Genomic DNA, 54,783 nt, shown 5'->3' with positions numbered 1-54,783 from the left:
AGGTCGCCGGCAAGCAGGCGCTGCGCACCGGCAAGCTGCTGGGGGCCTGACATGACGATCCAACTGCAGGCCACCAACATCCACAAACGCTTCGGCGACCGCGAGGTGCTGAAAGGCATCTCGCTGAGCGCCGCACGCGGCGACGTCGTCACGCTGATCGGCTCGTCCGGCTCGGGCAAGAGCACCTTCCTGCGCTGCCTGAACCTGCTGGAGCAGCCGCATGAAGGCGAGCTGGCGCTGGGCGGCGAGGCGCTGAAGCTCGTGCGCGACCGCGACGGCAGCCTGAAGGCCGCAGAGGCAGCACAGCTGCAGCGCTGGCGCGCGCGGCTGGCCATGGTGTTCCAGAACTTCAACCTCTGGGCCCACATGACGGTGCTGGAGAACGTCATCGAGGCGCCCATCCACGTGCTGGGCAAGCCGCGGGCCGAGGCTGTCGAGCGCGCCCAGGCGCTGCTGGCGCGCGTGGGCGTGTCGCACCGCGCGAACGTCTACCCGGCGCAGCTGTCCGGTGGCGAGCAGCAGCGCGTCGCCATCGCCCGCGCGCTGGCCGTGGACCCGGAGGTGATGCTGTTCGACGAACCCACCTCGGCGCTGGACCCGGAGCTGGTGGGCGAGGTGCTGAAGGTGATGCGCGACCTCGCCGCCGAGGGGCGCACGATGATCGTCGTCACGCACGAGATGGGCTTTGCACGCGAGGTGTCCAACCACTGCCTGTTCCTGCATCAGGGCAAGGTCGAGGAGGAAGGCAACCCCAAGGAGATGCTGATCCGCCCGCAGTGCGAGCGGCTGCAGCAGTTCCTCAGCGGCGGGCTGAAGTAGGCGGCATGAGCCTGGAGCTGGCGCTGGGCTTCGCGACGGCGCAGCACGCGTGGAGCTGGGCGTTGCTGCTGGCGATGGCGGCCAAGGTCGGCAGCACGCTGGCGCTGCTGGCCCCCAAGTCGGGCCGGCAATGGCGCTGGGTGCAGCGCCACGAGGCGCCGTTGTGGTGGACCACCAAGCTCAGCGCCCTCGCGCTGTGCGCCTGCGCGGCCATGCTGTGCCACCTGGGCGGTGACCGGCCCGGCGAGCGCTTCTTCGCCGGGCTGCTGCTCGTCGCCGTGGGGCTGGTGGCGGCGCGCGTGAAGCGCCGGCTGGCGGACTGACGGGCATGCGCCGAACGCTGGCCCGGTTGCTGTGGCGCGCGCTGGCGGTGCTGAGCATCGCGTTGGGGCTGGTGGGCATCGTGCTGCCGGGACTGCCCACCGTGCCCTTCCTGTTGTTGGCCGCCTGGGCCGGCAGCCACGGCTGGCCGGCGCTGGAGCAGTGGCTGCTGGCCCACCCACGCTTCGGCCCGCCCATCCGGCGCTGGCGCGAGCACGGCGCCGTGCCTCGGCGCGCCAAGTGGCTGGCCAGCCTCATGATGACGGTCAGCGCGGCCGTGCTGCTGCTGTCATCCGCGCCGCTGCCGGTGCAGATCGCCGTGCCAGCCCTGATGGCCTGCGTGGCCGCCTGGCTGTGGCGCCGGCCGGACGCGTGACCCGGCCGGCGCGCTGGCGGCATCAGAGCAGCTCGGCCCAGTTCTTCAGGGTGCTCGTCTCGAAGTTGCCGTCGCCATCGGCGTCCAGTTCGAAGCGCACCTGCGCGGCACTGACCGGCGTGATGCGCAGCGCCGACCCGGCGCGACCGCGCACCAGCACCTGGCCCGCGCTCGGATAGGCGTCGTCGCCCTGCATGACGAGTGGCTGCGGCGTGCTCACCCACACCTGCCTGCCGTCGGCGGTGTTGGTCAGCGTACCGGCGTAGGTCAGCGTGGCCCGGGCGCTGCCGTTGACGGTTTCGTCGCGCAACTGCAACTGCATGTCCCCCAACGTGTAGGACAGGGCCTGACCGCCCAAGCGCCCCGTCAGCGCCATGCGTGGCGCCGACAGGCCCAGCTCGCCGACGCCAGCCGGCGTGCGGCTGAGCTTGAAGGTGAGCTCGCCGTCTCCCTGCAGCGAGTTGCCGCCCTGGCCGATGCCCAAGGCCGTCAGCTTCATCCCCAGCGTGGCATTGAAGCTGTTGCCGCCGTAGACGCCGGTGACGGCCTGCATGCTCAGGTCGACGCGACCTTGCGTCGTGACGCCGTCCGCCCTGCAGGCCTTGGCTTCGATGGTCAGCGTCTCGCCGGACTCCATGTCACCGCTGCCATTGGTGTCGTTGAACACCACGGCGAGGCTGCCGCCTTGCCCGCAGGCCACTTCGATGGGCCCTACGACAGCCGCCGGCTGCGGCTTGTCGGCAGACTGCACCTGGCGCAGCGAGGGCCCGCCGCGCGTGCCGCCGGCGAGGCTGCCGGCGCCGCCGAGGTACAGCGCGCTGACGGCAGCCGCTTGGCCCACGGACTGGTAGTTGCCGACACCCAGGCTCAGCGCCGTCGGGTCGTCGTTGCCGGGGGTGCCAGGCGACCCGGATCCGCCACCGCAGGCGGACAAGGTGAAGACAGCGGCCAGGTGAAGGCCGACGCGAACGCGAGAAATAGACATGGTGTCTCCCTGTGAGTGCCGCGTGCATCGTGCGCACACAGCGGCTCCGTTCAACGGCGCCAGCAAGTCGGCAGATGACGGGCGCAGCAGGCTTCGTCTTGCAAAGTGCAAGCGGCACCTTAAGAAACCTTGCAGCCCGCACGCGGCTGAGCGGAATCGAGCTCCTGCCGTCACCGGGCCGTGGGCCCGGGTCGAGGTCAAGGGCGCCGCATCGAGCAGCGTCGAAGCGCCGCCGAGGCGTTCAGCTCAGTGATGGTTCTGCGACCAGCTCGCCTTGTCGCTACATGCCACCCCGAGCCAGCTCGGCAGGTGGCGCCGCCACCGCGCCCGCCTGCCGGCAAGAGGCCCGCGCAGGACGCTCAAGCGGTGGCTTGCAGCAGCCCGCGGTCCTTCAGCATGGGTTCCACGACCGGGTCGCGCCCGCGGAAGGCGCGGAACGCCGCGCCGGGCTCCACGCTGTTGCCGGCCGCGTAGATGCACTCGCGCAGCCGCGCCGCCACGGCCGGTTCGAACACGTCGCCCGCTTCGACGAAGGCGTCGAAGGCGTCGCAGTCCAGCACCTCCGCCCAAAGATAGACGTAGTAGCCGGCCGCGTAGCCGGCGCTGCTGAACAGGTGCTGGAAGTGCGTCATGCGGTGGTTCATCCCCACCTCGGCCGGCAGACCCCAGCGCGCCAGCGTGTCGCGCTCGAAGCCCACGACGTCGGCCGGCGCCTCGGGCAGTGCGTGAGCCGCCATGTCGACGATGGCGCTGGCCGTGTAGCGCAGCGTCTCGTAGCCCTGGCCGAACTGGCGCGCGGCCTGCAGCTTGGCCAGCAGCGCGTCGGGCAACGGCTCGTCGGTCTGCCAATGGCGGGCGAACTGCTTCAGCACGGCAGGCTCAGCCATCCAGTGCTCGTACAACTGCGATGGCAGCTCGACGAAGTCGCGCAGCACCTGCGTGCCGGCCAGGCGCTCGTGCTCGACGTCGCTCAGCAGCCCGTGCAGGCCGTGGCCGAACTCGTGGAACAGCGTGCGCACATCGTCGAAGCTCAGCAGCGTGGGCTCCCCCGCTCCGCCCTTGGCGAAGTTGTTGTTGTTCAGGATGACGGGCTTGGCGCCGAGCGCCCGGCTCTGGTTGCGCAGCGCGTTCATCCACGCACCGCTGCGCTTGGTGGGCCGCGCGAAGTTGTCCTGCAGGAACAGGCCACGCAGCGTGCCGTCGGCGTTCAGCACCTCGTAGGCGCGCACGTCGGCGTGGTAGCCGGCGATGTCCGGCCGGGGCTTGAACTGCAGGCCGAACAGGCGGCTGGCGCAATCGAACATCGCCGCCACCATGCGGTCCAGCGCGAAGTAGGGCTTGACCTCGGCCTCGTCCAGCTCGAAGCGGGCGCGCCTGGCCTGCTCGGCGTAGAAGCGCCAGTCCCAGGCCTGCAGCGCATGCGTGGCGCCAGCGGCGGCCATCGCGCCCAGCACGGCCTCGCGTTCGCGGGCGTGCGCGGCCAGAGCAGGCTGCCAGACGCGCTGCAGCAAGTCCATCACGGCGTCCTGGCGACGCGCCATGGTGTCTTCCAACGCGAAGTCGGCATAGCAGGCATGGCCGTGCAGCGCAGCCTGCTCGGCGCGTAGCGCCAGGATCTGCGCACAGAGGGCGCGGTTGTCGGTCGCACCCGTGTCATCACCGCGCCCCACCCACGCGCGCCAGGCCTGCTCGCGCAGGTCGCGCCGGGCGCTGAAGCTCAGGAACGGCACGATCAGCGAGCGCGACAGCGTGATGACATGCACGCCGTCGCCCAGCCCGCGGTCCCGCGCCGCCTGGCGCGCCGCAGCGCGCACAAAGCCCGGCAGGCCCGCCAGCTCCGCCTCGGTCGCCAGCCGCAGCTGGTAGCCGCTCTCGGCCGCCAGCACGTTCTGCGCAAAGCGCGTGGTCAGCTCGGCCAGCTGCGCCATCACGGCGGCGTAGCGCTCACGCGCCGCCGGTGCCAGGCGGGCACCGGCGCGCACGAAGTCCAGGTGCACGCGCTCCAGCAGCCGCAAGGATTCGGCAGTCAGCCCCAGCGTGTGGCGCTGCTCGAACAGCGCGTCCACGCGCTGGAACAGGCCCTGGTGCATGTAGACGGCGCTGTCGTGCGCGGCCAGCGGCCCGGCCATCACGCGCTGCTGCGCCTGCAGTTCGGGCGACGTGGCCGACGCCCCCAGCGTGTAGAACAGATGTTGAAGCCGCGTCAGCTGGCGGCCGCTGGCATCGAACGCGGCCAGCGTGTTGGCGAAGCTGGGCGGCTCGGGCTGGGCGGCGATGGCGTCGATCTCGGCGCGGTGCTCGGCCAACGCCGCCTCGAAGGCGGGCTGGAAATGCGCCGCGGCGATATCGGCAAACGTTGGCAGACCGTGCGGGCCCGTCCAGGCCTGCATCAGCGGGTTGGCGGTGTTCATGCGAAAACCTCGTGGGCGAACCATGAAAAAGGGCCGCTCCCGGTGGGGCGGCCCTGTCCTGCGGTGCTGTTCAGCGGATGGCGCGGATCACTTGCCCGCGGCGGCCGCCTTCTCCTTGCGGACGGCCTTCTCGTCGTTCTCGTCGTAGGCCTTGTTCTGGCATTCGGCCTTCCACTTGTCGAGGGCATCGAAGTGCTTCTCGGTGCGCTCTTCCAGTGCTTTGAACTGCCCGTCCAGGCCGTCGACCTTCTCGGCAAAGGCCTTGCGGCGTGCGCTCTGCTCGCCGTCGGCCGCCTTCACGCTCTCGAACATCGCGTTGAAGCTGTTCGCGCGGGCCTGGTAGGCCTCGTTGCGGGCCTTCAGCTCCTTGGCGTCCAGCTTGGGGGCCTCGGCCGTCAGCGCGGCGTGGGCGTCCAGGATGGCCTGCTTCTCCGCCTTCATGTCGGCGATCTGCTTGCCCAGCGCGGCCTCGCCCGCCTCGACGGTGACCTTCTCGGCCTTGAGCTTCTCGGCGTTGGACTTGTAGGACGCCTGCTCCACCTTGATGGCCTCGGCTTCCTTGGAGTTGGCCTCCTGCTGGTCGATGCACAGGCGCAGTTCATCGCGTGTCATCAGCTTGGGCTTGGGTTTCTCGACCACCGGGTTGGCGACCTTGTTGTTCTTCGGGTCGACCTTGGCCTTGGGGTTGTTGACGATCTGCGCCTGGGCAGAGACGGCGAAGACCAGGGCCAGCGGGAGAAGAATGCGTTTCATGAAGAGGGCGCAACTCGGTTGCGAAGGTTCCAAACGGGAAGCCGGAATGATGCCATGAGGCTTCGCCGCGATAATGCCCGGCTGCCCTTTCGTTACCACCTTGTACACGGCGCCTGCCGCCGCCGCCCCGCATGGCGCTCAAAGCCACCATCTACAAAGCCCAGCTGCAGATCGCCGACATGGACCGCCATGTCTACGGCGACCATCAACTCACGCTTGCCTGCCACCCCAGCGAGACCGAGGAGCGGCTGATGATCCGCGTGCTGGCCTTCGCGCTGAACGTGCCGGCAGACGAGCTGCGCGGCCGGCTGGAGTTCACCAAGGGCCTGTCTGACGTCGACGAGCCCGACCTCTGGCAGCTGGACCTGACCGGCGACGTGGTGCACTGGATCGACCTGGGGCAGCCCGACGACCGCCGCCTGATGAAGGCCCACGGCCGCAGCGAGCGCGTCAGCGTCTACAGCTTCGCCAGCAGCACCGAGGTCTGGTGGCGCAACCTGGAGAACAAGCTGACGCGCACACCCAAGCTGGCCGTCTGGCAGGTGCCGGCCGAGCAGTCGCAGGCGCTGGCGCGCCTGGCCGCGCGCAGCATGCAGCTGCAGATCAGCATCCAGGACGGCAGCATCTACGTGTCCACGACCGAAGCGTCGGTCGAGATCCATCCCGTCGCGCTGAAGACGCCCACCGCATGACGCCGCGCCACGAGCCCGAGCACCAGCGGTTCACGCTGCCCACCACGCCCACCAGCGTGCTGGACTACGAGCTGGCGCCCGCCGCGCAGCCCAACCGCGTCGTCTTCACGCACACCGGCGTTCCCTCGGCCTACCGCGGGCAGGGCCTGGCGGCCCAGCTGGTGGAGGCCGGCCTGAGCTGGGCCCAGGAACAGGGCCTGAAGGTCGTTCCGGCGTGCAGCTACGTCGCCGTCTACATCGAGCGCCACCCGCAGTGGCGCAGTCTCTTGGTTTCTTTGTGAGCGTTCTATGAGCACGATCCTGCAATCCGTTCCCGTCGGCCAGAAGGTCGGCATCGCCTTCTCCGGCGGCCTCGATACCTCCGCGGCCCTGCACTGGATGAAGCTCAAGGGCGCCCTGCCCTACGCCTACACGGCCAACCTGGGCCAACCCGACGAGCCCGACTACGACGAGATCCCGCGCAAGGCCATGCTGTACGGCGCCGAGAAGGCCGTGCTGGTGGACTGCCGCGCGCAGCTGGTTCACGAGGGCATCGCCGCGCTGCAGGCCGGGGCCTTCCACATCAGCACCGCGGGCGTCACCTACTTCAACACCACGCCCATCGGCCGCGCCGTGACGGGCACGATGCTGGTGGCCGCGATGAAAGCCGACGGCGTCAACATCTGGGGCGACGGCAGCACGTTCAAGGGCAACGACATCGAGCGTTTCTACCGCTACGGCCTGCTGACCAACCCGGCGCTGAAGATCTACAAGCCCTGGCTGGACCAGACCTTCATCGACGAGCTGGGTGGCCGCGCCGAGATGTCGGCCTTCATGACCGAGAAGGGCTTCGCCTACAAGATGAGCGCCGAGAAGGCGTACTCGACCGACTCCAACATGCTGGGCGCCACGCACGAGGCCAAGGACCTGGAGCACCTGAACAGCGGCATCCGCATCGTCAACCCCATCATGGGCGTGGCGTTCTGGCGCGAGGACGTGGCGATCAAGGCCGAGGAGGTGTCGGTGCGCTTCGAGGAAGGCGTGCCCGTCGCGCTGAACGGCGTCGAGTACCGCGACCCGGTGGCGCTGCTGGCCGAAGCGAACAAGATCGGCGGCCGCCACGGCCTGGGCATGAGCGACCAGATCGAAAACCGCATCATCGAGGCCAAGAGCCGCGGCATCTACGAGGCCCCGGGCCTGGCGCTGCTGCACATCGCCTACGAGCGCCTCGTCACCGGCATCCACAACGAAGACACCATCGAGCAGTACCGCGACAACGGCCGCAAGCTGGGCCGCCTGCTGTACCAGGGCCGCTGGTTCGACCCGCAGGCCATCATGCTGCGCGAAGCCGCCCAGCGCTGGATCGCCCGCGCCGTGACCGGCGAAGTGGCCCTCGAACTGCGCCGCGGCAACGACTACTCGCTGCTGGACACCAAGAGCCCCAACCTGACCTACGCCCCCGAGCGCCTGTCGATGGAAAAGGTCGAGGACGCGCCCTTCAGCCCCGCCGACCGCATCGGCCAGCTGACCATGCGCAACCTCGACATCACCGACACGCGCGGCAAGCTGGGCATCTACACCGGCACCGGCCTGCTGGCGGGTGGCGGGCTGCCGAAGCTGGAAGGCTGATCGTTCAGAACTCGTCCGCCACGCGGATGAAGCTGGCAAACCGCGGTTTGCCCGAGGGTGTCAGGTCACGGTAGCGATATGTGACCGTCGCGCCGATGGCCGGCGGGTCGCGGCGCTGGGCGTCGGTGAAGCCGGTGCCCAGCTTGAACCGCACGCCATCCGGCGTCTGCAGCTCCAGCGCCCCGAGCTGACCGGCGAAGCGGCCCTTCCCCGCTTCATGGCCAATCACCACGGCCTCGGCGTCTGCCAGCGGTTTGAGCTTGAGCAGCAGGTCGCTGCGACCGGACGCCACGGGCGCATCGGCCCGGTGCAGCATCAGCCCTTCGCCGCCGGCATCGACGACCTGCTTCAGCTTGGCCCGCAGTTCGGCGTTCGACTGGAAGCGCTGCTGCTCGACCGGTCGAACGATGTCGCTGGCCAGCGCCCTGAGCTGGCCAGCCCGCTGCTCAAACGTCCCCTCGCCGGCCGGCAGCTCGAACACGTGAAAACGGACGAGGCGCCACTCCGCATCGACCGGCTCGGCACGCCTCACGGCGCCCGACAGCTCGTCGAAGCGGCGCCGCCCCATCCACAGCTCGCCGTCCAACGGCGTCTTCGGCAGCGCCGCCAGGAACCAGGCCGGCGCTGCCACGACGCGACCGCTTCGATAGCGCAGCGTCGTGCCGTCCCACAGCGCCCGCACGCCATCCAGCTTTTCGCTGACGAGATACGGTTTGGGATCGATACCCGCCGGTGCGTTCTTCGCCAGCAGCGGCTGCAGCGCCAGCACCGGTGTGCCCAGACTTCCCAGCCAGGCCAGCAATATGCGCCGGCTTAGTGTGCTGCGCTTCATCGTCACCCTCCCCGTGGACCGTGGCAGGATGATGAGGCCGGCCTGCCGCCTGCAGGCGGCAAGATTCACAGCTAACCGCCTGGACCCTGATCCACTTCTTTGCATAACGCTCTGATCGATAGAGCGACCACGACCCAGATGCAGACTGCTGCACCTGCAGCAACACCCCCCCAGAAGCCCGCCACGAGCAGGTTCATGCAAAGGAACCCACATTCGCCGTGGTGCGCGATCGGCGCATACGCCTCGATGCCCTGGATCGCCAGAGGCCAGGCAGCAAGGGCGCCCAGCAGCCCGCCGAGGCCATGGCGCACTGCAAACAGCGCGGCGAGTACGGCTCTTTTATCCACGACTCCCCTCCATGACCGGAGCGCCCCCAGGGGACGCTACGGCAAAGTCAAACCACCACCGGCTCCGGCTCCAGGCGGATGCCGAAACGCCCGTAGACGCTCTCCTGGATGGCCCGCGCCAGCGTGACGACCTCGGCGCCGCGCGCGTCCGCCTTGTTCACCAGCACCAGCGCCTGCTTCTCGTAGACGGCCGCGCCGCCCACGGTCTTACCCTTCCAACCACAGGCGTCGATCATCCAGCCGGCCGCCAGCTTCACGCTGCCGTCGGGCATGGGGTAGTGCACGATGCCGGGGTCGCGGCCGATGATGTCCTTGCACTGCTCGGCGGTGACGACCGGGTTCTTGAAGAAGCTGCCGGCGTTGCCGATGACGGCCGGGTCGGGCAGCTTGGCGCGGCGCACCGCGACGATCCAGTCGTAGATCTGCCGCGACGTCGGCGCGGTGATGCCCGTCTCGGCCATCTTGCGCTCGATCTCCAGGTAGCCCAGCACCGGCTGCCACGGCCTGGGCAGACGGAAGCGCACATGCGTGATGACGCTCTTGCCCGCCAGGCCGCCGAAGTCGCTGTGCTTGAACACGCTGTCGCGGTAGCCGAAGCGGCAGACGTCTGCCGGCAGCAGCGCCGGCCGGCCGGTGATGAGGTCCATCACCTCCACCGCCTCCAGCCGGTCCTTCACCTCGATGCCGTAGGCGCCGACGTTCTGCACCGGCGCGGCCCCGCAGGTGCCCGGAATCAGCGCCATGTTCTCCAGGCCAGGGTAGCCGTGCTCCAGCGTCCACGTGACGAGGTCGTGCCAGACGACGCCGGCACCGGCCTCGACGATCCACGCGTCGTCGCGCTCCTCCAGCAGGCGGATGCCGGGAATCTCCACCTTCAACACGACGGCGTCCACGTCCTTGGTCAGCACCAGGTTGCTGCCGCCGCCCAGCACGAACTTGGACGCCCGGCCCAGCTCCGGATGGTCCACGACGCGGCGCACGTCCGCCGCCTCGCGGATGCGCACGAGGCGCTTCGCGACGGCCGGCAGGCCGAAGGTGTTGTAGGGCTTCAGGTTGACGTCGGTCTCGACCAGGAGCGGCGAAATGGGAATCGGCACACTGGCGGGCACTGCGTTCGAGGGGGTCTGTGAGGGCGTGGGCATGGGAAAATTTTCGCAGACCCTTTCCCCCGACTCTCCCCCCGACTGCAAATGCCCAGCTTCGACACCGTTCTCGAACCCGACCACGTCAAGATCCGCAACGGCGTGGACAACGCCGTCAAGGAAATCGGCACCCGTTTCGACTTCAAGGGCACGGGCGCCAAGGTCGAGCTCAAGGACAAGGAAATCCACTCGACGGGCGACAGCGAGTTCCAGCTCGAGCAGATCGAGGCGGTGCTCTACGCCAAGCTGACCAAGCAGGACGTCGTCATCAGCTTCCTGGACAAGCAGGAAAAGATCGAGAAGCTCGGCGGCGACAAGGTGCGCCAGGTCTACAAGATCAAGGAAGGCATCGAGGCCACACTGGCCAAGAAGATCGTCGCCTCGCTGAAGGAGAGCAAGCTGAAGGTCCAGGCCAGCATCCAGGGCGATGCGGTACGCGTGACCGGCAAGAACCGCGACGACCTGCAGGTGGCCATCGCCCACCTGAAGAAGAGCTTCAGCGACACGCCGCTGACCTACAACAACTTCCGCGACTGACATGAGACGCACAGGCCTGGCCCTGACCCTGCTGGGCCTGTCGCTAGCGGCGCTGGCACAGACCGCGCCCCGCATACAGCTCAACGGCATGCTGGGCGCCCGCGCGGCGCTGCTGCTCATCGACGGCGAGCCGCGCACCGTGGCCGTCGGCGCGACGACGCTGGGGGTCACGCTGGTGGCACTGGAGGATGGCCGGGCCGTCATCGACGTCGGCGGTCGGCGCCAGACGTTGGCGCTGGGCGCCGCGCCCGGCCGCGTTGGCTCCGGCGCCCCGGCCGGCGCTCGCCAGATCGTGCTGCCCGTCGGCCCCGGGGGCCACTTCACGATGGCCGGCGCCATCAACGGCCGCTACACCAGCTTCCTGCTGGACACAGGATCTACCAGCGTCGCGCTGAGCCAGACCGAGGCGGACAAGCTGGGCGTGCGCTACCAGCACGGCCGGCAGGTCGTCACGCACACGGCCAACGGCGCCGTGCCGGCGTACATGATCGAGCTGGCCAGTGTGCGGGTCGGCGAGGTTGAGGTGCGCAACGTCGAGGCCATCGTCATCCCGGGTCAGATGCCCCACGTGCTGCTGGGGAACAGCTTCCTGAACCGCTTCCAGATGCGACGCGAGAACGATGTCATGACGCTGGACCTTCGCTACTGACGCGGTGCGGTCTGCGCTGCCGGCGTTCTGCAAGAATCCGGCGCCTCATTCCGCCGGCCGCATCGATGACCCGTCACACCGCCTCGCTTCCCGGCCTGCTGGCCGCGCTGCTGATCGCCACCACAACGGCACACGCGCAGGACGCCGCCAAGGCCTCACGCTTCTACGAGGACGCGCTGCAGCGCTACGAGAAGCGCGACATCCCCGGCACCATCATCCAGCTGAGGAACGCGCTGCAGGCCGACAAGACGCAACTGCCCGTCCACGTGCTGCTGGGCAAGGCGCTTCTCGCCGACAGCCAGCCCTCGGCGGCAGAATTCGAGCTTCGTGAAGCCATCCGGCTCGGCGTCGATCGCGCCGAGGTCGCCGTTGCGCTGGCGATCGCGATGAACAACCAGGGCAAGCAGGCCCAGATGCTGGACGACCCGCGCCTGCAAACCGCCGGTCTGCCCCCAGGGATTCAGCAACAGCTGCTGCTGGAGCGGGCGCTGGCCCAGTCGGATCTCGGCGACCTCAAGGCAGCGCTGGACACGATCCTGCAGGCGCGCGCCATCAACCCGAACGACCCCGGCAGCTGGATTGCCGAGGTGCCGCTGCGCGTGCGCGGGCGGCAGTTCACCGAAGCCTTGGCGGCGGGCGACCAGGCGCTCAAGCTCAGCCCCGAAAGCGCCGAGGCGCACTACCAGAAGGGCGCGACCTACCACGCGATGAACCAGGTCACGCAGGCCTTCGCCGCTTATGACCGCGCCATCAAGGCCCAACCCAGCCATGCTGAAGCCCACCTGGCGCGGGCGGGGCTGCTGGTGGACCTCAAGCGCGACGCCGAGGCGCTGGTGGAGGTCGACGAACTGCAGCGCCTCAAGCCCAACGATCCGCGCGGCACCTATCTGCGGGCGCTGCTGGCCGAGCGCGCGGGCAACCCGACGGCGGCCAGGGCCGCGCTGAAGAAGATCACCGCCCTGCTGGATCCGGTGCCCATCGAGTACATCCGCTACCGCCCGCAGCTGCTGATGCTCAATGGTCTGGCGCACTTCAACCTCGGTGAGCTTGAGAAGTCCAAACCCTTCCTGGAACTGGCCAGCCGCCAGCAGCCAGGCAGCCCGCTGGTTAAGCTGCTCGCGCAGGTGGCCGTGGCCGAGCCCAACCTCAACCGTGCGGTCGAGCTGCTCGAGGGCTATGTGAAGGTCCATGCGGGAGACGGCCAGGCGCTGCTGATGCTGGCATCGGTGCACATGAGCCAGGGCAAGCATGCACGCGCCACGACGCTGATGCAGGACGCGCTGAAGACCAAGGATTCGGCGGAGTACCGCACGGCGCTGGGCATCTCGCTGCTGCAAAGCGGCAAGGCGGCCCTCGGCGCCGAGGAACTGAGCAAGGCCTACCAGGCCGACCCCAAGCAGACCTACGCCGGCCTGGCGCTCGTCACGGTGCTGCTGCGGGACAACCAGGCACCCAAGGCACTCGCCGTCGCCGAGTCGCTGGCGCGCAGCAATCCGAACAACCCGACGGTGCTGATGGTCCAGGCCTACGCCAAGACGCAGGTCGAGGACTACCCTGGCGCCCGCGCGGGCTACGAGAAGGCGCTGAAGATCGCGCCGAATCTGACGGAGGCCAAGCTGGGCCTGGCGCGGCTGGACGCCCGCACAGGCAATTTCGATGCCGCCAACCGCCGCTTGCGCGAGCTGATCAAGGCCAGCGAGCGCGACGTGAACGTGCTGTTCGAGCTGGCGCTGCTGCACGAACTCTGGGGCAAGCCTGACGAGGCGCTCAAGTGGCTCGAAAGCGCGGTGGCCGCCAGCGGCCCGCGCGAAACGCGCACAGACTTTGCGCTGGTCGCCTGGCATCTGCGCAACGGCCAGCCGAGCCGGGCGCTGGACGCCGCCAAGATCCTGCTGGCGAAGCTGCCCGAGGACGTCGAAGCCCTGCAGGCCTATGCCGCCGCTCAGGCTGCCAATGGCGACACAGCGGGTGCCAAGTCGACGCTGACCAACGCCGGCCGCCGCGCGGCGTTCGATGCGCCGCGCCTGGTCGAGGTGGCTCGCCAGCAGATCTCCATCAAGGACTTGTCGGGCGCAGCGTACAGCCTGGACAAGGCCTTGAACGGCACGCCCGACTTCATTCCCGCGCTGGCGATGATGTCCAGCGTCGACCTCGCCCGGGGCGATCCGGCGTCGGCAGAAAGGCGCGCCAGGCTGGTCGTGCAGGCGACGCCGAAGTCCGCGATGGGCTACAACCTGCTGGCCGACGTCGCGCAATCACGCAACCAGCCCGCCCAGGCGCTGGAAGCGCTACGCAAGGCACACGACATCGAAAAGTCGCAGGCCAGCCTGACCCGACTGATCAACCTCACCTTTGTGCAGAGCGGCGCGAAGGCCGCGCTGGAGATCGGCGACGCCTGGCTCAGGCGCAACCCCAACGACCTGACGGTGCGCAACACGATGGCCGAGGTGCATCTGCGCGGTCGCGACTTCGGCGCTGCCCGCAAGCAATACGAAGCCATCCTCAAGCAACGGCCCAACCATGCTCAGTCGCTCAACGGCCTGGCCAACCTGCTCATGGAAATCAAGGACCCCGATGCTCTCGCGATGGCGGAGCGGGCCTACAAGGCCGACACGCGCAACCCCTTGTTGATGGACACGGCCGGCTGGGCCAACTACCAGGCGGGCAACCTGGACCGCGCGCTGCAACTGCTGCGCGAGGCCCGCTTGCGCGCTCCGGATGTCGCCGACATCAGATACCACCTGGGTGCCACCCTCGCTAAAGCGGGCCGCAAATCCGAGGCGCGCGAGGAACTGCAGGCCGCGCTCAAGGCAAGCGTGAAGTTTTCGTCCGTCGACGACGCGCGCAAGCTGCTGGCCACCCTTAACTGAGGGGGCGGATATCCGGCCATTCCTGTCGGCCGTTCTTACAATCCGCAACGCATCAAGCTCATGGCAGCTGTAAATCGTTGAGAGACAACGAATTTTCATGCTGGCATCAGGTTTGCTAAATAAGGTCTGGATTCGCAGGTTGCAGAATTCATAAAAAGGAAAATCAATGAAGACGCATCGCACAAATTGGCTCGCACTGGCTGCTCTGATGGCGGGCATGGGTCTGAGCGGCAGCGCTCATGCGGTCTGGACCTTTGACAACGCAACGGTGTCGAGCGTCGGCAACTACAACAACTGCAGCCTGAGCACGACGGCCAGTTGCGACGACAAGAATTCCTCCAACGTCTACGTCGCCGGCAGCGAAACCGGCGGCAAGATCAACAACACCACGGTGTCGCTGAGTGGCTACTACGCCACCAACGACGCCGGCGGCGTGGTGAACGGCAAGTGGACGGCCACCCCTGCGAACACGAATGGCAACGGCGCAAACGGCCTCGCCTACTTCGCGGGCAACGGCCAGGGCATGTACACCGGCACCGATGCCAACTCGCCCTACCACGCGCTGGACAACAACATCAACACCGAAGCCGTGCTGCTGTCGTTCACCAGCTCGACGGTGCTGTCCAGCATCGGCCTCGGCTACGTGTCGAACAACGGGACGTCGACCGAAATCGGCTGCAAGAACGCCTCCAACGTCATCGTCGACACGACGACCGGCAGCTGCGGCTCGGGAACGGGCGCCTCCGGCAAGTCGCTGACGGGCACCACGTCGGCCGGCACGACGGTCGACATTTCGCTGTTCCGCTGGACGACCACCAGCGCCCCGACGCAGGATGCTTCGGGCAACTGGCTCAACGGCAGCTGGGAACTGGTGGGCAACTATGGCGACATGGTGGGCGACACCACCAACCCGTACAACCTGGTCAACTCGGCCGGCAAGACCTCCAGCTGGTGGCTGATCAGCGCCTACAACTCGGGCTTTGCGCAAACTGCCAACAGCAGCACCAGCATTGCCACCGAGAGCCGCGGCACGCTGAGCCTCAGCAACGACTACTTCAAGCTGTACTCCGTTGCTGGCACGGTGTGCTCGGCAACGGTCAGCAACAAGGGTGTTTGCGGCGGCTCGAACTCGAGCGTTCCCGAACCCGCTTCGCTGGCCCTGACGGGCGTGGCCCTGGCGGGCGTCATCGGCCTGCGCCGCCGCAAGACCAAGCTCGCAGCCTGACACGCGTCTCGCTCCCCTCGAAAGGCACTCTCCGGAGTGCCTTTTTGTTTGGCGGACGCCAGCCGCTGCACTGTCCCTGGCCGGACAGCGTCGACGCGAACGACCGTGCTAAAAGCTCGGCATTCCGATCACGACAACGCAGCACGCGGAGACACATGGACCTCAACTTCACCGATGCGGAGCTGGCCTTCCGCGCCGAGGTGCGCGACTGGGTGCGCGCCAACCTGCCGGCCGACATCGCCCACAAGGTGCGCCATGCGCTGCGCCTGAACAAGGACGACCTGCAGCGCTGGGCCAAGATCCTGGGCGCCAAGGGCTGGCACGGCTGGGCCTGGCCCAAGCAGTTCGGCGGCCCCGGCTGGAACGCCGTGCAGCGCCATCTGTTCGAGGAGGAATGCGCCCTCGCCTGCGCGCCGCGCATCGTGCCGTTCGGGCCGGTGATGGTGGCCCCGGTCATCATGGCGTTCGGTACGCCGGAGCAGCAGCAGCGCTTCCTGCCCGGCATCATGAGCGGCGAGGTCTGGTGGAGCCAGGGCTACAGCGAGCCGGGCTCGGGCTCCGACCTGGCGTCGCTGAAATGCCGCGCCGAACGGCAGGGCGACAAGTACATCGTCAACGGCCAGAAGACCTGGACGACGCTGGGCCAGTACGGCGACTGGATCTTCTGCCTGGTGCGCACGTCCACCGAGGGCAAGCCGCAGACGGGCATCAGCTTCCTGCTGATCGACATGAAGACGCCCGGCGTCAGCGTCAAGCCCATCATCATGCTGGACGGCGAGCACGAGGTGAACGAGGTCTGGTTCGACAACGTCGAAGTGCCGGCCGAGAACCTGATCGGCGAGGAGAACAAGGGCTGGACGTACGCCAAGCACCTGCTGTCGCACGAGCGCACCAACATCGCCGACGTGAACCGCGCCAAGCGGGAACTGGAGCGCCTGAAGCGCATCGCCAAGGCCGAGGGGCTGATGGACGACACCCGCTTCCGCGACCAGATCGCGCTGTGCGAGGTGGATGTCGTGGCACTCGAGATGATGGTGCTGCGCGTGCTGTCGGGCGAGCGCACCGGCAAGCAGCCGCTGGACGTGGCCGGCCTGCTGAAGATCCGCGGCAGCGAGCTGCAGCAGCGCTACACCGAGCTGATGATGCTGGCCGGCGGCCCGCTGGCGCTGCCCCACGTCCACGAGGCGATGGAGGCGGGCTGGCAGGGCGACCAGTGGCTGGGCGGCGCCTGGATCGGCGGCGCGTCCCACGCCATCCCGCTGACCGGCAGCTACCTGAACGTCCGCAAGACGACGATCTACGGCGGCTCCAATGAAGTGCAGCGCAACATCGTCGCGCAGACCGTGCTCGGCTGACCGCAGGGGAGACAGACACATGGATTTCGATTTCTCTGAAGACCAGCAAGCCCTGCGCGACGCCGTCCGCCGCTTCGTCGACAAGGACTACAGCTTCGAGCGCCGCGTGCAGATCGCGCGGGCCGGCGGCTTCGACCGCGCCGTCTGGGACGGCCTGGCCGGCCTGGGCCTGACGGCGCTGGCCGTGCCCGAGGCCCACGGCGGCCTGGGCTTCGGCGCGGTGGAGGCGATGGTGGTCATGGAAGAGCTGGGCCGCGGCCTGGTCATGGAACCCATCGCGCAGGGCGCGCTGATCGCCCCGGCCATGCTGGCCCACGCGCCCGACGAGCTGCAGACCGCGTGGCTGCCGCGCATAGCCGGCGGCGGGGCGCTGGTGGTGTTGGCGCACCAGGAGGCCAAGGCGCGCTACCGGCTGAACCAGGTTGCCACGCGCGTGGTCGACGGCAAGCTCACCGGCGTGAAGAGCCTGGTGCCGGCCGGCGATGTGGCCGACGCCTTCATCGTGCCCGCCCGCGTGGCCGGCAACGACGACGCGCCACATGGCGTGGCGCTCTACCTCGTCGAGCGTTCGGCGCCCGGCGTGCACACGCGGGCCTACTCGCTGTATGACGGCTCGCGTGCCGCCGAGGTCCATTTCGACAACACGCCCGCCCAGCTCATCGTGGGTGCCGACCAGGGCCTGATGCTGCTGGAACTGGCCGCGGACATCGGCATCGCGGCCCAGGCGGCGGAGGCCGTGGGCGTCATGGAGAAATACCTGGCGCTGACCGTCGAGTACCTCAACACGCGCAAGCAGTTCGGCGTCGCCATCGCCAGCTTCCAGGCGCTGCGCCACCGCACGGCGGACGTGAAGATGCAGCTGGAGCTGGCCCGCTCGATGAGCTACTACGCCACGCTGCGCCTGGGCGACCTGCCCGCCGTGCGCCGCCGCGCGCTGTCGCAGGCCAAGGTGCAGCTGGGCCAGGCGATGCGCTTCGTCGGCCAGCAGTGCACGCAGCTGCACGGCGGCATCGGCGTCACCGACGAGTACGCCGGCAGCCACTACTTCAAGCGTCTGACCGTCATGGAGATGCAGTGGGGCGACACGCTGCACCACCTGGGCGAAGTGAGCGCGCGGATGCAGGACACTGCAGGGGTGTTTGCCTGAGCAGCGCCGTCATCGGCGCTGCCCTCTCTGCCCTCGTGGAGGTCACCCGATGAAGTACACCCTCTTGCTGCTGGCCGCGCTGGCCAGCCTGCACCCCACCGCCAGCCACGCCCAGACCATGAAGCCCGGGCTGTGGGAGTTCAAACAGACGCCCCAGCTCGACGCGGCTCGCAAGGCGCAGATGGAACAGGCGCAGAAGGCCATGGACAACATGCCGCCCGAGCGCCGCGCCATGATCGAGCAGATGATGGGCAAGCAGGGCGTCAGTGTGAACATGGCCGGCGGCGTCATCACCGTGAAGACCTGCGTGACCAAGGAGCAGGCCGAGCGCAACGTTGCACCCGTCAGCAGCCAAGGCAACTGCACGCAGGAAGCCAGGCGCAGCGGCAACGTCATCCAGACGCATTTCGTCTGCACCGACCCGGCCGCCGAGGGCGACGCCGTCGTCACACTGCGCGGCAGCGAGGGCTTCACGAACGAGGTCACCATCCGCCGGGTCCGCCAGGGCAAGGCCGAGACCACCAAGGTCAGCGGCGAAGGCCGCTGGCTGGGCGCCGACTGCGGCGATGTGCAGCCGATGAAGTCGACGCCCAAGTGAAGCAGAAGCTCTCCCACATCCTGTTCAGCCAGGGATTCGGAACACGGCGCCTGTGCGCCGGGCTGGTGTGGAACGGTGAGGTCATGGTCAACGGCGAGGTGGTGGAAGAACCCGACACCGAGTTCGAGACCGAGGGCCTGCGCTTCACGATCAACGGCCAGGAATGGCCCGTCTACGACAAGGCGCTGGTGCTGCTGAACAAGCCGGCCGGCTACGAGTGCTCGCAGAAGCCCAAGCACCACCCCAGCGTCATGAGCCTGCTGCCCGCCCCGCTGCGCGAGCGCGGCGTGCAGCCCATCGGCCGGCTGGACGAGGACACCACCGGCCTGCTGCTGCTGACCGACGACGGAGCGCTGATCCACAAGCTCACGTCACCCAAGCATCACGTGCCCAAGGTCTACGAGGCGCGCTGCAAGCATCCGCTGACCTCGGCGATGGTGGAGCAGCTGCTGGCCGGCGTCGAGCTGAAGGAGCCGGAAGACAAGTTGCGCCCGCCGGGCAAGTTCCAGCGCGCGCCGGAGATGACCCAAGCCGATGGCGCCGAGATCGTCGACGAGACGCTGCTGCGCCTGACGCTGCTGGAGGGCAAGTACCACCAGGTCAAGCGCATGGTGGCGGCCGTCGGCAACCGCGTGGAGGCGCTGCACCGGCCGCAGTTCGGCGCGCTGAGCCTGCCCGCCGACCTCAAGCCCGGCGAGTGGCGCTGGGTCCACAGCCCGGCCGAGGTCTGGGGACAATAGCGCCGATGCGAGTCTTCAGAGGTTTCCACCATCCCGGCGTGGCGCCCGCCTGCGCGCTGACCATCGGCAACTTCGACGGCGTGCACCGCGGCCACCAGGCCATGCTGGCGCTGCTGCAGTCCGAGGCGCGGCACCGCGGCCTGCCGACCTGCGTGATGACGTTCGAGCCGCATCCGCGCGACTTCTTCGCCGCCAGGCTGGGCAAGCCCGAGCTGGCGCCCGCCCGCATCGCGACGCTGCGCGACAAGCTGGCCGAGCTGGAGCGCTGCGGCATCGACCAGGTCGTCATCCTGCCCTTCGACGAGGCGCTGGCGGGGCTGCCGCCGCAGGACTTCATCCGCCAGGTGCTGATGGACGGGCTGGGCGCCAAGTACGTGCTGGTCGGCGACGACTTCCGCTTCGGCGCCAAGCGGCTGGGCGACTACGCGACGCTGGACGCCGCGGGCCGGGCCCAGGGCTTCGACGTCGCCCGCATGATGAGCTACGAGGTGCACGGCCTGCGCGTCAGCAGCTCGGCCGTGCGCGAGGCGCTGGCCCGCGGCGACATGGCCGGCGCCGCGGCGCTGCTGGGGCGCCCCTACGCCGTCTCGGGTCATGTCACGCATGGCCGCAAGCTGGGCCGGCAGCTGGGCGAATCCACGCCCGGCGCGGCCGATGGCTTTCGCACGCTGAACCTGCGCTTCCCGCACGACAAGCCGGCCGCGCACGGCATCTTTGCGGTGCTGGTGCACGGCCTGACGCCCGAGCCGCTGCCGGGCGTGGCCAGCCTGGGCAACCGCCCCACGGTCGAGGACGCCGGCCGCGTGCTGCTGGAGGTCCACTGCCTGGACTGGCCCCTGGGTGCCGAGGGGGGCTACGGTAAACTCGCCCGCGTGGAACTGCTGCACAAACTTCGCGACGAAGCCAAGTACGACGGGCTGGATGCGCTCACGGCCGCTATTCGCCACGACACCGACGCAGCGCGCGCCTTCCTGGCCACCCACGCCGCCTCGTACACCAAGGTCAGCCGCCAGACCACGCGCGACCGAATTTGAAGCGGCGCACAGCCGCTCTTCGCCGTCGCCCTCCCCGCCTTTGAACCGCCAGGCTCAGCCGCCTGGCCGCACGCCATGACCACCCCGGACGCACCCGACTACCGCTCCACGCTCAACCTGCCCGACACGCCCTTCCCGATGCGCGGCGACCTGCCCAAGCGCGAGCCGGGCTGGGTCAAGGCCTGGGACGAGCAAGGCCTGTACAAGCGCCTGCGTGACGCCAGCTGCGGCCGGCCGAAGTTCGTGCTGCATGACGGCCCGCCGTATGCCAACGGCCAGATCCACATCGGTCACGCCGCCAACAAGATCCTGAAGGACATGATCGTCAAGGCGCGTCAGCTGGCGGGCTTCGATGCGGCCTACATCCCCGGCTGGGACTGCCACGGCCTGCCGATCGAGAACCAGATCGAGAAGACCTTCGGCCGCGGCCTGCCGCGCGACGAGGTGCAGGCCAAGAGCCGCGCCTACGCCACCGAGCAGATCGACGGCCAGCGCGCCGACTTCAAGCGCCTGGGCGTGCTGGGCGAGTGGAGCAACCCGTACAAGACGATGAACTTCGCCAACGAAGCCGGCGAGATCCGCGTGCTGAAGCGGCTGTTCGAGCGCGGCTTCGTCTACCGCGGCCTGAAGCCCGTCTACTGGTGCTTCGACTGCGGCTCGTCGCTGGCCGAGTTCGAGATCGAGTACGCCGACAAGCAGTCGCCTGCGGTCGACGTGGCCTTCCTGAGCGCCGAGCCCGAGAAGCTGGCTGCCGCCTTCGGCGTGGCGCCGCTGGCCAAGGAAGCCTTCACCGTCATCTGGACGACGACCCCCTGGACCATCCCGGCCAACCAGGCGCTGAACCTGAACCCCGAGCTGCCCTACGCGCTGGTGGACACGCCCAGGGGCTTCTTCGTCGTCGCCGAGGCGCTGGTCGAGAAGTGCCTGGCGCGCTGGCAGCTGGAAGGCAGCGTCGTCGCCACGGTCCCCGGTCGCAAGCTCGAACTGCTGAAGTTCAAGCACCCGCTGGCCCACGTGCACCCGGGTTACGACCGCGAAAGCCCCATCTACCTGGCGGACTACGCCACCGCCGACGACGGCACGGGTGTGGTGCACTCGGCACCCGCCTATGGCCTGGACGACTTCCAGAGCTGCGTGGCCCACGGCCTGGCGTTTGACGACATCCTGAACCCCGTGCAGGGCAACGGCGCCTACGCCGCCGACCTGCCGCTGTTCGGCGGCCAGCACATCTGGAAGGCCAACGCCGTCGTGGCGCAGACGCTGCTGGACAACGGCCGCCTGATGGCGCAGTCCAAGATCACGCACAGCTACCCGCACTGCTGGCGCCACAAGACGCCGGTCATCTACCGCGCCGCGGCGCAGTGGTTCGTGCGCATGGACGACGGGGATGGTCTATTCACCACGGACAAGGCGCCCGACAGCCTGCGCAAGACGGCGCTGGCCGCCATCGAAGCGACCAGCTTCTACCCCGAGAACGGCCGCGCCCGCCTGCACGACATGATCGCCGGGCGGCCCGACTGGTGCATCTCGCGGCAGCGCAGCTGGGGCGTGCCGCTGCCCATCTTCCTGCACAAGGACACCGGCGAGGCGCACCCGAACACGCTGGCGTTCATCGAGCGCGCCGCGCAGCTGGTGGAGGCCCACGGCATCGAGGCCTGGTCCAAGCTGGACGCGGCCGAGTGGCTGGGCGCCGAGGCGGCCCAGTACACCAAGGGCAACGACATCCTGGACGTCTGGTTCGACTCCGGGTCCACCTTCGAGCATGTGCTCAAGGGCAGCCACAAGGGCGCTGCGCACGACAGTGGCCCCGAGGCCGACCTCTACCTCGAAGGCCACGACCAGCACCGCGGCTGGTTCCATTCGTCGCTGCTGATCGCCTGCGCGCTGTACGGCCGCGCGCCGTACAAGGGCCTGCTGACGCACGGCTTCGTCGTCGACGGCCAGGGCCGCAAGATGAGCAAGTCGCAGGGCAATGTCGTCGCGCCGCAGGCCGTGTCGGACAAGTTCGGCGCCGAGATCCTGCGCCTGTGGACGGCCGCGACCGACTACTCCGGCGACCTGGGCCTGGACGAGAAGATCCTCGCCCGCGTCGTCGACAGCTACCGCCGCATCCGCAACACGCTGCGCTTCCTGCTCGCCAACGTCAGCGACTTCGACCCGGCGACGGACACGGTCGCGCCGGGTGATCTGCTGGAGGTGGACCGCTACGCGCTGGCCCGCGCGGCCGAGCTGCAGGCGGACATCCTGGCCCACTTCGAGCGCTACGAGTTCCACCCCGTCGTCGCCAAGCTGCAGGTCTACTGCTCCGAGGACCTGGGCGCGTTCTACCTCGACGTGCTGAAGGACCGCCTCTACACGACGGCCCCCAAGAGCCTGGCGCGCCGCTCGGCGCAGACCGCGCTGTGGCAGATCACGCATGCGATGCTGCGCTGGATGGCCCCGTTCCTCAGCTTCACGGCCGAGGAGGCGTGGCAGGTCTTTGCGAAGGGCGAGACCATCTTCACCGAGACCTTCTGGGACTTCGGCAAGACCGACGCCACCCTGCTTGCCAAGTGGGGCCGCATCCACGAGATCCGCGACGAGGTCAACAAGGCCATCGAAGCCGTGCGCACGACGGGCGCCGTCGGCGCCTCGCTGCAGGCCGAGCTGGTGCTGAAGGTCAACGAGCAGGACGAGGCGCTGCTCGCCAGCCTGGGCGAGGACCTGCGCTTCGTCTTCATCACGTCGGCCGTCAAGCTCATGTCGGCGGCGGAACTGGGCGTCATGGTCACGCCCAGCAGCCACGCCAAGTGCGAGCGCTGCTGGCACTACCGCGCCGACGTGGGCAGCATCGCCGCACACCCGACGCTGTGCGGCCGCTGCGACAGCAACCTGCACGGCGCAGGCGAAACCCGCACGGTGGCCTGACATGGCGGGCAAATCCTCGACGGGCCTGGCCCAGTGGCTGCTGATCGCGGCACTCATCATCCTGGCCGACCAGTTCACCAAGATCCTCGTCATCGGCAGCTTCCAGCTGGGCGACGTGCGCCCGGTGACCGGCTTCTTCAACCTGGTGCGCGCCCACAACTACGGCGCCGCGTTCAGCTTCCTGCACGGCGCCTCGGGCTGGCAGCGCTGGTTCTTCCTGGGCCTGGGGCTGGCGGCCGCCGTCTTCATCACCTGGATGCTGCGCCGCCACGGCCACCAGAAGCTGTTCGCCTGGGCGCTGACGCTGATCCTCGGCGGTGCGCTCGGCAACGTCATCGACCGCGCCATCCACGGCTACGTCGTCGACTTCATCCAGGTTCACGCCGGCGGCTGGTACTTCCCGGCCTTCAACATCGCCGACAGCGCCATCACGGTGGGCGCGGTGCTGCTGATCCTGGACGAATTGCGCCGCGTGCGGCGCACCTGACGGGGCCCGCGCCGCGTGCATTAATTCACGCGGCGCAGTTGTGACGGAAGGTGACAATCGCGCGCCTTCCGCCGCCGCCTCCATGCTTCTCGATTTCGCCAGCCTCAGCCATTACGACTGGCTCGACGTGCCCCTGTGGGTGTTCGACCCCCATCAGCGGCGCAACCTGTGGGCCAACGCCGCCGCGCTGCGCTTCTGGCATGCCGACAGCGCCGAGGAATTCCTGTCGCGCGACTTCTCCGAGCATGGCGACGCCGTGCAGGAGCGCCTAGCCGTCACGGCCGCCGACCACGCGCAGGGCAGGATCGTGCGGGAGATGTGGACGCTCTACCCCAAGGGCGAGCCCACCACGGTGATGCTGGTGTCGCGCGGCATGCGCACGCCGGACCGGCGCCAGGTCATGCTGTTCGCAGCCGACTCGCTGGGCGGCGGCGCCGATTCGGGCCTGCTGCGCGGCGTGGAGGCGCTGCAGCACACCTCCGTGCGCATCGCCGTGTTCGGGCTGGACGGCGGCGAGCTGCTGATGCGCAACCCCGCTGCGGCGCTGACCTTCGGCGACACGCCGCCGCCGTCCGGCGGCAGCGAGTTCACGCGGCTGTTCGCGCACGCGCACGACGCCGCCAGCATCCAGTCGCGCGTGCAGCGCGGCGAGACCTGCCGCCAGGACGCCGAGTTGCAGACGCTGGCCGGCCCGCGCTGGCATGCGCTGGACGCGCGCCCGATGCGCGACCCGGTCACCGGCGACACCGTCATGCTGCTGAACGCGCGCGACATCGCCGACCTCAAGGCCAGCCAGGCCGCGCTCGTCGCCGCCCGCGAGGCCGCCGAGGCCGCCAGCCTCGCCAAGAGCAGCTTCCTGGCCAACATGAGCCACGAGATCCGCACGCCCATGAACGGCGTGCTGGGGCTGACCGAGCTGGTACTGCAGGGCGACGACCTCACCGAGCGCCAGCGCCGTTTCATCACGATGGCGCACGACTCCGCCAAGGGCTTGATGACCATCATCAACGACCTGCTGGACGTGGCCAAGATCGAGGCCGGCCGCACCGTCATCGACGAGCAGCCGTTCGGCCTGCACGACTGCCTGACCGAGTCGCTGCAGCCGCTGCTGCTGCAGGCGCATGCCAAGGGCATCCAGCTGCACGCGCTGGTGCAGCCCAACGTGCCGCAGCGGTTGGTGGGCGACGCGGTGCGGCTGCGCCAGGTGCTGATCAACCTGATCGGCAACGCGCTGAAGTTCACCGAGCGCGGCGAGGTGCGCATCGAGATCGCCCGCGCCGACGTGCGGCCCGATGACGCCGCCGACCGCCTGCGACTGCGCATCGCCGTGACGGACACCGGCATCGGCATGACGCGCGACCAGATCGGCCAGATCTTCGACCCCTTCACGCAGGCCGACGGCAGCATCACGCGCCGCTACGGCGGCACGGGCCTGGGGCTGACCATCGTGCAGCGGCTGGTGGAGCTGATGGGCGGCAGCGTCAGCGTGGAAAGCGAGCCCGGCGTGGGCTCCTGCTTCAGCTTCGAGGTGGCGCTGGGCCGGGTGATGCAGCTGGTGCCGCGCACCGAGGCCCGGGCGGCCTGAGGCCGGGCTTCAAGACCCGTCGAACGACACCCTCAGCCGTCCGTTGACGACCCGCACGTCGCGCACGGTCCGTTTGGCAAGCGCGCCCTTGGCCGTGCCCGTGTCCAGCGTGTAGATCGGGTGCGACTGCAACGCCCCCTGCGCCGCCGCCGGGCCGCGCAGCTTCACCAGCTCCGCATACGCCTCGGGCAGGCCCGCCAGCGCCAGCGAGTCGATGCGCAGGTCGTCCAGGAACAGCTGCCCCTGCTGCGGCTCGTAGCGCGGCCGCCCGGACAGGCCGATATGCCCGGTGCGCGCCTTCAACCCGAGCACGACGCTGACGTCGGCCGTGAGGCCGATGCGGTCGTCGCCGTCCTTCAGCACCACCACGGGGTTGGACAGGTCCACGCAGGCCACGACCAGCTTGCAGTGGTGCGTCGGGAAGCGCGGCGCGATGCGCGCCTGCAGCTCGGCCTGCGTGATGTCCAGATGCCCGGTGACGAGGCTGCCGATGACGTCACAACCAGCGAGCACAAGTGCGGCGAGCGTGACGCTGGCCCACCTCTTCGCTTTGCCAGCCATCTCAGGGCAGCAGCACCGCACTGCCCAGCAACTGGCGGGCTTCAAGGTCGCGATGCGCCTGCGCCGCGTCGCCCAGCGCGTAGCGCCTGTCGATGCGGATCTTGACCTGGCCGCTGCGCACGACGTCGAACAGCTCGTCGCCCATGGCCTGCGTGCTCTCGCGCGTGGCGATGTGCGTGAACAGCGTCGGCCGCGTCACGTAGACCGAGCCCTTGGCCGCCAGCGTGCCGATGTTGATCGGCGGCACCGGGCCGGACGCGCCGCCGAAGCTGGCCAGCAGCCCGAACGGCGCCAGGCTGTCCAGCGAGCCGGCCCAGGTGTCGGCGCCCACCGAGTCGTAGACCACCTTCACGCCGCGGCCGCCCGTGATGTCGCGCACCTGGGCGGCAAAGTCGGGCTGGTGCCGGTAGTTGATCGCGTGCGTCGCGCCATGCGCCAGCGCCAGCGCGCATTTCTCGTCGCTGCCGGCGGTGCCGATGAGCTGCAGGCCCAGCGCGCGGGCCCACTGGCAGGCGATCAGCCCGACGCCGCCCGCCGCAGCGTGGAACAGCACGAAGTCTCCCGCCTGCAGGCCGCCCTGCGGCAGTGTCTTGCGCAGCAGGTACTGCACCGTCAAGCCCTTCAGCATCATGGCCGCGGCCGTGTCGAACGGGATGTCGTCGGGCAGCTTCAGCACGGCCTTGGCCGGCATCACACGAGCGGTCGCGTAGGCGCCGGGCGGCTGGCTGGCGTAGGCCGCGCGGTCGCCGGGCTTCAGGTGCGTGACGCCCTCGCCCACCGCCTCCACGACGCCCGCGCCCTCCATGCCCAGCCGTGCCGGCAGCGGCAGCGGGTAGGTGCCGTTGCGGTGGTACACGTCAATGTAGTTCAGCCCGCAGGCCTCGTGGCGGATGCGGATCTCGCCCGGCCCGGGCGCGCCGACGTCCACTTCCACGAGCTTGAGCTGCTCCGGCCCTCCGGGCTGCTCGATGACCACGGCTTTTTCACGCATGCGACGTCTCCAGTTGGCGAGGTCGGCTATCGTGCCAGCCCTTTGCACGCCGCGCCTGCGCCGATGAAGCTGACCCCACGCCTTGCCCTGCTGCTGACGCTTCCGCCGCTGCTGTGGGCCGGCAACGCGGTGGTGGGCCGGCTGGTGCGCGACGCCATCCCGCCGATGACGCTGAACGCGCTGCGCTGGGGCCTGGCCTTCCTGTTGCTGGCGCCGCTGGCCTGGCCGCTGCTGCGCCGCCCCGGCGAGGCGCTGAAGCGCTGGCGCGGCCTCGCGTGGCTGGGCCTGCTGGGCATGGGTTGCTACAACGCGCTGCAGTACCTCGCGCTGCACACCTCGTCGCCGCTGAACGTGACGCTGATCACCGCCAGCATGCCGGTCTGGATGCTGGGCGTGGGCGCCCTCTTCTACGGCGTGCGCCCCAAGCCGCGCCAGTTGGCCGGCGCCGTGCTGTCGCTGCTGGGCGTGGCGCTGGTCATCGCGCGCGGCGACCCGGCCGCGCTGCTGGCCGTGCACTTCGTGCCGGGCGACCTGCTGATGCTGGTGGCCATCTTCACGTGGGCCATCTACTCGTGGATGCTGGCGCGGCCCGCGCCGGGGCTGCGGCCCGGCGAGCGGCCCGACTGGAACTGGGCCGAGTCGCTGATGGCGCAGCTGATGTTCGGCGTCGTGTTCTCGGCCGTGTCGGCCGGTGTCGAGCAGGCCGTGGCGCCCGCTGCCATCCACTGGAGCCCCACGCTGCTGGCCGTGCTGGCCTACGTGGCCATCGGGCCGTCGCTGATCGCCTACCGCTGCTGGGGCCTGGGCGTGGCCGAGGCGGGCCCCGCGCTGGCGGGCTTCTTCGTCAACCTGACGCCGCTGTTCGCGGCCGTCATCTCCGCCGCCGTGCTGGGCCAGATGCCGGCCTGGTACCACGGCGCGGCGTTCGTGCTGATCGCGGCCGGCATCGTCGTGTCGTCCCGCGCATGAGGATCGTCCACGCCGACGACCGCCTGGTCGTCATCGACAAGCCGGCCGGCCTGCTCAGCGTGCCGGGCCGCACCGAGCCCGACTGCGCCAGCGCCCGCGTGCAGGCGCTGTACCCCGACGCGCTCATCGTGCACCGGCTGGACCAGGCCACGTCGGGCCTGCTGCTGTTCGCCCGCGGCGCGCAGGCGCAGCGCGAGCTGAGCGCGGACTTCGCCGAGCGGCGCGTCGACAAGGTTTACATCGCCGTCGTCGCCGGCCGGCTGGAAGGCGCCGGCCTCATCGACCTGCCGCTGGCCGCCGACTGGCCCAACCGCCCGCGCCAGCAGGTGGACGCCGCGCACGGCAAGCCGTCGCAGACGCGCTGGCAGGCGCTCAGCCACGAGGCCGGCACGACCCGCGTGCGGCTGGAGCCGCTGACCGGCCGCAGCCACCAGCTGCGCGTGCACCTGGCCACGCTGGGCCACGCCATCCTCGGCGACGCGCTGTACGCCGCGCCCGACATCGCCGGCGCCAGCCCACGGCTGCTGCTGCATGCCAGCGAACTGCAGATCGGCAACCATCGCTTCGTCTGCCCACCGGAGTTCTGAATGCATCTCTACGTCATCACCGGCAGCTCGCGCGGCCTGGGCGCCGACCTCGTGCGCCAGCTGGCCCAGCCGGGCCACACCGTCATCGGCATCGCCCGCAAGGCCGACCCGGCCCTGCCCGCCGAGCAATGGACGCAGGACCTCGCCGACCCCCTGCCCGCCGCCGAGCGGCTGCAGGCCTGGCTGCGCGGCCACGGCGGCTGGGCCAGCGCCACGCTGATCAACAACGCCGCGCTGCTGAGCGCGCCGGGCCCGCTGGCCGCGACGGACCTGGGCCAGCTCTCCGCCGCGCTGCGCGTCGGCCTGGAGGCACCGGCGCTGCTGAGCCGCGTGTTCCTGGCCGAGACGACGGCCGTGCCGACGCGGCGCATCCTCAACATCTCGTCCGGCCTCGGCCGGCGCGCGATGGCCGGCAGCGCCGGCTACTGCGCCGTCAAGGCCGGGCTGGATCACCTCAGCCGGGCGCTGGCGCTGGAGGAGCCCGGCGTGGGCGTCGTGTCGCTGGCGCCGGGCGTCATCGACACCGACATGCAGGTGCAGCTGCGCGGCGCCGACCCAACCCGCTTCCCCGAGCAAGCGCGCTTCCAGGGCCTGAAGGATGGCGGCCAGCTGCAGACGGCGGATGAGACGGCCGCCGCGATTGTTCGGTTTCTCATGCGGCCAGACTTCGGAAAAACCGTTGTTGCAGACATCCGGGACGCTTGAAAATCCTGACCTACGTCCGCACCTGCGGACGGTTCGATTCCTCACCCGGAGACTGATGTGAACCGCATCCTTGCTGTGACCCTGGCCACCTTGATGGCCGTAGCCCTGCCCGTGCAGGACGCCGAGGCCAAGCGCCTGAGCGGCGGCGGCATGAAGCGCAGCGTGCCCGCGCAGACGGCCCCCAACACGCCGCCGGCCCAGCAGCCCGCCGCGCCGCAGCAGGCCGCCCCCGCCAAACAGGCTGCGGCCACGCCGGCCGCGCCCGCCGCGGCGCCCAAGCGCTCGTGGATGGGCCCCATCGCCGGCCTCGCCGCCGGCCTGGGCCTGGCCGCGCTGGCCAGCCACTTCGGCTTCGGCGCCGAGCTGGCCAACTTCATGACGATGCTGCTGCTGGGCGTGCTGGCGGCGGTGGTGATCGCCTTCCTGGTACGCCGCTTCGCCAAGCCCAAGGCGCAGCTGGCGGGTGCCGGCGCGCATGGCGCCAACTTCCGCCTGCAGCCCGAGCCGCAGGCGCCCGCCGCCTGGCAGCCGCAGGGCGGTGCCGCGCCTGTCGCCGCAGCCGCGTCGGCCCTGCCGGCCGACTTCGACGCCGCCGGCTTCGAGAAGATCGCCAAGCAGGTGTTCATCCGCCTGCAGGCGGCCAACGACGCCGGTGACCAGGCCGACCTGCGCCGCTTCACGACGCCGCAGATGTACGCCGCCATCCAGCACGAGCTGCTGGAACGCGGTGGCAAGGCGCAGCGCACCGAGGTGCTGCAGCTGGACGCCAGCGTCGTCGACGTCGCCACCGAGAACGGCGAGCAGATCGTGTCGGTGCGCTTCTGGGGCCTGGTGCGCGAAGACAGCGAGCAGGCCGCGACGGACTTCGACGAGGTCTGGCACCTCGTCAAGTCGGGCGAAGGCTGGCTGATCGCCGGCATCCAGCAGACGGCATGACCAACGACACGTCGGGCAAGGGCCTGTTCACACTGCGGAAGTAGGCCGCGAAGGCCCGCCGCCAGAGGCCAATCAAGGCGCAGCGTGCCGCCCGCATGGATATGCGGGCAAGCGGTGCAACGCAGAGTGGCCTCTGGCGGCGGGCCTTCCCGACGGGTTGTGCCCAGAATGCCCGCGTGCGGCGTTACAAATGCTCGCCGGGTGCCCAACCCGGCTTCGCTTTGCGCCTTGCTCGCGAGCATTCTGGGCACAACGCGGCCTGCTCCCGCAGTGTGAGCAGGCCCTGGCGCTAACCCGGCCTCCCCGAAAATGGGCGCGTTGAGCGCCCATTTCCTTTTCAAGCCTTCCATGACTCCTGTTCGTCTCTCCCTGTGCGCGCTGGCCACCGCCCTGCTCGCCGCCTGCGCGTCCACCCCGACGCCCGCGCCCACCGCCGTCGTCGCACCCAACGCCAATCTCGTCGCGCAAGGCATCCCGCCCGTGCCGCAGAGCCTGGCCGACGCGATCGGCCGCTACAACGACTTTCGTGGCCATGCGTTCGTCGACTGGCATCCGCAGCAGCGCGAGATGCTGGTGGCCCACCGCAAGGCGGGCGCCAACACGGCGCAGTTGTTCCGCCTGACGGCCCCGATGGCCGAGCCGCAGCAGCTGACCGACAGCGCCGAGCCAGTCACGCAGGCCAGCTACGAGCCGCGCACGGGCGGTTATGTCGTGTTCGAGCGCGCCAGCGGCGGCAACGAGGTGGCGCAGCTGTACCGGCTGGGCCTGGCCCAGCCCGGCGCGCAGCCGCAGCTGCTGACCAACCCCGACGAGCGCCACGCGATGAACACCTGGCTGCGCCAGAGCGGCCAGCTGATCTACTCGTCCGTGCCCATCGACCGCACGGCTCAGGGCGGCACGCGCGCCAAGGTCGCCACCACGCTGTGGCTGATGGACCCCGAGAAGCCCGAGGGCCGGCGCAAGCTGGCCGAGCTGGACGGCGGCGGCTGGTCGGCCAGCCGCCCGTCGCCGGATGAGCGCACGGTGCTGCTGTCGCGCTACCTGTCGGCGAACGAGTCGCAGGTCTGGTCGCTTGACGTCGCCACCGGTGCGGTCAAGCAGCTCATGCCGGCCGCCGGCAGCCAGGAGGCCAAGGCCACCTACGCGCCGGTCGGCTGGTCGGCGGATGCGGCGGCGCTGTGGATTGCCAGCGACCGCGCCGGCGAGTTCCGCGAGCTGATGAAGCTAGACACCGCCAGTGGCCGCATAGCCCGCGTCAGCCGTCACATCCCGTGGGATGTCAGCGGCGTCACGTTCACCGACGACCGCCGCAAGCTGGCGGCGCAGTTCAACGTGGACGGCCGCGACGAACTGCACTTCTTCGACGCCGCCACCGGCCAGGAGACCGCCGCGCCCGCCGCGCTGCCGGCCGGCAACGTCGGCACCGCGTCCTACCACCGCGGCCGCGGCGACCTGGCCTTCTCGGTCAGCAACGCGCAGGGGCCGGGCCAGATCTATTCGCTGGACGTCGATGGCCGCGTGCAGCAGTGGACCCGCGCCTACGCGCCGGCCGGCATCGACACCACGCAGTTCACCGAGCAGAAGATCATCCGCTGGAAGAGCTTCGACGGCACGACGATCTCGGGCCTGCTGACGCCGCCGCCGAAGAAGTTCACCGGCAAGCGCCCGGTGCTGATCGCCATCCACGGCGGCCCCGAGTCGCAGGCGCAGATGGGCTTCCTGGGCCGCAACGCCTACTTCACGCAGGAGCTGGGCATCGCACTGATCCAGCCCAACGTGCGCGGCTCCAGCGGCTACGGCAAGAGCTTCCTGGCGATGGACAACGGCTTCAAGCGCGAGGACTCCGTGAAGGACATCGGCGCGCTGCTGGACTGGATTGCCACGCAGCCGGACCTGGACGCCTCACGCGTGCTGGTGACCGGCGGCAGCTACGGCGGCTACATGTCGCTGGCCGTGTCGACGCACTACGCCGACCGCATCGCCGGCGCCATCGACGTGGTGGGCATCTCGCACTTCGTGACGTTCCTGAACAACACCGAGAGCTACCGCCGCGACCTGCGCCGCGTCGAGTACGGCGACGAGCGCGACCCGGCGATGCGGGCCCACCTGGAGAAGATCTCGCCGCTGACCAACGTGGCCAGGATCAAGAAGCCGCTGTTCGTCATCCAGGGCAAGAACGACCCGCGCGTGCCCTACACCGAGGCCGAGCAGATCGTCGCCAAGGTGCGCGAGGGTGGCACGCCGGTCTGGTACCTGCGCGCGGAGAACGAAGGCCACGGCTTCCAGAAGAAGGAGAACCAGGACTTCCAGTTCTACGCGACGGTGCTGTTCATGCAGCAGACGGTGCTGAAGCAGTAGGCCGGCCATAGCCGGGCGGTGGCGGCCAGCTCGACGCTGTCGGCGCAGCCCCGCCCCGCCAATGCCTGGCGGTGATCCAGCCGCCGTGGCCCACGGCCAGCGCGCACGGCGGCTGCCAGGCCGCGGCGCGGGCCAGCAGCGCGGTCAGCGACTCGCCGCCGTCGAAATCGAAGCCGCAGAAGTCGGCCATCCAGCGGTCGAACTCGTGCACGGGGATGGCGCTCCACGGCTGGCCGTCCCAGCGGCCGAAGTCCATCTCGGCCAGTGCGGGGTCGACGCGCCAGGCAAAGCCCCAGCGCTTCAACCAGCGCCCCACGTCGGCTGCGCGCGCCAGCGGCGACGTGACGACCTCGCGCGGCAGCGCATGCCGGCGCGCGTGGGCGCGGATGCGGTGGGCCAGGCGCTTGGCCTTGCGCGGGTCCACGGGCAGGTCCGTGCGCCCGCCGATGCAGCGCCCCTCGGCGCCTCGCGGCCTGGGGTGGCGCCAGATCGTGAACATCAGAACGAGGCCGTGAATGCCAGCAGCACAGCAATCTCGGCCAGCTGCTCGGTGGCGCCCAGGCCGTCGCCCGTGTAGCCGCCCAGGCGGCGCTGCAGCCATTGGCGCATCAGCCAGGCCACACCGGCCGCCGCGGCCAGGGCCAGCAGCAGCCGCGGCGGCCACACGCCGGCCGACGCCAGCCCGGCCAGCAGCAGCCCGCACCAGGCCAGCGCGATGACGAAGTTGCGCGGCGCGACCGCCAGCGCCAGCGGCTTGGCCTTGGCGTGCTCCGCATCGCCGCCGTAGGGCAGGCTGACCATGACGCCCACCGCCGCCGCACGCGCCAGCGCATGGCTGGCCAGCAGCGCGGCCACGGCGCCCAGCGGCGGCCGTGTCGCCAGCACCGCCAGCAGCGCGGCGCGCAGCAGCAGGCTCAGGCCCAGCGCCAGCGCGCCGTAGCTGCCGATGCGCGAGTCCTTCATGATGGTGAGCGCCTTGTCGCGCGGCACCACGCCGCCCAGCGCATCGAAGGTGTCGGCCAGGCCGTCCTCGTGAAAGCCGCCGGTCAACGCCACGGTGGCCGCCAGTGCCAGTACCGCCGCCACCCACGCGGGCCACAGCTGCGACGCACCCGCCAGCACGGCCGCACCGACCGCGCCGACCAGCACGCCAACCAGCGGAAAGTGGCGCACGCAGTCGTTCAGCCAGCCCGGCTCGAAGCGGCTCAGCCGCACCGGCAGCCGCGTCAGGAACTGCAGCGCGACGAGGAAGAGCCGCATGACCTCAGTCGCGGTTGCTGACGCCGGCGCTCTCGAAGCTGGCCATGTCGGCCAGCAGCGCGCACGCGGCCGGAAGCAGCGGCCAGGCCAGCGCAGCACCACTGCCCTCGCCCAGACGCAGGTCCAGGTCCAGCAGCGCGTGCGCACCCAGCTGCTGCAGCCAGCGCGCGTGCGGCCCCTCGGCCGAGCGATGCGCAAACACGCAGGCCGCCAGCACGCCGGGGCGCAGCGCCTCGGCCAGCGCGACGGCGGCGGTCGTGATGAAGCCGTCCACCAGCACGACGCGGCGCTGCGCCGCGGCGGCGATGACGCTGCCGGCCATCGTGACGATCTCGAAGCCGCCCAGCGCGGCGGCGATCTGCAGCGGCGCCTGCGCAGCCGTGTTGGCCGCGAGCGCCTCCTGCAGCACCGCCAGCTTGCGCGCGAGGCCGGCGTCGTCCACGCCGGTACCGCGGCCCACACAGTCGGCCAGCGGCAGGCCGGTCAGCCGCTGCATCAGCAGGCTGGCCGAGGACGTGTTGCCAATGCCCATCTCGCCCAGCAGCAGCGCGTTGCCCGGCAGGCGCTCGACGAGGGCCATGCCGTGGCGCAGCGCGCGTTCGGCCTGCGCGATGGACATCGCCGGGCCGACGCTCGCATCGGCCGTGCCGGCGGCGATGCGCAGGTCCACGGCGCCCTCGGCCAGCGGTGCGTCGACACCGCAATCCGCGATCGTCAGCGCTAGCCCCTGCTGACGCGCCAGCACCGAAACGGCCGCGCCGCCCGCCAGCATGTTGGCCACCATCTGCGGCGTCACCTCGCGCGGGTAGGCCGACACACCGCGCCGCGACAAGCCGTGGTCAGCCGCGTAGACGACCAACTGCGGCTCGCGCAATGCGGGCCGCTCGACGCCCTGGATCAGCGCCAGCTGCAGCGCCAGCGCCTCGACGCGGCCCAGCGCGCCCAGCGGCTTGGTCTTGTGATCGAGGGCGTGCTGCACACGCGCCGCAAGGCCGGGCTCGGCGAGTGCCGGCAGGTCAGGAAAGTTCATTTACAGCACCAAAACATGATTGGCGGGCCGAGCGCCGGGCCGCTCCCAAGCCGGCCCGCTCGGGCGATGAGCTTGCGGCTCGATGCCGCAAGCATCGCCGTCCCCCAGGGGGACCGACCGGGCTCGCCCGCGTCCAGCGGGGCGAGACTGGGCGAGGGGCACCATTCTCTAGCCGACGAGATTGGCCAGGGTAAGCAATGCCAGGAGCAGCATCCACAACACCACCGAGCGCCACACCAGGCCCACGACGCTCTGCAGATGGCCCAGCTGCGGCAGCGCGCCGGCCGTGGAGCCGGCCGCGCCGGTGGCATCGGCCTCCGAGCCGGCGTCAAAGGTGCGGCTGCGGTCCGGCGTGATGCCCGGCGCCGCCGCGCCGCCCAGTTGCAGGCCGACGGCACCCGCGGCGGACGCGAGGATGATGCCCTCGTTGGGATGCAGCCACAGCGCGGCGTCGCGGCGCCACGCGTTCACGGCTTCCTCGAAGTTGCCGACGATGGCGAAGCCCGCCGCCGTCAGCCGCGCCGGCACGTGGTCGATGACCATGAAGGCCTGGCGCGACAGGGCCAGCAGGCGCGCGTTGGTGGGCGCGTCCAGCGCGCGGCTCTTGAAGGCCCAGTAGCGGCTGGCGAACTCGGCCATGCGGTAGATGATGGCGCCGGCCGGGCCCAGGCCCAGCGTCGAGAACACGACGAACCAGAAGAACACGCCGAACACATGCCGGTGCGCGGCCAGCAGCGAGTGCTCGATGACATGGCGGATCAGCTCGGTGCGCGGCAGCTCGCTGGCATCCAGGTGGCGCCAGTCGGCCAGCAGTTGGCGGGCGGTCAGGTCGTCGCCACGCTCCAGCGCGTCGCGGATGTCGGTGAAGTAGTGGCTGAACTGCCGGAAGCCCAGCGTCAGATAGAGCACCAGCACGTTCAGCGCCAGCGCCAGCAGCAGGCTGAAGTGGCGCAGGCCCCAGTAGGCCAGCGTCAACAGCAGGCCCGGCACGAGCACGGTGATGGTCCAGACGATGACGGCATGGTGCTCGTCACCGGCGTCGAAATTGCGGCCCGTCCAGCGCACCCAGCCGATGACGGAATGGTGCACGCGGTTGCCATGCCTCAGGGGCTTGAGTTGCTCACACAACAGGGCCAACAGCACCGCGAAGAAATTCATGGGGCGGGATGATAGTGGCGCGCTCAGCCCTCGCTGAGGAGTCGGTAGAGGTTGCGCAACATTGCAGCCGTCGCGCCCCAGATGAAGTACTCGCGCTCGCGGCCCTGCCAGGGCATGGACAGGAAGCGCCGCTCCGTGCCGCCGAACTCGAAGCGGTGATGGCGATGGTGTGCCGGGTTCATCAGGAAGGCCAGCGGTACCTCGAAGGCCTCGGCCACCTCGAAGTCGTCCAGCGCCAGCGTGAAGCCGGGCTCGACGAGGCCCACGACCGGCGTGACCTGGAAGGCTGTCACCGTCGAGTAGACCGGCAACTGGCCGATGACCCGGATGCGCTCGCGCGACAGGCCGATCTCCTCCTCGGTCTCGCGCAGCGCGGTGGCGACGGGGCCGTCGTCCTCGGGCTCGACGCGGCCGCCGGGGAAGCTGATCTGGCCGGCATGGTCGCGGAGATGGTCCGTGCGGCGCGTCAGCAGCAGCGTGAGGCCTTCGGCGCGCTGCACGAGGGGCACCAGCACGGCGGCGCCGGCGGGCTGCCGATCGGCAAACAGACCTCCGTCACCCGCGAACTCGGGCGTCCAGGCCGATGCCTGCGCAAGACGGACCCGGATCGCCTCGCCAGTCAATGCGTCGCCAGGCACCGGTGGCAGATGGCTGTCGACGCTCGTGACTGGCACGAGCTGCGGCTGAGTGATGGCGGGTCGGGTCGTCGTCATGAGCGCAAAAGACAAAAGCCGCCAAGAGCGTAGCTCCAGGCGGCCTTGGCGGTGAGGAACCGGCTGATTAAGCCAGCTTCTCCTTGATACGCGCCGACTTGCCCGAACGCTGGCGGAGGTAGTACAGCTTGGCGCGGCGGACGTCGCCGCGGCGCTTGACTTCGATCGACGCGATCAGCGGGCTGTACAGCTGGAACGTACGCTCCACGCCTTCGCCGCTGGAGATCTTGCGAACGATGAAGCTGCTGTTCAGGCCGCGGTTGCGCTTGGCAATCACGACGCCTTCGTAAGCCTGCACGCGCTTGCGGGTGCCTTCAACGACGTTGACGCTGACGATCACGGTGTCGCCGGGGGCGAACGTCGGGATGGTCTTGTTCAGGCGAGCAATTTCTTCTTGCTCGAGGGTCTGGATCAGGTTCATCTGTGCTCCTGGGATCTTGGCGGACCGCTATTTATCGGGATGTTTGCAGCGCCGCCGTTTTTGCATTCAGCAGCGCCACTCGACCCGCCAGAGGATCGGACAGCCCACTAGTGTAGCGGGGGATTGAGGGTTTTGCCTAGAGTTTGGCCAGAAAGGCTTCGTCGGCCTTGCTGAGCCGGCCTGCCGCTCGGGCAGCGGCGATCAGCTCAGGGCGTCGCGCGGCGGTCAGCGCCAGCGAACGTTCGCGGCGCCAGCGCTTGATGTCGGCATGGTGGCCGGACATCAGCACCGCGGGCACCTCGCGGCCGTCGGGCAGCACCTCCGGGCGGCTGTAGTGAGGGCAATCCAGCAGGCCGTCCGAGAAACTGTCCTGCTGGTGCGACTGCGCATCACCCAGCACGCCCTCCTGCAGCCGCGCCACGGCATCCAGCAGCGCCAGCGCCGGCAGCTCGCCGCCGGACAGCACGAAATCGCCCAGGCTCAGCTCCAGCGTCACATGTCGGTCCAGCACACGCTGGTCGATGCCCTCGTAGCGGCCGCACAGCAGGACGGCGCCTGGGCCGGTGGCCAGCTCCTGCACGAGCGGCTGGTCGATGCGCCTGCCGGTGGGCGTGAAGTGGATGATGGCCGGCGCCGCGTCACCACGGTCGGCCTTGGCGGCGGCCAGCGCCCGCTCCAGCGGCTCCACCAGCATGACCATGCCGGGGCCGCCGCCGTAGGGGCGGTCATCGACGCGGCGATAGTTGTCGTCGGCGAAATCGCGCAGCGGCCACAACCGCACGTCGACCTGCCGGCTCTCGAACGCGCGCCGCGTGACGCCGTGCGTCAGGTGCGGCGCGAACAGCTCGGGGAAGATCGTCAGGATGTCGAAGCGCATGGCAGGAAGGTGTGAAGGGGTCCGACGTGCTCGAGCAGATCGCTCAGAGGTCGTCCATCCAGGCGCCAAGCGCAGCCGTAGCCTTCGCTACGGCGAGCATTGGCAACGACGATGGGCGGCCTCTGGGCGGGATGAGCGGGCATGCCGGACTCATTCGCACCTTCCCTTAGAAATCCAGACCCCAGTCGACGGTGATGCGCTTCGCGTCGAGGCTCACATCGTCGATGAACGCGCCGACGAACGGGATCAGGCGCTCCTGGTCCGGCTTGGCCGGCTCTTCCACGCCCGGCGGCAGGATGCGCAGCACCGCGTGCGGGCCGGTATCGATGAGCCCGATGACGCGGCCCAACGGCTGCGACTCGCGGTTGACGACGTCCAGGCCGATCAGGTCGATCCAGTAGTACTCGCCGTCGGGCGTGCGGGGGAAATCGCTGCGGGAAACGAAGATTTCATGACCGCGCAGCGCCTCGGCGGCATTGCGGTCGTCCACGCCATCGGCCATCGCCACGATGCCCTCGCCCTGCTCTCGCACGGAACGCACGGCCAGTTGCAGTTGCCCGGGCTTGGGGCCGGTGGATTTCAGGTACCAGCGCTTGGCGCTGAACAGCGCATCGGCGTCGGCCGAGTAGGCCTGCACCTTGAGGCCACCCTTGATGCCCCAGGCATCCAGGATGCGGCCGACCGGCACGAGATCTTCGGGCCAGGAAGCACCAGAAGCAAAAGACGGCGCCGAGGCGCCGTCTTGCTGAGGCTTGTTGCCTGCCACGCCTGCTTAGGCGGCAGCGACGGCCGCCTTCTTGGCGTCGTCCACGAGGCGAGCCACGGTAGGCGACAGCTGGGCGCCGACGCCGATCCAGTAGCTGACGCGATCCTGCGCCACGCGCAGCTTCTCAGCGGCGCCCGAGGCGATGGGGTTGTAGAAGCCGACGCGCTCGATGAAGCGGCCGTCACGGCGCTGCTGGCTGTTGGCGACGACGATGTTGTAGAAGGGGCGCTTCTTGGAACCGCCGCGGGCGAGACGAATGACAACCATGATGTTTCCTAAAAATTGGGCGACTGACGCACGAGGAGACACTCAGGGCGAGCAAGTCGAATAGCAGGAACCCCCTGCGAGGGGCTGGCTTCTGTAGATACGTCGCGTGCCTTGCCGATGACAAAGCCGCGACCAGCGCCAAAACCGCGCATTATAAACTCGTTCGGATTCACTTCCGACACATATGTCACACCCCTCGCCAGCCGCTCCGCTCATCCTGCGTCCCAGCACCGACGCCGACCTCCCCGCCATCCAGGCCATCTACGCCCAGGCGGTGCTGGAAGGCACCGGCACCTTCGAGACCGAGGTGCCCACCGTCGACGAGATGGCCCGCCGCCGTGCCGAGGTGCTGAGCCGGCATCTGCCCTGGCTGGTGGCCGAGCGCGACGGCAAGATTCTCGGCTACGCCTACGCCAACTACTTCCGCCCTCGCCTGGCCTACCGGTTCTGCGTGGAGGACTCCATCTACCTCGCCCCTGCCGCCCAGGGCCAGGGCGTGGGCCGGCTGCTGCTGGCCGAGCTGATGGCCCGCTGCGAGGCGGCCGGCGCGCGCCAGATGCTGGCCGTCATCGGCGACGCGAACAACGCGGGCTCCATCGGAGTGCACACCGCGCTGGGATTCCAGCACACCGGCGTGCTGAAAAGCGCGGGCTGGAAGTTCGGCCGCTGGCTGGACGTGGTGCTGATGCAGCGCCCGCTGGGCCTGGGCGACGGCACGCCGCCCACCGAATGAGCCGCGCCGTCAAGCACAAGGCGGTCGCCACCTGGCTGGCGCTGCTGGTGGGCGTTTTCGGCGTGCACCGCTTCTATCTGCACGGTCCGAAGGACCGCTGGGCCTGGCTGTTCCCGCTGCCGACGCTGCTGGGCCTCGTGGGCCTGCAGCGCATGGACACGCTGGGCCAGGACGACCGCCTGGCCTGGCTGCTGATCCCGCTGCTGGGCGCCAGCCTCGTTGCGGCGCTGCTGGGGGGCATCGTCTACGGACTGATGCCCGACGAGCGCTGGAACCAACGCTTCAACGGCGGCCAGCCCGCGTCGACGGGAGGCTGGGCCGCCGTCATCGGCGTCGTGCTGTGCCTGTTCATCGGTGGCACGGCGCTGATGGCGACCATCGCCTTCAGCGCCCAGCGCTACTTCGAGTCGCAGGCCGGTCAGTAGATTGTGAAGCTGACCCAGTAGCAGACCGCCGCCACCAGCGCCGCGGCCGGGATCGTGAAAACCCAGGCCCAGACGATGTTGCCGGCCACGCCCCAACGCACGGCCGAGGCACGCTGCACCGAGCCGACACCAACGATGGCGCCGGTGATGGTGTGCGTCGTCGACACGGGCACGCCCATGGCGGTGGCCAGGAACAGCGTGATCGCGCCGCCCGTCTCGGCGCAGAAGCCACCCACGGGCTTGAGCTTGGTGATGCGCTGGCCCATCGTTTGCACGATGCGCCAGCCGCCGAACATGGTGCCCATGCCGATGGCCACGTAGCAGGCGACGATGACCCAGGTCGGCGGCGCCTTGTCGCCCGTGGCCACCATGCCGGCGGCGATCAGCAGCATCCAGATCAGGCCGATGGTCTTTTGCGCATCGTTGCCGCCGTGACCCAGGCTGTACAGCCCGGCCGACACCAGTTGCAGCCGGCGGAACCAGCGGTCCACGCGCAGCGGCGACGTGCGCCGGCAGATCCAGGCCACCAGCACCATCATCAGCGAGCCCAGCACGAAGCCCAGCAGCGGCGAGATGACGATGAAGGCCACGGTCTTCCAGATGCCGGCGCCCACCAGCGCGTCCGGCCCGGACTTGGCCACGACGGCGCCGACGATGCCCCCGATCAGCGCGTGCGACGAGCTGGACGGGATGCCCCACCACCAGGTGATGGTGTTCCACGCGATGGCGCCGATCAGCGCGCCAAACACGACATGGTGATCCACGATGCCCGGTTCGACGATGCCCTTGCCGATGGTGGCCGCCACCTTGAGCTGGAAGAAGGCAATCGCCAGCACGTTGAAGAAAGCGGCGAACAGCACCGCCTGCTGCGGCTTCAACACGCCGGTGGAGACGACGGTGGCGATGGAGTTGGCCGCGTCGTGGAAGCCGTTCATGAAGTCGAACAGCAGCGCCAGCACGACAAGCAGGGCCACCACCCAGAAGGCGATCTCAGCGGATGCCATGTCAGCGGTGCCCGGCCGCCCGAAGGCGCTGACGCGCGCCCTTGGGGTGCAGCGAACGAAGTGAGCTTAGGGGTTGTTTCATGACCCTGATCAGGAGTTCTCGAGGACGATGCCCTCGATGAGGTTGGCGACGTCCTCGCAACGGTCGGAGATGGACTCCAGCTGCTCGTAGATGGCCTTGAGCTTGATGAGCTCGCGCACATCGGCCTCCTCGCGGAACAGCCGCGACATGGCCGAGCGCATGACGCGGTCGGCGTCGGACTCCAGGCGGTCGATCTCCTCGCAGGTCTTGATGGCCGCCTCCGTCGTGGCGGGCTGGCTCAGGTGCGGCAGCAGCGTGACCGCGTGCTGCACGCGCTCGCAGCAGCGCACGGACAGCGTGGCCAGCTGCAGCACCTGCTCGGGCACGGCGCGCACGTCGTACAGCGACAGCGTCTCGGACGAGTCCTGCAGCAGATCGACGATGTCGTCCATCGCGTTGATCAGGCTGTGGATCTGCTCGCGGTCGATGGGGGTGATGAAGGTGCGGTGCAGCAACCGGTTCACTTCCGCCGTGACGCGGTCGGCGGCATGTTCGGCCTTGTCGACCTCGTCGGCGTATTGCTGGCGCAGCGTGGGGTCCGCGTAGTTTTCGATCATCTTCTGGAAGGCGCGCGCGCCCTCCAGGATGAAGCCACCGTGTTCATTGAACAGCTCAAAAAAATTGCCCTCACGGGGCAGCAGCTTGCCAAACAACATGGCGATCCTTGGAATTCTTCGAAGCCCGACAGTTTAACGGGCTCCGTCACAAATTCGTCATCGCGCCGTCACACAACGTCGCGGGCGGACACCTGCGCACCGCACTACAGCAGGCCGACGACATGCAGACACATCGCACCAAGCACGACGCCGAACACCAGTGCCGGCACGGCGTAGGCGTGGAACAGCCGCCAGGCCCGCGCATCGCCGGACATGCGCAGCGCGATCAGGTTGGCCAACGACCCGACCATGAAGCCGAAGCCCCCCACGTTGACCCCGTACGCCAGCACCCGCCAGTCAGCCGTGTACTCCGACAGCGCGATCGCCGCCGGCACATTGCTGATGAGCTGGCTGGCGCCGATGCTTGCGAGATAGAGGTTCAGCGGCTGCCGCAGGTCCAGCCCCGACATGGCGGACGTCACGGCCGGCAACTGCGCGAGCAGACGCAGGTCGACAAACATCAGCGCGAACACCAGCAGCAGGCCCCAGTCCAGCTCCAGCACCACGCGCCGGCGCACGACGAAGAACAGGATCAGCAGCACCGCCACCATGCCAGGGGCACGGCCCAGCTCGGCCGACATCAGAAACGGCACATAGAGCATGGCCGACAGACCCAGCAGGTGAGCATCCAGCGGCGACACAGGCGCCGGGGCCAGGTGGATCTCCCGGCGGCTGAACGTCACCCACGTCAGCGCCGCCAGCGCGACCATCAGCCCCGCCACCAGCGGCGCCTGGTGCAGCACAAAGTCGCCGAACGACACCTTGGACAGCTGCCACAGGAACAGGTTCTGCGGATTCCCGATCGGCGTCAGCGTGGAGCCGGCATTGACCGCGAGCGCCTCGAACACGATGAGCCGGGTCGCGGGCAGCGCCGTCAGCCGGCACACGCCCAGCGTCAGCGGCACCACGACAAACAGCGCCACATCGTTCGTCAGCACCATCGACAGCACAGCGGTCGCGAGCACGAGGCTGAGCGCGATCGCACGCTCGCTCGGCATCGCCTGCACCAGCCTCAGGCCCAGTCGCTGCAGCACGCCGCTGAGCTCCAGCCCCTTGGTCAACAGCAGCAGGCCGGTCAGCACGGCGAGCGTACCGCCGTCGATCAGCGACGGATAGGACGACAAGCGGGCCGGCGACACCGCGGCCAACACCACCAGGCCGGCCAGCAGGATCAGGAAGAAGCGGTCGCCGGCCAGTCCCCGCAGCACCCGCAGCAAGGCCTCGCTCAACACGGCGCCGGGCCGTTCACAGCGACAGCGGACCCAGCCGCTCGATGCGCTGGCTGGCCCACTCGTCGCCGCGCGCGAGATGCGCCAGCTCCGGCGCGATCTCCAGCAGCGGCCGCAGCACGAAGGCGCGCTCGCCCAGCCGCGGGTGGGGCAGCGTCAGCCGTGGCGTGTCCATGAGGACATCGCCATGCAGCAACAGGTCCAGATCCAGCGTGCGCGGCGCGTTGCGGTAGGGGCGCTCGCGGCCATGGGCCTGCTCGATGGCCTGCAGCGCATCCAGCAGCGCCAGCGGCGCCAGCTCGGTGTCCAGCGCGGCGACGGCGTTCAGGAAATCCGGCCCGGTGGCCTCCACCGGCGCGCTGCGCCAGGCACTGGACAGTGCCGCCACACGGGTGCCGGGCAGCGCTGCGAGGTGCAAGGCGGCCTGCGTCAGCGTGGCGCGCAGGTCGTCGCCCAGGTTGGCCCCCAGGCCGACGTAGGCGCGATGCACGCGCGGACTCACTCGGCGGCGGGCGCCGGCGCTGCAGCGCCCTCCCCGCCTCCGGCGGGTTTGCGGCGGCGACGGCGGCGCTTCTTGGCCGGCGCGTCGGCGGCGATGTCGGCATCGTCACCGGCCGCGGCGTCAGCCGGCGCTTCGGCCGAGGCGGCCGGGCGCGGCGCCCGCACGGCGCGGGGTGCCTTCTGCTGCGCGGCACGGGCGTCGGCCAGCAAGGCCTCGCGCTCGTCGTCGCTGCCCAACGCGAAGTCTTCCCACCAATCGGCCAGCGCCGGATCGATCTCGCCGGCATCGGCACGCAGGCGCAGGAAGTCGAAGCCGGCACGGTAACGCGGCTGCTCGATGAGGCTGAACACGCCCGAGCCGGTGCGGCGCTCGAAGCGGGTCTGCATCATCCAGATCTCGCGCATGTCGGCGGCGAGCTTGCCACGGCCGGAGATGTCGCCGATGCGGGCATCGAAGACGGCGTCGATGGCCTGCGCCAGCGCCGGCACGGGCGGCTCGCCGCTGCTGCGGATCTTGTTCCAGCGGTCCAGCACCTCGTGCCACAGCATGCAGGCCAGCATGAAGCTGGGGCTGACGCCGCGGCCTTCCTTGACGCGGCGGTCGGTGTCCTCGAACGCCTGCGTGACGAACTTGCCGCGGATGCCGTCGGGCATGTCGCCGGTGTCGGTCAGCATGGCGTCCAGCACGGCGAACACGCCGCGGCCGAGGCCCAGCTTCTTCAGCTGCGCGATGCTGGCCAGCGAGTGGCCGGTCTGCAGCAGCTTGATCATCTCGTCGAACAGCCGCGACGCCGGCACGTTGGCCAGCAGCGCCGACGAGGCCTTCACTGGCGCGAGCGTCTTGGGCTCCAGCGCGAAGCCCAGCTTGGCCGCGAAGCGCACGGCGCGGATGATGCGGACGGGGTCCTCGCGGTAGCGCGTCTCGGGGTCGCCAATCATGCGCAGCAGCTTGGCCTTGGCGTCGGCCAGGCCGCCGTGGTAGTCGACGACGAGGCGGCGCACCGGGTCGTAGTACATCGCGTTGACGGTGAAGTCACGGCGCGCGGCATCCTCGACCTGCGGGCCCCAGACGTTGTCACGCAGCACGCGGCCACTGGCGTCCACGGCGTGGGACTTGCCTTCGAGCTCGCTCTTGGACGTCTTCTCGTTGCCTGACACGGCACCCGCGGCGTCGGACTCGGTGGGCAGCGCGCGGAACGTCGACACCTCGATGACCTCGTGCTCGCGGCCGCGGCCGTAGACGACGTGGACGATGCGGAAGCGCCGGCCGATGATGAAGGCACGGCGAAACAGCCCCTTGACCTGTTCGGGCGTCGCGTTGGTGGCGACGTCGAAGTCCTTGGGGCGCACGCCCAGCAGCAGGTCACGCACGGCGCCGCCGACGATGTAGGCCTCGAAGCCGGCATCCGTCAGCGTCTTGACGACCTTGACGGCGCGCTCGTCGAGCAGCTCGGGGTCGATGCCATGGACATCGGCGGCGATCTCCACCCGCTTGCCCAGCGGGCTGGCCTTCTTGGTGGGCGCGGCAGGCTTGCCGAGCAGCTTGTCGATGAACTTCTTGATCATGCGAAGAGTTGCAGCTGGGGCCAGCCGCGCGCGTTGGCGATGTTGGCGAGCGAGGGGCTGGGATTGGTCGCCACCGGGTGGCTGACGCGTTCGAGTAGCGGGAGGTCGTTGGTCGAGTCGCTGTAGAACGTCACGCGCTCAAAACCCTGCCATTGTGCCCCCAGGCCTTGCAGCCAGGATGCCACGCGCTCGATCTTGCCCTCGCGGAAGCTGGGCACGCCGCGGATGGCGCCGGTGTAGCGGCCGGCGTCGTCGCGCTGCAGCTGCACGGCGATCAGGTGCTCGATGCCGAAGGCCTCGGCGAACGGCGCGGTGACGAACTCGTTGGTGGCGGTGACCAGCGCGATCAGGTCGCCGGCGGCGCGGTGGCGCTCCACCAGCGCGATGGCCTCGGGCCGCAGCGCCGGCTTGCCGATCTCGGCCATGAAGCGCTCGCGCATCGCCAGCGCCTCGTCCAGCGGCCGGTGGCGCCAGGCCGACGTGGCGAACTCGACGTAGGCCGGCAAGTCCAGCGTGCCGGCGTTGTACTGCGCGAAGAACTCGTCGTTGCGCCGCCCCCAGGCCTCGCCATCCACCCAACCCACCTCCACCATGAAGGCGCCGAACGAGTGGTCGGAATCCACCGGGATCAGCGTCCCGTCCAGGTCAAACAGCGTGAGATTCATAAAATGGGGTCAGAGTCTGTTTTCTTGTCGCCGGCCTTGCCGTCGGTCTCGTCGGCCAGCATGGCCTTCAGCAGCGGCAGCGTCAGGGCCCGCTTGGCAGAGAGCGCGAACTCGTCCAGCCGCTCCAGCAGCGCCATCAGGCCCTTGAGGTTGCGCTCGAAGCGGGTCAGCAGGTAGCTCAGCACGTCATCACCCAGCAGCAGGCCGCGGCGGTCGGCCTCGCGGCGCAGCACGGCGCGCATCTCGGCCTCGCGCAGCGGCGACAGCTGGAAGCCGGGCCCCCAGCCAAGTCGGGTGCGCAGGTCCTCACGCACGGCCAGGTCGACGGCCGGCGCGTCGGCCGTGGCGACAACGGTGTAGCCCTGCCCGGCCGACTGCACGAACAGCGCGAACGCGGCGTGCTGCTGGCCGGCGTCAAAGCGCTGGCAGTCGTCCAGCAGCAACAGGCTCTCGTGGGCCGGAAGCTCCCAAGGCAAGGGTGTGTCGGCGTCGTACCAGGCGACACGCTGGCCGGCCGCCTGCCAGCGCTCGGCCAGCGCCTGCAGCAGGTGCGTCTTGCCGGCGCCGGTGGGCCCCCACAGCAGCACGGGCGGATCGCCCGGCATCAGGCCCATCAGGTAGGCCAGCGCCTCGGCATTGGCGCCGGTCAGGAAATTGTCGAAGCTGTGCGCGGGCGGCGCGAACAGCGTGAGCGGGATCTGCCTCATCAAACGAAGGTGCGGACTGGCTGGGATTCAGCGGCAGGGGTAGGCAAGCGGGCGCGGATTGTCACTGAAGCGGCGGGGAGCGCTGGGCGAGCAGCTCGGCCAGGCGGGCCTGCAGCGCCGGCGCGTCGGCCGCGTCGGCGCACTGGGCGAGGTAGAAGGCCAGGTCGTCCGCCGCGGCGGCGTGGGCGCCCAGCGCGTCGAGCACCAGGCCGCGGTCGCGCCGCTCGGCCGCATCGCCCGGCAGCAGCACGACCAGGCGCTGCTGCACCGCCAGCAGCCGCGGCCAATCGCGCGCCGCGCGGTGCACCTCCTTCAGGTTGCGCAGCATGCGGGCCAGGATCTGCCGCGGCGTCGCCGCGCGCAGGAAGAACTCCAGCGGCAGCTCCATGTCGTCGGGCAGGCCGCTGCCCTGGCGGTAGACGGCCAGCCGCTCGTCCAGCCGGGTCGGCGACAAGGCCTCGCCGGTGAACGGATCCAGCACCACCTCGCCCACGCCGACGCGGCACTTGACGAGGAAATGCCCTGGGAACGCCACGCCCGCCATGCGCAGCCCGGCCTGCTCGCCCAGCTCCAGCAGCAGCACGGCCAGCGTGATGGGGATGCCGCGGCGCGTCTGCAGCACGCGGTGGACGAAGCTGTTGTCGGCTGCGTAGTAGTTGTTCAGGTTGCCGGCGAAGCCCAGCTCGCCGTGGAAGAAGCGCGTCAGCTGGCGCAGCCGCTCGGGCGGCGGCGTCTCGGGCGCCAGACGCTCGCGCAGGCGGCGCGCCAGGCCGTCCACGTCGGCCAGCACGGCCTGCACGTCCAGCTGCGGATGCTCGTCCTGCGCCAGGCAGACCGCCGCCTCCAGCAGGTTCAGGCCGGCGTCCTGCGCCACCAGCGAGGCGAAGTACTCCAGCGGCGTCGGCGCGGCGTAGCGCATCAGCCAGGCCGCCCCAGCGCGCGCGGCCGCAGGCCCACCACCAGCAGCACGGCGAAATACACCAGCGCGCTGCCGGCCAGGCTGGCGGCCATGACCAGCCCACGCTGCAACTCGTGCGCACCCAGACCGATCCAGTCCACCCGCGTGGCCAGTTGCCACTGCAACAGCCCCATGGCCGCGCAGCCCAGCACGACGCGCGCTGCGAACGCGAACCAGCCCGGCTCGGGCCGGTAGCTGCCCAGCTTCTTCAGCCCCCACAGCAGCCAGCTGGCGTTGACCAGTGCGCCCAGGCCGATGGACAGCGCCAGCCCGGCCACGCCGATCCACGGCACGAACACCAGGTTGAAACACTGCGTCAGCACCAGCACGGCGATGGCGATCTTGGCCGGCGTGCCGGTGTCCTGGCGCGCGTAGAAGCCCGGCGCCAGCACCTTGACGGCAATCAGACCCATCAGGCCCACGCCCCAGCCCATCACCGACTGTGCCGTGTGCATCACGTCCGACGCGAGGAACTTGCCGCGGTGATACAGCACCGCCGTCAGCGGCTCGGCAAACACCAGCAGCGCCACGGCGCAAGGCAGTGCCAGCAGCATCACCATGCGCAGCCCCCAGTCCAGCAGCCGGCTGTAGCGCTCGTTCTCGCCGGACGCCTGCGCGGCGGACAGCTGCGGCGTCAGCACCGCGGCCAGCGCCACGCCCAACAGGCCGATGGGGAACTCCATCAGCCGGTCGGCGTAGTTCAACCAGGACGTTGCCCCGGGGCCAAGATGGCTGGAGATCTGCGTGTTGATCATCAGCGACAGCTGCGACACGCCCACGCCCAGCAGCGCCGGCCCCATCTGTCTGAGCACCCGCCCCACGCCCGGATGGGCCCACGACTCGCGCAGCCCGCGCAGGCTCAACCGCATGCGTGGCATGGCCCCGATGGCGCGCAGCGCGGGCCACTGCACCAGCAGCTGCAGCACGCCGCCCAGCATGACGCCGAAGGCCATCGCGTAGATGCCCGGGTAGCCGGCGCGCTGCAACGGCCCGGCCAGCGCCCAGCCTACGGCGATGACGCTCAGGTTCAGCAGCACCGGCGTTGCGGCGGGCACGACGAAGCGACGCCAGGTGTTCAGGATGCCGGCCGACAGCGCCACCAGCGACATGCAGCCGATGTAGGGGAACATGAAGCGGGTCATGGCCACCGACGCGTCGAAGGCCTCGTCCGGCAGGCCTGAGCCCAGCAGCCAGACCAGCACGGGCGCCGCCGCGACGCCGAACACGGATGTCGCCACCAGCGCCCACAGCAGCACGGTGGCCACCGCGTCGATCAGGCGGTGCGTGGCGGCCTCGCCCTCGGTGGCCTTGGTGGCCGCCAGCAGCGGCACGAAGGCCTGCGAGAACGCGCCTTCGGCAAACAGCCGCCGCAGCAGGTTGGGGATGCGGAACGCGACGAGGAACGCGTCCGTCATCGCCGTGGCGCCGAACAGGCCAGCCACCATGGTTTCCCGGACCAGCCCGGTGATGCGCGACGCCAGGGTCAGCAGAGAGATGGTCGACGCGGCGCGCAGCAGATTCATGGCGGCGGATTATCTGTGTCGCCATCGGCGCCGCTTTTGAAACTCCGCGCTGACACTTGGCTTAAACAATGATTTCAGGCTATACTCGCTGTCTTTGCACCAACTGGGTATAGATACAGCATGGCAACCAGCTCCAAAGCCAAGAAGAAGACGGTTCGCCTGGCATCGGGCCGCAAGCGCGCCCGCCAGGACGTCAAGCTCAACGCCGCGAACACCGCGCTGCGCTCCAAATTCCGCACGGTCATCAAGAACGTGCAAAAGGCCGTGACGGCCGGCGACAAGTCCAAGGCCGCCGACCTGTTCAAGACCGCCCAGGCCGTCATCGACTCCGTCGCCGACAAGGGCATCTTCCACAAGAACAAGGCTGCTCGCCACAAGAGCCGCCTGTCCGCCAAGATCAAGGCGCTCGCCGCCTGATAACCAATCCAGCTCTGGTGCAAGCAAAAGGCCCGCTCTAGCGGGCCTTTTGCATTTCCGGTTCACGGACCAGGATTTCAGCACGGGCCAAGCGCAGGGCCGCCCCAAGCCGGCCCGCGGGCGATGTTGGCCGGGTCGCCGTCCGCTCGGGGGACCGACCAGGCACGCCGGCGTTCAGCGCGGCGAGACTGGGCGAGGGGTCAACCGTCTAGTGCCACTCCCCCGGGCTCACCCCCTGGATGCTGCGATCCCGCATCCACTCCGCCACGGCGCGAGCCACCCATTGCGGGTCGTCCAGCGGCAGGTCGTGCCCGGCTTTGGTGTGCAGGCGCAGCGGCGCCCCCCAGGCCCGGCTGATGGCCTGTGAGCAGCGCCAGTCCACCAGCTCGTCAGCCTTGCTGCACAGCAACAGCATGGGCGCGGCGGGCCGGGTGCGGCTGGCGCGATAGCGCACGCTGGCCAGCAACTGCCGCGCCGTGTTGCGCACGCCCAGCGGATGCTGGCGCTGCAGTTCCAGCCAGCGTTCAATGACGGCCTGGGTCGGCGTCAACCGCGTCGTCAGGCTGAGCACGCGCTCCTCGCGCAGGCGGGCGCTGAAGCGGCTCAGCGAGAGCAGCGCCAGACCCAGATAGTTCAGCGGCCGCGGCTTGCGGAACAACTCGCTGAACGGCCGCAGACTGGCGTTGATGAGCACACCGGCCTCAATCTCCGCCGGGTAGCGGTTGGCCCAGTCGCTCAGCACCGCCCCGCCCAGCGACATGCCGACGACGCACACCGGCCCGGCGACCCCGCGGCGGCGCAGCTCGGCACGGCAGGCCTCGACGATGGCCGAGACCTGGGTGGGGCTGGACAGGCGCCGCAGCGTCCCGGTGCCCGGCAGGTCCAGCGAAATGACCTGCGCTCCCGGCTGCAGCGAGCGCAGCTCGCTCAGCAAGTGCTGCGGAAACACGCCCCAGTGGCCGCTCTCGCGCGACATCCCGCGCAGCAGCACCCACACGCCGACCGGTACCGGCGCGACCGACCCGCGTAGCGTGGGGGACGCGGCGGGCGTGGCGACATCGGCGGCGCTGAGGTTCATCGGCATGTGTCTAAACGTATCCCGGCGAGGATAACGGCCGACCGACCCGTCGCGGCCTGGGAATGTCGCTAACCCGCCCCGGGACAGGGGGTCAGGCGCCCGGCTTGCCGTCGGGCAGCAGGCAAGCGTCGGCGACCTGCAGGTTGTTGTCACGTGCGAAGTTCATGACGAAGTCCCAGGCCATGGGTTCGAGGCGCCGCAGCTCCTCGTTCACGATGACGCACTTCACGCCGTTGATGACGGTAGGCACGCAATAGGGCGAGTACCCGATGTGGGCACCGATGCCCATGCGGGCGCCGCCGGGGCGGAAGCTGGACATCGCGCCGGCCAGCCGTTCGGCCCAGTCGCTCGGGCGGAAGGTGCGTCCATCCAATGTCACACCCTGGATGAATACTTCGCGCGGCGGTTGGGCAACGGTCATGGAAATCGGTCGGCTTCGCGGGTCAGCGGACCCCCGCTGCCAAAGACCGCTATTGTGCCTCGGACGACGGCGATCTGTTGCGCCGCAGCAAACCGCTTCGCATCGACTCTAGAATCAAAAGTCCACTTTTCCTCAACCCAATCGGAGACCCGATGAACGCTGTCCCCCTCCCGTCCGACGCCCACGTGATGCCGACCTACGGCCGCCTGCCAGTTGCGCTTTCGCACGGCCAAGGCAGCTGGGTCTGGGACACGGCAGGCCGACGATTGCTGGACGGGCTGGCGGGCATCGCCGTCAACACGCTGGGCCACAACCACCCGCGTCTGGTCGCTGCGCTGCAGGACCAGGTGACCAAGCTGATCCACACCAGCAATTACTACCGCATCCCGCTGCAGGAACAGCTGGCCGACAAACTCGTCGAGCTTTCGGGCCTGGCCAACGTGTTCTTCTGCAACAGCGGGCTGGAGGCCAACGAGGCGGCGCTGAAGATCGCCCGCAAGTTTGGCCACGACCGCGGCGTCGAGTCGCCTGAAGTCATCGTCTTCGAGGGCGCTTTCCACGGCCGTTCCATCGCGACGCTGTCGGCCACCGCCAACCCCAAGATCCAGGCCGGCTTCGGCCCGCTGGTGCCGGGCTTTGTGCGCGTGAAGCTCAACGACATCGCCGCCGTCGAGGCCGCCATCGCGGCTCACCCCGGTGTCACGGCCATCTTCCTGGAGACCATCCAGGGCGAAGGCGGCATCAACCCGGCGCGCATCGAGTTCCTGCAGGCGCTGCGCCGCGTGTGCGACCAGCACGACCTGCTGCTGATGCTGGACGAGGTGCAGTGCGGCGTGGGCCGCACCGGCAAGTGGTTCGCCCACCAGTGGGCAGGCATCCAGCCGGACGTCATGCCGCTGGCCAAGGGCCTGGGCTCGGGCGTGCCCATCGGCGCCGTTGTCTGCGGCCCGCGCGCGGCCGGCGTGCTGAAGGCAGGCAATCACGGCACCACGTTCGGCGGCAATCCGCTGGCCATGCGTGCCGGCGTTGAGACGCTGAAGATCATGGACGAGGACGGCCTGCTGGCGAACGCCGAGGCCGTGGGCGCCACGCTGCGCAAAGCGCTGGCCGAGGGGCTGGCCGGCGAGGCCGGCGTCATCGAGATCCGCGGCCAGGGGCTGATGCTGGGCATCGAGCTGGACCGCCCCTGCGGCGTGCTGCTGACCCGCGCACTGGAGGCCGGCCTGCTCATCAGCGTGACGGCCGACCGCGTCGTGCGCCTGCTGCCGCCGCTCATCCTCACGCACGACGAAGCCCACCAGATCGCAGCACTGCTGGTGCCGCTGATCAAGGCCTTGCTGGCCGAGCCCAAGCCATGAAGCCGGGGGATACGCTGATGCGCCACTACCTCCAGTTCAAGGACCTGCGGGCCGAGGAATACGCCCACTTGTTCGACCGCGCCGGCATCATCAAGCGCCGTTTCAAGAACTACGAGAAGTACCAGCCGCTGCAGGACCGCACGCTGGCCATGATCTTCGAGAAGGCCAGCACGCGCACGCGCGTCAGCTTCGAGGCGGGCATGTACCAGATGGGTGGCTCGGTCGTGCACCTGACGACCGGCGACAGCCAGCTGGGCCGCGCCGAGCCGGTGGAGGACTCGGCGCGCGTCATCAGCCGCATGGTCGACATCGTCATGATCCGCACCTTCGAGCAGAGCAAGATCGAGCGCTTCGCGGCGCACTCGCGCGTGCCGGTCATCAACGGGCTGACCAACGAGTACCACCCCTGCCAGATCCTGGCCGACCTGTTCACGTTCATCGAGGCGCGCGGCATGGACCGCCGCGGCAGCATCGACATGGACTGCCTGAAGGGCCGCGTCGTGACCTGGGTGGGCGACGGCAACAACATGGCCAACACCTGGCTGCAGGCGGCGGAGATCCTGGGCTTCACGGTGCATGTCAGCACGCCGAGTGGCTACGAGATCGACCCGGCCGTGGCGGGCATCAAGGATGCCAGCTGCTACAAGGTCTTCAAGGACCCGCGCGAGGCCTGCGTCGGCGCCGACCTGGTGACGACCGACGTCTGGACCAGCATGGGCTATGAAGCCGAGAACGAGGCCCGCAAGGCCGCGTTCGCCGACTGGTGCGTGGACCGCGACATGATGTCCCGCGCCAAGCCGGACGCGCTCTTCATGCACTGCCTGCCGGCGCACCGCGGCGAGGAGGTGGCGGCGGACGTCATCGACGGGCCGCAGTCGGTCGTCTGGGATGAGGCCGAGAACCGCATGCACGTGCAGAAGGCGCTGATGGAGTACCTGCTGCTGGGCCGCATCGGCTGACACGCCTGCGCCCTTCCCCACATCAAGCCGGCAGCCGCCGGCTTTTTCTTTGCCCCCGCATCCGCGGGGGAGGCGCGGGCGCACGCTGATCCGGCGTCATCGGCGTGTCTTGGGGCACTGCGAGATTGCGCGCAGATCCGTGCATCACCGCGCACGGCGACAGCCAGCAACGAAGCAGGAGCGCGCATGAAGGGCAACAGCCATCCCAAGAACGACCGGTCGCTGAACGCGTCGGGCAACGAGTCCATCCTGGACGTCATCGACCGCGTCGACGCCGGCCGCCGCAACTTCGTGCGCGGTGGCGTCAGCGCCGGTGCGCTGGCCGCCGCGGGCGGCCTGTCGCTGGGCGGCCTGGTGCAGACCGTGCAGGCGGCCGGCGCATCCACGCTGTCGCAGCCCATCGCCTTTGCCAACGTGCCCGCCAACACGCGCGCGCTGAACGTGAGCCTGGGCGGCAGCGCCTCGGCCGTCGTCGACAAGATCACCGTGCCCACGGGCTACACCGCCAAGCTGCTGGTCGCCTGGGGCGACCCCATCATGCCCGGCGGCACCGCGTTCAAGGGCGATGCCAGCGAGACGGCGGCCCAGCAGGCCAAGCAGTACGGCATGCACACCGACGGCATGCACTTCTTCCCGCTGCAGGGCGCCGGCGGCGTGGCGCTGAGCGACCGTGGCGTGCTGTGCGCGAACAACGAGTACACGCACGAGGACCTGCTGTTCCCCGACGGCCAGGCCGCCGGCTACAGCATCGCCAAGACGCGCAAGTCGCAGGCCGCACACGGCGTGTCGGTGTGCGAGCTGCGCCGCGTCAACGGCAGCTGGCAGGTGGCCAAGAACTCGCCCTACGGCCGGCGCATCACCGCCAACACGCCATGCCGGGTCAGCGGCCCGGCCGCCGGCCATGCGCTGCTGAAGAGCAAGGTCTACCAGATCACCGACGCCGGCAGCATCGCCACTGGCGCCATCAGCGACGGCACCACCGCCGTCGGCACCATCAACAACTGCGCCAACGGCACCACGCCCTGGGGCACCTACCTGACCTGCGAAGAGAACTTCAACGGCAACTTCGGCAGCACCAGCGCCGTGCCCGCCCCCGCATCCGGCGAGACCGGCAAGCTGTTCAACCGCTACGGCCTGGTGGCCGCCGGCTTCGGCTACCGCTGGCACGAGACCGACCCGCGCTTCGACCTGAACGCCAACCCGAACGAGTCCAACCTGTTCGGCTGGGTTGTCGAGATCGACCCCGCCAACCCGGCGGCCGCGCCCATCAAGCGCACGGCGCTGGGCCGCTTCAAGCACGAGAGCGCGCAGCATGTGGTGGACGCGCAGAACCGTGTTGCCTTCTACATGGGTGACGACGAGCGCAACGAGTACATCTACAAGTTCGTCTGCGCGGGCACCTTCAACCCCGCCAACCGTGCCGCCAACCGCGACCTGCTGGACAGCGGCACGCTGTACGTCGCGAAGTTCGCCGCCGACCTG

The 54,783-nt window shown here is 69.6% G+C and carries 58 protein-coding genes (2 of these 58 cut by a window edge); 30 read left to right on the top strand and 28 right to left on the bottom strand.

Annotation, left to right across the window (positions count from 1 at the left end; all coding sequences use genetic code 11):
- The 4 genes in view from ACG04Q_RS05640 to ACG04Q_RS05625 are tightly spaced (at most 5 nt apart) and all read left to right on the top strand, a layout consistent with a single transcriptional unit that may run on beyond the window.
- Positions 1-50: the 3' end of a succinylglutamate desuccinylase/aspartoacylase family protein gene (locus ACG04Q_RS05640; RefSeq protein ID WP_394509901.1), read on the top strand. It extends 1,066 nt beyond the left edge of the window; only the last 50 of its 1,116 coding nucleotides appear in the window; the start codon falls outside the window, past its left edge; the stop codon is at positions 48-50.
- A 1-nt stretch (position 51) separates the two neighbouring features.
- Positions 52-819, top strand: a complete 768-nt coding sequence (locus tag ACG04Q_RS05635; protein ID WP_394509900.1) for an ABC transporter ATP-binding protein — start codon at positions 52-54, stop codon at positions 817-819.
- A 5-nt stretch (positions 820-824) separates the two neighbouring features.
- Positions 825-1,142, top strand: a complete 318-nt coding sequence (locus ACG04Q_RS05630; protein ID WP_394509899.1) for a hypothetical protein — start codon at positions 825-827, stop codon at positions 1,140-1,142.
- 5 nt (positions 1,143-1,147) lie between these two features.
- A complete protein-coding gene (locus ACG04Q_RS05625; RefSeq protein WP_394509898.1) occupies positions 1,148-1,516 on the top strand; it encodes a YbaN family protein in 369 nt (122 codons plus the stop codon).
- A 22-nt stretch (positions 1,517-1,538) separates the two neighbouring features.
- Here the strand turns inward: ACG04Q_RS05625 and ACG04Q_RS05620 are convergent, their stop codons facing one another.
- The 3 genes from ACG04Q_RS05620 to ACG04Q_RS05610 form a co-directional block, all read right to left on the bottom strand.
- Positions 1,539-2,501: a hypothetical protein gene (locus ACG04Q_RS05620; RefSeq protein WP_394509897.1), complete on the bottom strand. Its 963-nt coding sequence runs from the start codon at positions 2,499-2,501 to the stop codon at positions 1,539-1,541.
- A gap of 359 nt (positions 2,502-2,860) precedes the next feature.
- Positions 2,861-4,912 (bottom strand): M3 family metallopeptidase, encoded by a 2,052-nt coding sequence (locus ACG04Q_RS05615; protein ID WP_394509895.1) that lies wholly within the window; start codon positions 4,910-4,912, stop codon positions 2,861-2,863.
- 87 nt (positions 4,913-4,999) lie between these two features.
- Positions 5,000-5,665, bottom strand: a complete 666-nt coding sequence (locus ACG04Q_RS05610) for a hypothetical protein (RefSeq protein ID WP_394509894.1) — start codon at positions 5,663-5,665, stop codon at positions 5,000-5,002.
- A gap of 131 nt (positions 5,666-5,796) precedes the next feature.
- On the opposite strand from ACG04Q_RS05610, the gene ACG04Q_RS05605 reads away from it, so the two are divergent.
- The 3 genes from ACG04Q_RS05605 to argG are packed head-to-tail and all read left to right on the top strand — an operon-like array spanning position 5,797 to position 7,965.
- Complete coding sequence (locus ACG04Q_RS05605; RefSeq protein WP_394509893.1) at positions 5,797-6,357, top strand: YaeQ family protein; 561 nt, start codon at positions 5,797-5,799, stop codon at positions 6,355-6,357.
- Positions 6,354-6,638 (top strand): GNAT family N-acetyltransferase, encoded by a 285-nt coding sequence (locus ACG04Q_RS05600; RefSeq protein ID WP_394509892.1) that lies wholly within the window; start codon positions 6,354-6,356, stop codon positions 6,636-6,638. The genes ACG04Q_RS05605 and ACG04Q_RS05600 overlap by 4 nt, the downstream gene beginning before the upstream one ends.
- A 7-nt stretch (positions 6,639-6,645) precedes the next feature.
- Entirely contained in the window at positions 6,646-7,965 is a 1,320-nt protein-coding gene (gene argG / locus ACG04Q_RS05595) for an argininosuccinate synthase (RefSeq protein ID WP_394509891.1), read from the top strand.
- Positions 7,966-7,969: 4 nt separating this feature from the next.
- Here argG and ACG04Q_RS05590 read toward each other — a convergent pair whose 3' ends face one another.
- The 3 genes from ACG04Q_RS05590 to murB form a co-directional block, all read right to left on the bottom strand.
- Positions 7,970-8,797 carry a DNA ligase gene (locus ACG04Q_RS05590; RefSeq protein WP_394509890.1) on the bottom strand — a complete coding sequence of 276 codons (828 nt, stop codon included), beginning with the start codon at positions 8,795-8,797 and terminating at the stop codon, positions 7,970-7,972.
- Between the two features lie 71 nt (positions 8,798-8,868).
- Positions 8,869-9,144 (bottom strand): hypothetical protein, encoded by a 276-nt coding sequence (locus ACG04Q_RS05585; RefSeq protein WP_394509889.1) that lies wholly within the window; start codon positions 9,142-9,144, stop codon positions 8,869-8,871.
- 47 nt (positions 9,145-9,191) lie between these two features.
- Positions 9,192-10,286, bottom strand: coding sequence for a UDP-N-acetylmuramate dehydrogenase (gene murB, locus ACG04Q_RS05580; RefSeq protein ID WP_394509888.1), 1,095 nt, complete (start codon positions 10,284-10,286; stop codon positions 9,192-9,194).
- A 48-nt stretch (positions 10,287-10,334) separates the two neighbouring features.
- Here murB and ACG04Q_RS05575 point away from each other — a divergent pair, with 48 nt between their 5' ends.
- The 12 genes from ACG04Q_RS05575 to ACG04Q_RS05520 all read left to right on the top strand — a co-directional run bounded on the left by ACG04Q_RS05575 (position 10,335) and on the right by ACG04Q_RS05520 (position 25,420).
- Positions 10,335-10,823 (top strand): YajQ family cyclic di-GMP-binding protein, encoded by a 489-nt coding sequence (locus ACG04Q_RS05575; protein WP_394509887.1) that lies wholly within the window; start codon positions 10,335-10,337, stop codon positions 10,821-10,823.
- 1 nt (position 10,824) lies between these two features.
- Positions 10,825-11,472 carry a retropepsin-like aspartic protease family protein gene (locus ACG04Q_RS05570; protein WP_394509886.1) on the top strand — a complete coding sequence of 216 codons (648 nt, stop codon included), beginning with the start codon at positions 10,825-10,827 and terminating at the stop codon, positions 11,470-11,472.
- Between the two features lie 65 nt (positions 11,473-11,537).
- Positions 11,538-14,342, top strand: coding sequence for an XrtA/PEP-CTERM system TPR-repeat protein PrsT (gene prsT / locus ACG04Q_RS05565; RefSeq protein ID WP_394509885.1), 2,805 nt, complete (start codon positions 11,538-11,540; stop codon positions 14,340-14,342).
- 166 nt (positions 14,343-14,508) lie between these two features.
- Positions 14,509-15,567 carry a PEP-CTERM sorting domain-containing protein gene (locus tag ACG04Q_RS05560; protein WP_394509884.1) on the top strand — a complete coding sequence of 353 codons (1,059 nt, stop codon included), beginning with the start codon at positions 14,509-14,511 and terminating at the stop codon, positions 15,565-15,567.
- Positions 15,568-15,722: 155 nt separating this feature from the next.
- Complete coding sequence (locus ACG04Q_RS05555) at positions 15,723-16,922, top strand: acyl-CoA dehydrogenase family protein (RefSeq protein WP_394509883.1); 1,200 nt, start codon at positions 15,723-15,725, stop codon at positions 16,920-16,922.
- Between the two features lie 19 nt (positions 16,923-16,941).
- On the top strand, positions 16,942-18,069 hold the full coding sequence (locus ACG04Q_RS05550) for an acyl-CoA dehydrogenase family protein (protein WP_394509882.1): 1,128 nt from the start codon (positions 16,942-16,944) through the stop codon (positions 18,067-18,069).
- Between the two features lie 49 nt (positions 18,070-18,118).
- Positions 18,119-18,667 carry a DUF3617 domain-containing protein gene (locus ACG04Q_RS05545; protein WP_394509881.1) on the top strand — a complete coding sequence of 183 codons (549 nt, stop codon included), beginning with the start codon at positions 18,119-18,121 and terminating at the stop codon, positions 18,665-18,667.
- Positions 18,664-19,407: a pseudouridine synthase gene (locus ACG04Q_RS05540; protein ID WP_394509880.1), complete on the top strand. Its 744-nt coding sequence runs from the start codon at positions 18,664-18,666 to the stop codon at positions 19,405-19,407. Before ACG04Q_RS05545 ends, ACG04Q_RS05540 begins: the two co-directional genes overlap by 4 nt.
- Positions 19,408-19,412: 5 nt before the next feature.
- Entirely contained in the window at positions 19,413-20,441 is a 1,029-nt protein-coding gene (locus tag ACG04Q_RS05535) for a bifunctional riboflavin kinase/FAD synthetase (protein ID WP_394509879.1), read from the top strand.
- Positions 20,442-20,516: 75 nt separating this feature from the next.
- On the top strand, positions 20,517-23,348 hold the full coding sequence (ileS, locus tag ACG04Q_RS05530; protein ID WP_394509878.1) for an isoleucine--tRNA ligase: 2,832 nt from the start codon (positions 20,517-20,519) through the stop codon (positions 23,346-23,348).
- 1 nt (position 23,349) lies between these two features.
- On the top strand, positions 23,350-23,835 hold the full coding sequence (gene lspA, locus ACG04Q_RS05525; protein ID WP_394509877.1) for a signal peptidase II: 486 nt from the start codon (positions 23,350-23,352) through the stop codon (positions 23,833-23,835).
- A gap of 82 nt (positions 23,836-23,917) precedes the next feature.
- Positions 23,918-25,420 carry a hybrid sensor histidine kinase/response regulator gene (locus ACG04Q_RS05520; RefSeq protein WP_394509876.1) on the top strand — a complete coding sequence of 501 codons (1,503 nt, stop codon included), beginning with the start codon at positions 23,918-23,920 and terminating at the stop codon, positions 25,418-25,420.
- 9 nt (positions 25,421-25,429) lie between these two features.
- Here the strand turns inward: ACG04Q_RS05520 and ACG04Q_RS05515 are convergent, their stop codons facing one another.
- Complete coding sequence (locus tag ACG04Q_RS05515; RefSeq protein WP_394509875.1) at positions 25,430-25,933, bottom strand: DUF1439 domain-containing protein; 504 nt, start codon at positions 25,931-25,933, stop codon at positions 25,430-25,432.
- Between the two features lie 49 nt (positions 25,934-25,982).
- The gene (locus ACG04Q_RS05510) at positions 25,983-26,972 is read right to left on the bottom strand and encodes a quinone oxidoreductase family protein (RefSeq protein WP_394509874.1); all 990 of its coding nucleotides are present in this window, start codon (positions 26,970-26,972) and stop codon (positions 25,983-25,985) included.
- A 63-nt stretch (positions 26,973-27,035) separates the two neighbouring features.
- Here ACG04Q_RS05510 and ACG04Q_RS05505 point away from each other — a divergent pair, with 63 nt between their 5' ends.
- The 5 genes from ACG04Q_RS05505 to ACG04Q_RS05485 all read left to right on the top strand — a co-directional run bounded on the left by ACG04Q_RS05505 (position 27,036) and on the right by ACG04Q_RS05485 (position 32,527).
- Positions 27,036-27,941, top strand: coding sequence for a DMT family transporter (locus tag ACG04Q_RS05505; protein ID WP_394509873.1), 906 nt, complete (start codon positions 27,036-27,038; stop codon positions 27,939-27,941).
- Positions 27,938-28,528, top strand: coding sequence for an RluA family pseudouridine synthase (locus tag ACG04Q_RS05500; RefSeq protein ID WP_394509872.1), 591 nt, complete (start codon positions 27,938-27,940; stop codon positions 28,526-28,528). Before ACG04Q_RS05505 ends, ACG04Q_RS05500 begins: the two co-directional genes overlap by 4 nt.
- Complete coding sequence (locus ACG04Q_RS05495) at positions 28,529-29,233, top strand: SDR family NAD(P)-dependent oxidoreductase (RefSeq protein ID WP_394509871.1); 705 nt, start codon at positions 28,529-28,531, stop codon at positions 29,231-29,233.
- Between the two features lie 57 nt (positions 29,234-29,290).
- The gene (locus ACG04Q_RS05490) at positions 29,291-30,169 is read left to right on the top strand and encodes a Tim44 domain-containing protein (protein ID WP_394509870.1); all 879 of its coding nucleotides are present in this window, start codon (positions 29,291-29,293) and stop codon (positions 30,167-30,169) included.
- Positions 30,170-30,517: 348 nt separating this feature from the next.
- The gene (locus ACG04Q_RS05485; protein ID WP_394509869.1) at positions 30,518-32,527 is read left to right on the top strand and encodes a S9 family peptidase; all 2,010 of its coding nucleotides are present in this window, start codon (positions 30,518-30,520) and stop codon (positions 32,525-32,527) included.
- On the opposite strand, the gene ACG04Q_RS05480 is transcribed toward ACG04Q_RS05485, so the two are convergent.
- From ACG04Q_RS05480 to rpsP, 9 genes are all read right to left on the bottom strand, one after another.
- On the bottom strand, positions 32,499-33,026 hold the full coding sequence (locus ACG04Q_RS05480) for a histidine phosphatase family protein (RefSeq protein WP_394509868.1): 528 nt from the start codon (positions 33,024-33,026) through the stop codon (positions 32,499-32,501). The two genes, ACG04Q_RS05485 and ACG04Q_RS05480, sit on opposite strands and share 29 nt — an antisense overlap.
- Entirely contained in the window at positions 33,026-33,787 is a 762-nt protein-coding gene (gene cobS / locus ACG04Q_RS05475; RefSeq protein WP_394509867.1) for an adenosylcobinamide-GDP ribazoletransferase, read from the bottom strand. The genes ACG04Q_RS05480 and cobS overlap by 1 nt, the downstream gene beginning before the upstream one ends.
- A 4-nt stretch (positions 33,788-33,791) precedes the next feature.
- The gene (gene cobT, locus ACG04Q_RS05470; protein ID WP_394509866.1) at positions 33,792-34,817 is read right to left on the bottom strand and encodes a nicotinate-nucleotide--dimethylbenzimidazole phosphoribosyltransferase; all 1,026 of its coding nucleotides are present in this window, start codon (positions 34,815-34,817) and stop codon (positions 33,792-33,794) included.
- A gap of 168 nt (positions 34,818-34,985) precedes the next feature.
- Positions 34,986-35,975 carry a CobD/CbiB family protein gene (locus ACG04Q_RS05465; protein WP_394509865.1) on the bottom strand — a complete coding sequence of 330 codons (990 nt, stop codon included), beginning with the start codon at positions 35,973-35,975 and terminating at the stop codon, positions 34,986-34,988.
- Between the two features lie 23 nt (positions 35,976-35,998).
- Entirely contained in the window at positions 35,999-36,688 is a 690-nt protein-coding gene (locus ACG04Q_RS05460) for a CoA pyrophosphatase (RefSeq protein WP_394509864.1), read from the bottom strand.
- A 67-nt stretch (positions 36,689-36,755) separates the two neighbouring features.
- A complete protein-coding gene (gene rplS, locus ACG04Q_RS05455) occupies positions 36,756-37,109 on the bottom strand; it encodes a 50S ribosomal protein L19 (protein ID WP_394509863.1) in 354 nt (117 codons plus the stop codon).
- Positions 37,110-37,245: 136 nt separating this feature from the next.
- Positions 37,246-37,986 (bottom strand): tRNA (guanosine(37)-N1)-methyltransferase TrmD, encoded by a 741-nt coding sequence (gene trmD, locus ACG04Q_RS05450; protein WP_394509862.1) that lies wholly within the window; start codon positions 37,984-37,986, stop codon positions 37,246-37,248.
- A 166-nt stretch (positions 37,987-38,152) separates the two neighbouring features.
- Positions 38,153-38,674, bottom strand: a complete 522-nt coding sequence (gene rimM / locus ACG04Q_RS05445) for a ribosome maturation factor RimM (RefSeq protein WP_394509861.1) — start codon at positions 38,672-38,674, stop codon at positions 38,153-38,155.
- Between the two features lie 84 nt (positions 38,675-38,758).
- Entirely contained in the window at positions 38,759-39,019 is a 261-nt protein-coding gene (gene rpsP / locus ACG04Q_RS05440) for a 30S ribosomal protein S16 (RefSeq protein ID WP_394509860.1), read from the bottom strand.
- A gap of 184 nt (positions 39,020-39,203) precedes the next feature.
- Between rpsP and ACG04Q_RS05435 the strand changes: the two genes are divergently transcribed.
- Together ACG04Q_RS05435 and ACG04Q_RS05430 are read left to right on the top strand one after the other, a co-directional pair.
- Positions 39,204-39,752 carry a GNAT family N-acetyltransferase gene (locus ACG04Q_RS05435; RefSeq protein ID WP_394509859.1) on the top strand — a complete coding sequence of 183 codons (549 nt, stop codon included), beginning with the start codon at positions 39,204-39,206 and terminating at the stop codon, positions 39,750-39,752.
- Positions 39,749-40,177, top strand: a complete 429-nt coding sequence (locus ACG04Q_RS05430) for an NINE protein (protein ID WP_394509858.1) — start codon at positions 39,749-39,751, stop codon at positions 40,175-40,177. Before ACG04Q_RS05435 ends, ACG04Q_RS05430 begins: the two co-directional genes overlap by 4 nt.
- On the opposite strand, the gene ACG04Q_RS05425 is transcribed toward ACG04Q_RS05430, so the two are convergent.
- From ACG04Q_RS05425 to murJ, 9 genes are all read right to left on the bottom strand, one after another.
- The gene (locus ACG04Q_RS05425) at positions 40,171-41,181 is read right to left on the bottom strand and encodes an inorganic phosphate transporter (RefSeq protein ID WP_394509857.1); all 1,011 of its coding nucleotides are present in this window, start codon (positions 41,179-41,181) and stop codon (positions 40,171-40,173) included. The genes ACG04Q_RS05430 and ACG04Q_RS05425 overlap by 7 nt on opposite strands.
- Before the next feature lie 90 nt (positions 41,182-41,271).
- Complete coding sequence (locus ACG04Q_RS05420; RefSeq protein ID WP_394509856.1) at positions 41,272-41,919, bottom strand: DUF47 domain-containing protein; 648 nt, start codon at positions 41,917-41,919, stop codon at positions 41,272-41,274.
- A gap of 104 nt (positions 41,920-42,023) precedes the next feature.
- On the bottom strand, positions 42,024-43,148 hold the full coding sequence (locus tag ACG04Q_RS05415; protein WP_394509855.1) for an SLC13 family permease: 1,125 nt from the start codon (positions 43,146-43,148) through the stop codon (positions 42,024-42,026).
- 16 nt (positions 43,149-43,164) lie between these two features.
- Positions 43,165-43,638, bottom strand: coding sequence for a 2-amino-4-hydroxy-6-hydroxymethyldihydropteridine diphosphokinase (folK, locus tag ACG04Q_RS05410; RefSeq protein WP_394509854.1), 474 nt, complete (start codon positions 43,636-43,638; stop codon positions 43,165-43,167).
- Positions 43,639-43,646: 8 nt separating this feature from the next.
- On the bottom strand, positions 43,647-45,215 hold the full coding sequence (gene pcnB / locus ACG04Q_RS05405; protein ID WP_394509853.1) for a polynucleotide adenylyltransferase PcnB: 1,569 nt from the start codon (positions 45,213-45,215) through the stop codon (positions 43,647-43,649).
- Complete coding sequence (locus tag ACG04Q_RS05400; RefSeq protein ID WP_394509851.1) at positions 45,212-45,880, bottom strand: histidinol-phosphatase; 669 nt, start codon at positions 45,878-45,880, stop codon at positions 45,212-45,214. The genes pcnB and ACG04Q_RS05400 overlap by 4 nt, the downstream gene beginning before the upstream one ends.
- The gene (locus tag ACG04Q_RS05395) at positions 45,877-46,587 is read right to left on the bottom strand and encodes an HdaA/DnaA family protein (protein WP_394509850.1); all 711 of its coding nucleotides are present in this window, start codon (positions 46,585-46,587) and stop codon (positions 45,877-45,879) included. Before ACG04Q_RS05395 ends, ACG04Q_RS05400 begins: the two co-directional genes overlap by 4 nt.
- Positions 46,588-46,648: 61 nt before the next feature.
- Positions 46,649-47,506, bottom strand: a complete 858-nt coding sequence (locus tag ACG04Q_RS05390) for a SirB1 family protein (protein ID WP_394509849.1) — start codon at positions 47,504-47,506, stop codon at positions 46,649-46,651.
- A complete protein-coding gene (murJ, locus tag ACG04Q_RS05385) occupies positions 47,506-49,068 on the bottom strand; it encodes a murein biosynthesis integral membrane protein MurJ (protein WP_394509848.1) in 1,563 nt (520 codons plus the stop codon). Before murJ ends, ACG04Q_RS05390 begins: the two co-directional genes overlap by 1 nt.
- 120 nt (positions 49,069-49,188) lie before the next feature.
- Between murJ and rpsT the strand changes: the two genes are divergently transcribed.
- A complete protein-coding gene (rpsT, locus tag ACG04Q_RS05380) occupies positions 49,189-49,485 on the top strand; it encodes a 30S ribosomal protein S20 (RefSeq protein ID WP_268152380.1) in 297 nt (98 codons plus the stop codon).
- Positions 49,486-49,693: 208 nt separating this feature from the next.
- On the opposite strand, the gene ACG04Q_RS05375 is transcribed toward rpsT, so the two are convergent.
- Together ACG04Q_RS05375 and ACG04Q_RS05370 are read right to left on the bottom strand one after the other, a co-directional pair.
- Positions 49,694-50,563, bottom strand: coding sequence for an alpha/beta fold hydrolase (locus ACG04Q_RS05375; protein WP_394509847.1), 870 nt, complete (start codon positions 50,561-50,563; stop codon positions 49,694-49,696).
- 91 nt (positions 50,564-50,654) lie between these two features.
- Positions 50,655-50,984 (bottom strand): DUF3579 domain-containing protein, encoded by a 330-nt coding sequence (locus tag ACG04Q_RS05370; protein WP_394509846.1) that lies wholly within the window; start codon positions 50,982-50,984, stop codon positions 50,655-50,657.
- Between the two features lie 152 nt (positions 50,985-51,136).
- Between ACG04Q_RS05370 and ACG04Q_RS05365 the strand changes: the two genes are divergently transcribed.
- From ACG04Q_RS05365 to ACG04Q_RS05355, 3 genes are all read left to right on the top strand, one after another.
- Entirely contained in the window at positions 51,137-52,342 is a 1,206-nt protein-coding gene (locus tag ACG04Q_RS05365) for an aspartate aminotransferase family protein (protein WP_394509845.1), read from the top strand.
- On the top strand, positions 52,339-53,301 hold the full coding sequence (gene argF, locus ACG04Q_RS05360) for an ornithine carbamoyltransferase (protein WP_394509844.1): 963 nt from the start codon (positions 52,339-52,341) through the stop codon (positions 53,299-53,301). The genes ACG04Q_RS05365 and argF overlap by 4 nt, the downstream gene beginning before the upstream one ends.
- A gap of 186 nt (positions 53,302-53,487) precedes the next feature.
- Positions 53,488-54,783 carry the 5' portion of a PhoX family protein gene (locus tag ACG04Q_RS05355; RefSeq protein ID WP_394509843.1) on the top strand. The gene runs 903 nt beyond the window's last position, so only the first 1,296 of its 2,199 coding nucleotides appear in the window; its start codon is at positions 53,488-53,490; its stop codon lies off the right edge, out of view.

The organism is Pelomonas lactea (assembly GCF_043555885.1).
GTDB lineage: Bacteria > Pseudomonadota > Gammaproteobacteria > Burkholderiales > Burkholderiaceae_C > Pelomonas > Pelomonas lactea.
Note: the sequence above shows the minus strand (reverse complement) of the source record. Positions and strands in the feature narration are given on the sequence as shown.

Bases quoted from the DNA above. Each gene is read 5' to 3' on its own strand.
- ACG04Q_RS05375 (WP_394509847.1), bottom strand. From the start codon at position 50,563: ATGAACCTCAGCGCCGCCGATGTCGCCACGCCCGCCGCGTCCCCCACG.
- lspA (WP_394509877.1), top strand. From the start codon at position 23,350: ATGGCGGGCAAATCCTCGACGGGCCTGGCCCAGTGGCTGCTGATCGCG.
- ACG04Q_RS05425 (WP_394509857.1), bottom strand. From the start codon at position 41,181: ATGGCATCCGCTGAGATCGCCTTCTGGGTGGTGGCCCTGCTTGTCGTG.
- ACG04Q_RS05635 (WP_394509900.1), top strand. From the start codon at position 52: ATGACGATCCAACTGCAGGCCACCAACATCCACAAACGCTTCGGCGAC.
- ACG04Q_RS05365 (WP_394509845.1), top strand. From the start codon at position 51,137: ATGAACGCTGTCCCCCTCCCGTCCGACGCCCACGTGATGCCGACCTAC.
- murJ (WP_394509848.1), bottom strand. From the start codon at position 49,068: ATGAATCTGCTGCGCGCCGCGTCGACCATCTCTCTGCTGACCCTGGCG.
- ACG04Q_RS05465 (WP_394509865.1), bottom strand. From the start codon at position 35,975: ATGAATTTCTTCGCGGTGCTGTTGGCCCTGTTGTGTGAGCAACTCAAG.
- ACG04Q_RS05495 (WP_394509871.1), top strand. From the start codon at position 28,529: ATGCATCTCTACGTCATCACCGGCAGCTCGCGCGGCCTGGGCGCCGAC.
- ACG04Q_RS05600 (WP_394509892.1), top strand. From the start codon at position 6,354: ATGACGCCGCGCCACGAGCCCGAGCACCAGCGGTTCACGCTGCCCACC.
- ACG04Q_RS05630 (WP_394509899.1), top strand. From the start codon at position 825: ATGAGCCTGGAGCTGGCGCTGGGCTTCGCGACGGCGCAGCACGCGTGG.
- ACG04Q_RS05570 (WP_394509886.1), top strand. From the start codon at position 10,825: ATGAGACGCACAGGCCTGGCCCTGACCCTGCTGGGCCTGTCGCTAGCG.
- argG (WP_394509891.1), top strand. From the start codon at position 6,646: ATGAGCACGATCCTGCAATCCGTTCCCGTCGGCCAGAAGGTCGGCATC.
- ACG04Q_RS05510 (WP_394509874.1), bottom strand. From the start codon at position 26,972: ATGCGTGAAAAAGCCGTGGTCATCGAGCAGCCCGGAGGGCCGGAGCAG.
- rplS (WP_394509863.1), bottom strand. From the start codon at position 37,109: ATGAACCTGATCCAGACCCTCGAGCAAGAAGAAATTGCTCGCCTGAAC.
- ACG04Q_RS05610 (WP_394509894.1), bottom strand. From the start codon at position 5,665: ATGAAACGCATTCTTCTCCCGCTGGCCCTGGTCTTCGCCGTCTCTGCC.
- argF (WP_394509844.1), top strand. From the start codon at position 52,339: ATGAAGCCGGGGGATACGCTGATGCGCCACTACCTCCAGTTCAAGGAC.
- ACG04Q_RS05560 (WP_394509884.1), top strand. From the start codon at position 14,509: ATGAAGACGCATCGCACAAATTGGCTCGCACTGGCTGCTCTGATGGCG.
- ACG04Q_RS05485 (WP_394509869.1), top strand. From the start codon at position 30,518: ATGACTCCTGTTCGTCTCTCCCTGTGCGCGCTGGCCACCGCCCTGCTC.
- ACG04Q_RS05430 (WP_394509858.1), top strand. From the start codon at position 39,749: ATGAGCCGCGCCGTCAAGCACAAGGCGGTCGCCACCTGGCTGGCGCTG.
- ACG04Q_RS05575 (WP_394509887.1), top strand. From the start codon at position 10,335: ATGCCCAGCTTCGACACCGTTCTCGAACCCGACCACGTCAAGATCCGC.
- ACG04Q_RS05400 (WP_394509851.1), bottom strand. From the start codon at position 45,880: ATGAATCTCACGCTGTTTGACCTGGACGGGACGCTGATCCCGGTGGAT.
- ACG04Q_RS05545 (WP_394509881.1), top strand. From the start codon at position 18,119: ATGAAGTACACCCTCTTGCTGCTGGCCGCGCTGGCCAGCCTGCACCCC.
- ACG04Q_RS05480 (WP_394509868.1), bottom strand. From the start codon at position 33,026: ATGTTCACGATCTGGCGCCACCCCAGGCCGCGAGGCGCCGAGGGGCGC.
- cobT (WP_394509866.1), bottom strand. From the start codon at position 34,817: ATGAACTTTCCTGACCTGCCGGCACTCGCCGAGCCCGGCCTTGCGGCG.
- ACG04Q_RS05460 (WP_394509864.1), bottom strand. From the start codon at position 36,688: ATGACGACGACCCGACCCGCCATCACTCAGCCGCAGCTCGTGCCAGTC.
- pcnB (WP_394509853.1), bottom strand. From the start codon at position 45,215: ATGATCAAGAAGTTCATCGACAAGCTGCTCGGCAAGCCTGCCGCGCCC.
- ACG04Q_RS05505 (WP_394509873.1), top strand. From the start codon at position 27,036: ATGAAGCTGACCCCACGCCTTGCCCTGCTGCTGACGCTTCCGCCGCTG.
- ACG04Q_RS05605 (WP_394509893.1), top strand. From the start codon at position 5,797: ATGGCGCTCAAAGCCACCATCTACAAAGCCCAGCTGCAGATCGCCGAC.
- ACG04Q_RS05535 (WP_394509879.1), top strand. From the start codon at position 19,413: ATGCGAGTCTTCAGAGGTTTCCACCATCCCGGCGTGGCGCCCGCCTGC.
- ACG04Q_RS05590 (WP_394509890.1), bottom strand. From the start codon at position 8,797: ATGAAGCGCAGCACACTAAGCCGGCGCATATTGCTGGCCTGGCTGGGA.
- ACG04Q_RS05550 (WP_394509882.1), top strand. From the start codon at position 16,942: ATGGATTTCGATTTCTCTGAAGACCAGCAAGCCCTGCGCGACGCCGTC.
- ACG04Q_RS05615 (WP_394509895.1), bottom strand. From the start codon at position 4,912: ATGAACACCGCCAACCCGCTGATGCAGGCCTGGACGGGCCCGCACGGT.
- ACG04Q_RS05625 (WP_394509898.1), top strand. From the start codon at position 1,148: ATGCGCCGAACGCTGGCCCGGTTGCTGTGGCGCGCGCTGGCGGTGCTG.
- ACG04Q_RS05435 (WP_394509859.1), top strand. From the start codon at position 39,204: ATGTCACACCCCTCGCCAGCCGCTCCGCTCATCCTGCGTCCCAGCACC.
- ACG04Q_RS05390 (WP_394509849.1), bottom strand. From the start codon at position 47,506: ATGCGCTACGCCGCGCCGACGCCGCTGGAGTACTTCGCCTCGCTGGTG.
- prsT (WP_394509885.1), top strand. From the start codon at position 11,538: ATGACCCGTCACACCGCCTCGCTTCCCGGCCTGCTGGCCGCGCTGCTG.
- rpsT (WP_268152380.1), top strand. From the start codon at position 49,189: ATGGCAACCAGCTCCAAAGCCAAGAAGAAGACGGTTCGCCTGGCATCG.
- rpsP (WP_394509860.1), bottom strand. From the start codon at position 39,019: ATGGTTGTCATTCGTCTCGCCCGCGGCGGTTCCAAGAAGCGCCCCTTC.
- ACG04Q_RS05620 (WP_394509897.1), bottom strand. From the start codon at position 2,501: ATGTCTATTTCTCGCGTTCGCGTCGGCCTTCACCTGGCCGCTGTCTTC.
- ACG04Q_RS05395 (WP_394509850.1), bottom strand. From the start codon at position 46,587: ATGAGGCAGATCCCGCTCACGCTGTTCGCGCCGCCCGCGCACAGCTTC.
- trmD (WP_394509862.1), bottom strand. From the start codon at position 37,986: ATGCGCTTCGACATCCTGACGATCTTCCCCGAGCTGTTCGCGCCGCAC.
- ACG04Q_RS05500 (WP_394509872.1), top strand. From the start codon at position 27,938: ATGAGGATCGTCCACGCCGACGACCGCCTGGTCGTCATCGACAAGCCG.
- ACG04Q_RS05420 (WP_394509856.1), bottom strand. From the start codon at position 41,919: ATGTTGTTTGGCAAGCTGCTGCCCCGTGAGGGCAATTTTTTTGAGCTG.
- ACG04Q_RS05555 (WP_394509883.1), top strand. From the start codon at position 15,723: ATGGACCTCAACTTCACCGATGCGGAGCTGGCCTTCCGCGCCGAGGTG.
- ileS (WP_394509878.1), top strand. From the start codon at position 20,517: ATGACCACCCCGGACGCACCCGACTACCGCTCCACGCTCAACCTGCCC.
- cobS (WP_394509867.1), bottom strand. From the start codon at position 33,787: ATGCGGCTCTTCCTCGTCGCGCTGCAGTTCCTGACGCGGCTGCCGGTG.
- ACG04Q_RS05520 (WP_394509876.1), top strand. From the start codon at position 23,918: ATGCTTCTCGATTTCGCCAGCCTCAGCCATTACGACTGGCTCGACGTG.
- ACG04Q_RS05370 (WP_394509846.1), bottom strand. From the start codon at position 50,984: ATGACCGTTGCCCAACCGCCGCGCGAAGTATTCATCCAGGGTGTGACA.
- murB (WP_394509888.1), bottom strand. From the start codon at position 10,286: ATGCCCACGCCCTCACAGACCCCCTCGAACGCAGTGCCCGCCAGTGTG.